The organism is Mucilaginibacter sp. (genome assembly GCF_039921305.1).
Classification (GTDB): domain Bacteria; phylum Bacteroidota; class Bacteroidia; order Sphingobacteriales; family Sphingobacteriaceae; genus Mucilaginibacter.
The window spans coordinates 57,672-115,342 of record NZ_JBDSCA010000021.1 but is presented as its reverse complement, the minus strand read 5'-3'; the positions used below and the strand labels follow the sequence as shown (position 1 = coordinate 115,342).

49 protein-coding genes, 1 other RNA gene and 1 pseudogene (2 of these 51 cut by a window edge) are annotated in these 57,671 nt (G+C 41.2%); 27 read left to right on the top strand and 24 right to left on the bottom strand.

Annotated elements, in window-relative coordinates; all coding sequences use genetic code 11:
- Both ABIN91_RS05300 and ABIN91_RS05295 read right to left on the bottom strand, forming a co-directional pair.
- Window positions 1-276, bottom strand: partial view of a DUF3857 domain-containing protein gene (locus tag ABIN91_RS05300; protein WP_348049222.1) — the 5' portion only. Its footprint begins 1,626 nt before the window's first position; only the first 276 of its 1,902 coding nucleotides appear in the window; it begins with the start codon at window positions 274-276; its stop codon lies off the left edge, out of view.
- Entirely contained in the window at window positions 273-2,243 is a 1,971-nt protein-coding gene (locus tag ABIN91_RS05295) for a DUF3857 domain-containing protein (RefSeq protein ID WP_348049220.1), read from the bottom strand. The genes ABIN91_RS05300 and ABIN91_RS05295 overlap by 4 nt, the downstream gene beginning before the upstream one ends.
- Before the next feature lie 136 nt (window positions 2,244-2,379).
- Between ABIN91_RS05295 and ABIN91_RS05290 the strand changes: the two genes are divergently transcribed.
- Window positions 2,380-3,447: an exonuclease domain-containing protein gene (locus ABIN91_RS05290; RefSeq protein ID WP_348049218.1), complete on the top strand. Its 1,068-nt coding sequence runs from the start codon at window positions 2,380-2,382 to the stop codon at window positions 3,445-3,447.
- Window positions 3,448-3,450: 3 nt separating this feature from the next.
- Here the strand turns inward: ABIN91_RS05290 and ABIN91_RS05285 are convergent, their stop codons facing one another.
- Entirely contained in the window at window positions 3,451-4,230 is a 780-nt protein-coding gene (locus ABIN91_RS05285) for a hypothetical protein (RefSeq protein WP_348049216.1), read from the bottom strand.
- Window positions 4,231-4,283: 53 nt separating this feature from the next.
- Window positions 4,284-5,213: a tRNA epoxyqueuosine(34) reductase QueG gene (gene queG / locus ABIN91_RS05280; protein WP_348049214.1), complete on the bottom strand. Its 930-nt coding sequence runs from the start codon at window positions 5,211-5,213 to the stop codon at window positions 4,284-4,286.
- Window positions 5,214-5,289: 76 nt separating this feature from the next.
- On the opposite strand from queG, the gene ABIN91_RS05275 reads away from it, so the two are divergent.
- The gene (locus ABIN91_RS05275) at window positions 5,290-5,472 is read left to right on the top strand and encodes a hypothetical protein (RefSeq protein ID WP_348049212.1); all 183 of its coding nucleotides are present in this window, start codon (window positions 5,290-5,292) and stop codon (window positions 5,470-5,472) included.
- Window positions 5,473-5,503: 31 nt separating this feature from the next.
- Here the strand turns inward: ABIN91_RS05275 and ABIN91_RS05270 are convergent, their stop codons facing one another.
- Genes ABIN91_RS05270 through ABIN91_RS05260 form a run of 3 tightly spaced genes read right to left on the bottom strand, consistent with a single transcriptional unit; the run spans window position 5,504 to window position 6,840 of the window.
- Window positions 5,504-5,962, bottom strand: a complete 459-nt coding sequence (locus ABIN91_RS05270; protein ID WP_348049210.1) for a nuclear transport factor 2 family protein — start codon at window positions 5,960-5,962, stop codon at window positions 5,504-5,506.
- A gap of 8 nt (window positions 5,963-5,970) precedes the next feature.
- A complete protein-coding gene (locus ABIN91_RS05265; protein WP_348049208.1) occupies window positions 5,971-6,663 on the bottom strand; it encodes a hypothetical protein in 693 nt (230 codons plus the stop codon).
- Window positions 6,664-6,681: 18 nt separating this feature from the next.
- Entirely contained in the window at window positions 6,682-6,840 is a 159-nt protein-coding gene (locus ABIN91_RS05260) for a hypothetical protein (RefSeq protein WP_348049206.1), read from the bottom strand.
- A 102-nt stretch (window positions 6,841-6,942) separates the two neighbouring features.
- On the opposite strand from ABIN91_RS05260, the gene ABIN91_RS05255 reads away from it, so the two are divergent.
- Both ABIN91_RS05255 and ABIN91_RS05250 read left to right on the top strand, forming a co-directional pair.
- On the top strand, window positions 6,943-7,953 hold the full coding sequence (locus ABIN91_RS05255) for a GntG family PLP-dependent aldolase (protein ID WP_348049204.1): 1,011 nt from the start codon (window positions 6,943-6,945) through the stop codon (window positions 7,951-7,953).
- A gap of 438 nt (window positions 7,954-8,391) precedes the next feature.
- On the top strand, window positions 8,392-9,477 hold the full coding sequence (locus tag ABIN91_RS05250) for a DNA topoisomerase IB (protein ID WP_348049202.1): 1,086 nt from the start codon (window positions 8,392-8,394) through the stop codon (window positions 9,475-9,477).
- On the opposite strand, the gene ABIN91_RS05245 is transcribed toward ABIN91_RS05250, so the two are convergent.
- The gene (locus tag ABIN91_RS05245; protein ID WP_348049200.1) at window positions 9,478-10,470 is read right to left on the bottom strand and encodes a Gfo/Idh/MocA family oxidoreductase; all 993 of its coding nucleotides are present in this window, start codon (window positions 10,468-10,470) and stop codon (window positions 9,478-9,480) included. It abuts the gene before it with no gap.
- Window positions 10,471-10,621: 151 nt separating this feature from the next.
- Here ABIN91_RS05245 and ABIN91_RS05240 point away from each other — a divergent pair, with 151 nt between their 5' ends.
- The 11 genes from ABIN91_RS05240 to ABIN91_RS05190 all read left to right on the top strand — a co-directional run bounded on the left by ABIN91_RS05240 (window position 10,622) and on the right by ABIN91_RS05190 (window position 26,736).
- On the top strand, window positions 10,622-11,173 hold the full coding sequence (locus ABIN91_RS05240) for a pyridoxamine 5'-phosphate oxidase family protein (RefSeq protein WP_348049198.1): 552 nt from the start codon (window positions 10,622-10,624) through the stop codon (window positions 11,171-11,173).
- A gap of 49 nt (window positions 11,174-11,222) precedes the next feature.
- Window positions 11,223-12,323 (top strand): DUF3810 domain-containing protein, encoded by a 1,101-nt coding sequence (locus ABIN91_RS05235; RefSeq protein ID WP_348049196.1) that lies wholly within the window; start codon window positions 11,223-11,225, stop codon window positions 12,321-12,323.
- A gap of 117 nt (window positions 12,324-12,440) precedes the next feature.
- Window positions 12,441-15,518, top strand: a complete 3,078-nt coding sequence (locus ABIN91_RS05230) for a PAS domain S-box protein (protein ID WP_348049194.1) — start codon at window positions 12,441-12,443, stop codon at window positions 15,516-15,518.
- Between the two features lie 177 nt (window positions 15,519-15,695).
- Window positions 15,696-17,708, top strand: coding sequence for a thioredoxin domain-containing protein (locus ABIN91_RS05225; RefSeq protein ID WP_348049192.1), 2,013 nt, complete (start codon window positions 15,696-15,698; stop codon window positions 17,706-17,708).
- Between the two features lie 66 nt (window positions 17,709-17,774).
- Window positions 17,775-18,272 carry a peptidylprolyl isomerase gene (locus ABIN91_RS05220; protein ID WP_348049190.1) on the top strand — a complete coding sequence of 166 codons (498 nt, stop codon included), beginning with the start codon at window positions 17,775-17,777 and terminating at the stop codon, window positions 18,270-18,272.
- A gap of 177 nt (window positions 18,273-18,449) precedes the next feature.
- Window positions 18,450-20,894 (top strand): hypothetical protein, encoded by a 2,445-nt coding sequence (locus tag ABIN91_RS05215; RefSeq protein ID WP_348049188.1) that lies wholly within the window; start codon window positions 18,450-18,452, stop codon window positions 20,892-20,894.
- Window positions 20,895-21,004: 110 nt separating this feature from the next.
- Window positions 21,005-23,512: a hypothetical protein gene (locus ABIN91_RS05210; RefSeq protein ID WP_348049186.1), complete on the top strand. Its 2,508-nt coding sequence runs from the start codon at window positions 21,005-21,007 to the stop codon at window positions 23,510-23,512.
- 67 nt (window positions 23,513-23,579) lie between these two features.
- Window positions 23,580-24,884 (top strand): MFS transporter, encoded by a 1,305-nt coding sequence (locus ABIN91_RS05205; protein ID WP_348049184.1) that lies wholly within the window; start codon window positions 23,580-23,582, stop codon window positions 24,882-24,884.
- Window positions 24,885-24,951: 67 nt separating this feature from the next.
- Window positions 24,952-25,869, top strand: a complete 918-nt coding sequence (locus ABIN91_RS05200) for a DUF72 domain-containing protein (protein WP_348049182.1) — start codon at window positions 24,952-24,954, stop codon at window positions 25,867-25,869.
- A gap of 1 nt (window position 25,870) precedes the next feature.
- Entirely contained in the window at window positions 25,871-26,269 is a 399-nt protein-coding gene (locus ABIN91_RS05195; RefSeq protein WP_348049180.1) for a group III truncated hemoglobin, read from the top strand.
- An 11-nt stretch (window positions 26,270-26,280) separates the two neighbouring features.
- Window positions 26,281-26,736, top strand: a complete 456-nt coding sequence (locus ABIN91_RS05190) for a nuclear transport factor 2 family protein (protein WP_348049178.1) — start codon at window positions 26,281-26,283, stop codon at window positions 26,734-26,736.
- A 3-nt stretch (window positions 26,737-26,739) separates the two neighbouring features.
- On the opposite strand, the gene ABIN91_RS05185 is transcribed toward ABIN91_RS05190, so the two are convergent.
- The 5 genes from ABIN91_RS05185 to ABIN91_RS05165 form a co-directional block, all read right to left on the bottom strand.
- A complete protein-coding gene (locus ABIN91_RS05185; protein WP_348049177.1) occupies window positions 26,740-27,432 on the bottom strand; it encodes a DUF1345 domain-containing protein in 693 nt (230 codons plus the stop codon).
- A 1-nt stretch (window position 27,433) separates the two neighbouring features.
- Window positions 27,434-27,634, bottom strand: a complete 201-nt coding sequence (locus ABIN91_RS05180; RefSeq protein WP_348049175.1) for a YwbE family protein — start codon at window positions 27,632-27,634, stop codon at window positions 27,434-27,436.
- 106 nt (window positions 27,635-27,740) lie between these two features.
- Window positions 27,741-29,072 carry an argininosuccinate lyase gene (argH, locus tag ABIN91_RS05175; protein ID WP_348049173.1) on the bottom strand — a complete coding sequence of 444 codons (1,332 nt, stop codon included), beginning with the start codon at window positions 29,070-29,072 and terminating at the stop codon, window positions 27,741-27,743.
- A gap of 65 nt (window positions 29,073-29,137) precedes the next feature.
- Window positions 29,138-29,488, bottom strand: coding sequence for a four helix bundle protein (locus ABIN91_RS05170; protein WP_348049171.1), 351 nt, complete (start codon window positions 29,486-29,488; stop codon window positions 29,138-29,140).
- Between the two features lie 36 nt (window positions 29,489-29,524).
- A complete protein-coding gene (locus ABIN91_RS05165) occupies window positions 29,525-30,589 on the bottom strand; it encodes a M20 family metallo-hydrolase (RefSeq protein ID WP_348049169.1) in 1,065 nt (354 codons plus the stop codon).
- Window positions 30,590-30,792: 203 nt separating this feature from the next.
- Here ABIN91_RS05165 and ABIN91_RS05160 point away from each other — a divergent pair, with 203 nt between their 5' ends.
- The 3 genes from ABIN91_RS05160 to ABIN91_RS05150 all read left to right on the top strand — a co-directional run bounded on the left by ABIN91_RS05160 (window position 30,793) and on the right by ABIN91_RS05150 (window position 36,110).
- Entirely contained in the window at window positions 30,793-32,079 is a 1,287-nt protein-coding gene (locus tag ABIN91_RS05160; RefSeq protein WP_348049167.1) for a TolC family protein, read from the top strand.
- Window position 32,080: 1 nt separating this feature from the next.
- Window positions 32,081-33,004 (top strand): efflux RND transporter periplasmic adaptor subunit, encoded by a 924-nt coding sequence (locus tag ABIN91_RS05155; protein WP_348049165.1) that lies wholly within the window; start codon window positions 32,081-32,083, stop codon window positions 33,002-33,004.
- A 136-nt stretch (window positions 33,005-33,140) separates the two neighbouring features.
- The gene (locus tag ABIN91_RS05150; protein ID WP_348049163.1) at window positions 33,141-36,110 is read left to right on the top strand and encodes an efflux RND transporter permease subunit; all 2,970 of its coding nucleotides are present in this window, start codon (window positions 33,141-33,143) and stop codon (window positions 36,108-36,110) included.
- Between the two features lie 481 nt (window positions 36,111-36,591).
- Here ABIN91_RS05150 and ABIN91_RS05145 read toward each other — a convergent pair whose 3' ends face one another.
- On the bottom strand, window positions 36,592-37,458 hold the full coding sequence (locus ABIN91_RS05145; protein ID WP_348049161.1) for a polysaccharide deacetylase family protein: 867 nt from the start codon (window positions 37,456-37,458) through the stop codon (window positions 36,592-36,594).
- Window positions 37,459-37,591: 133 nt separating this feature from the next.
- Window positions 37,592-38,392 carry a S1/P1 nuclease gene (locus tag ABIN91_RS05140; protein WP_348049159.1) on the bottom strand — a complete coding sequence of 267 codons (801 nt, stop codon included), beginning with the start codon at window positions 38,390-38,392 and terminating at the stop codon, window positions 37,592-37,594.
- Between the two features lie 168 nt (window positions 38,393-38,560).
- Here ABIN91_RS05140 and ABIN91_RS05135 point away from each other — a divergent pair, with 168 nt between their 5' ends.
- Both ABIN91_RS05135 and ABIN91_RS05130 read left to right on the top strand, forming a co-directional pair.
- Window positions 38,561-40,537, top strand: coding sequence for a DUF1800 domain-containing protein (locus ABIN91_RS05135; RefSeq protein WP_348049157.1), 1,977 nt, complete (start codon window positions 38,561-38,563; stop codon window positions 40,535-40,537).
- A gap of 37 nt (window positions 40,538-40,574) precedes the next feature.
- Window positions 40,575-41,849 carry a DUF1501 domain-containing protein gene (locus ABIN91_RS05130; protein WP_348049155.1) on the top strand — a complete coding sequence of 425 codons (1,275 nt, stop codon included), beginning with the start codon at window positions 40,575-40,577 and terminating at the stop codon, window positions 41,847-41,849.
- Window positions 41,850-41,982: 133 nt separating this feature from the next.
- Here ABIN91_RS05130 and ABIN91_RS05125 read toward each other — a convergent pair whose 3' ends face one another.
- Window positions 41,983-42,990, bottom strand: a complete 1,008-nt coding sequence (locus tag ABIN91_RS05125; protein WP_348049153.1) for a glycoside hydrolase family 43 protein — start codon at window positions 42,988-42,990, stop codon at window positions 41,983-41,985.
- 82 nt (window positions 42,991-43,072) lie between these two features.
- Here ABIN91_RS05125 and ABIN91_RS05120 point away from each other — a divergent pair, with 82 nt between their 5' ends.
- Window positions 43,073-43,540, top strand: coding sequence for a hypothetical protein (locus ABIN91_RS05120; protein ID WP_348049151.1), 468 nt, complete (start codon window positions 43,073-43,075; stop codon window positions 43,538-43,540).
- A 39-nt stretch (window positions 43,541-43,579) separates the two neighbouring features.
- Here ABIN91_RS05120 and ABIN91_RS05115 read toward each other — a convergent pair whose 3' ends face one another.
- Window positions 43,580-44,281 (bottom strand): HAD family hydrolase, encoded by a 702-nt coding sequence (locus ABIN91_RS05115; RefSeq protein ID WP_348049149.1) that lies wholly within the window; start codon window positions 44,279-44,281, stop codon window positions 43,580-43,582.
- A 175-nt stretch (window positions 44,282-44,456) separates the two neighbouring features.
- Here ABIN91_RS05115 and guaB point away from each other — a divergent pair, with 175 nt between their 5' ends.
- Both guaB and ABIN91_RS05105 read left to right on the top strand, forming a co-directional pair.
- Window positions 44,457-45,926, top strand: coding sequence for an IMP dehydrogenase (guaB, locus tag ABIN91_RS05110; RefSeq protein WP_348049147.1), 1,470 nt, complete (start codon window positions 44,457-44,459; stop codon window positions 45,924-45,926).
- 67 nt (window positions 45,927-45,993) lie between these two features.
- Window positions 45,994-46,746 (top strand): hypothetical protein, encoded by a 753-nt coding sequence (locus ABIN91_RS05105; RefSeq protein WP_348049145.1) that lies wholly within the window; start codon window positions 45,994-45,996, stop codon window positions 46,744-46,746.
- 48 nt (window positions 46,747-46,794) lie between these two features.
- Here the strand turns inward: ABIN91_RS05105 and ABIN91_RS05100 are convergent, their stop codons facing one another.
- From ABIN91_RS05100 to ABIN91_RS05090, 3 genes are read right to left on the bottom strand one after another with little or no spacing between them, the layout of a single operon-like run.
- Window positions 46,795-47,388: a hypothetical protein gene (locus tag ABIN91_RS05100; RefSeq protein WP_348049143.1), complete on the bottom strand. Its 594-nt coding sequence runs from the start codon at window positions 47,386-47,388 to the stop codon at window positions 46,795-46,797.
- On the bottom strand, window positions 47,375-47,872 hold the full coding sequence (locus ABIN91_RS05095) for an RNA polymerase sigma factor (protein WP_348049141.1): 498 nt from the start codon (window positions 47,870-47,872) through the stop codon (window positions 47,375-47,377). Before ABIN91_RS05095 ends, ABIN91_RS05100 begins: the two co-directional genes overlap by 14 nt.
- A gap of 43 nt (window positions 47,873-47,915) precedes the next feature.
- Window positions 47,916-48,443 (bottom strand): hypothetical protein, encoded by a 528-nt coding sequence (locus tag ABIN91_RS05090; protein ID WP_348049139.1) that lies wholly within the window; start codon window positions 48,441-48,443, stop codon window positions 47,916-47,918.
- Window positions 48,444-48,509: 66 nt separating this feature from the next.
- Here ABIN91_RS05090 and ABIN91_RS05085 point away from each other — a divergent pair, with 66 nt between their 5' ends.
- Window positions 48,510-49,898, top strand: a complete 1,389-nt coding sequence (locus ABIN91_RS05085) for a dicarboxylate/amino acid:cation symporter (RefSeq protein WP_348049137.1) — start codon at window positions 48,510-48,512, stop codon at window positions 49,896-49,898.
- On the opposite strand, the gene ABIN91_RS05080 is transcribed toward ABIN91_RS05085, so the two are convergent.
- Entirely contained in the window at window positions 49,895-50,392 is a 498-nt protein-coding gene (locus ABIN91_RS05080) for a hypothetical protein (RefSeq protein ID WP_348049135.1), read from the bottom strand. The two genes, ABIN91_RS05085 and ABIN91_RS05080, sit on opposite strands and share 4 nt — an antisense overlap.
- A 2-nt stretch (window positions 50,393-50,394) precedes the next feature.
- Complete coding sequence (locus ABIN91_RS05075; protein ID WP_348049133.1) at window positions 50,395-52,821, bottom strand: thiamine pyrophosphate-dependent enzyme; 2,427 nt, start codon at window positions 52,819-52,821, stop codon at window positions 50,395-50,397.
- A gap of 350 nt (window positions 52,822-53,171) precedes the next feature.
- Between ABIN91_RS05075 and ABIN91_RS05070 the strand changes: the two genes are divergently transcribed.
- From ABIN91_RS05070 to ssrA, 3 genes are all read left to right on the top strand, one after another.
- Window positions 53,172-53,570 (top strand): DUF1573 domain-containing protein, encoded by a 399-nt coding sequence (locus ABIN91_RS05070; RefSeq protein ID WP_348049131.1) that lies wholly within the window; start codon window positions 53,172-53,174, stop codon window positions 53,568-53,570.
- 97 nt (window positions 53,571-53,667) lie between these two features.
- Window positions 53,668-54,867, top strand: coding sequence for a pyridoxal phosphate-dependent aminotransferase (locus ABIN91_RS05065; protein ID WP_348049129.1), 1,200 nt, complete (start codon window positions 53,668-53,670; stop codon window positions 54,865-54,867).
- A gap of 111 nt (window positions 54,868-54,978) precedes the next feature.
- Window positions 54,979-55,346: a transfer-messenger RNA gene (gene ssrA, locus ABIN91_RS05060) on the top strand.
- Window positions 55,347-56,130: 784 nt separating this feature from the next.
- On the opposite strand, the pseudogene ABIN91_RS05055 reads toward ssrA, so the two are convergent.
- Together ABIN91_RS05055 and ABIN91_RS05050 are read right to left on the bottom strand one after the other, a co-directional pair.
- Window positions 56,131-56,859 (bottom strand): annotated as a pseudogene (locus ABIN91_RS05055) (recombinase family protein); the annotation flags it as partial.
- 437 nt (window positions 56,860-57,296) lie between these two features.
- Window positions 57,297-57,671, bottom strand: partial view of a hypothetical protein gene (locus tag ABIN91_RS05050; RefSeq protein ID WP_348049127.1) — the end only. The gene runs 525 nt beyond the window's last position; only the last 375 of its 900 coding nucleotides appear in the window; its start codon lies beyond the right edge, outside the window; its stop codon occupies window positions 57,297-57,299.

The window sequence follows — 57,671 nt, the reverse complement described above, 5'->3', positions numbered from 1 at the left end:
AAATCCTTTAACGTTTTTGATTTGTCGGCTTTTATCATGCCAAATTGATAACGAAGCTACATTGTCTCCGTTTTTGTTTAATACAGTTACAGCTTGCTTATAATGGCCATTAACTGAGTTTAGATCTTTTACCTCGATGGTGGTTTCATCATTTCTGATTACTGCACTGGCGTGCGCAAGTAAATCTTTGGGTATCTGGCTAACATCGTATTTTTGTTGCGCGCTTGCTGTAAATGCCAATATAGCTATCAATAGTATTAAAAACGTATATCTCATGGCTTTTTGGTAAATACGATAGTAGCTTTCTGGTTTTGTATGATTTTGTTATAAAGCTCTTTCAAATACGGGTATTCCTCGGGCTGATATATCGACTTGGTAAATTGTTCAATTTGTGAGTAGCTTATTGTATTCTCGCCCAATTCAATATTGGTAATAAAGCGCCCTCCTTTATTAGGCAACCCAATAGCCACCGCATCCGGCAGTTTACCGGCAACAAAACCTTCAGGAAAATGAAGCGTTAATATAAGCCGGTGGTCTGTCGTAGAACCCATATCAACCGGATAACTGCGTTCAGCAAGTTTGAATGGGTTTTCTGTTTCCTTATCCCAAAAAGCGGGATTGAAATCTATGCTTTCGTGATTCAAGCTTGTATAACCATCTATGATTACATCGTACTTTTCTACCACTGGCATATTCAGGCTATCAAGATTACTCAAATCTGATTTTGTTATTTTGATCTTAGGCAAACGCTCGTCCAGATTCTCAACGTATTCATCGGTAGAGTTGAATTTTTTAATGGCATGCCGCTTTTCGTAAGCCGAATAACCGGTATAAAATGTAGTAATGGTCCCTTTTATTTTGCCATCATTTTGCAAGGTAAGGTCGAGCGTTGATGTAGTTGCCGACTTTTGAGTTTCAAACATATCAATCCAGTACGATGGTTTGTTTAAACTCATCACCCTTCCCTGGTCGTTAATACATCGTAAAGGTAGCATCCCAAAAGCAAGTAATGGGTCGGTAGCATCAAGCATGTATATCTTGTTACCTATATTCACCCTGGCCACTACATAGTCAAATTCGCTTGTTTGCGGAAATAATTTATTGGCTATCCCATTTTCTCTGGTTGATAGAATAACCGCGTCGGCTATAATCCCCGCTGTGTTTAGTGCCGATATCAAAGAGAGATTAACGTCGCCCACGTTCCCGCTGTGGCTATCTAAAGCTTTTTTTATACCATCGTCGCTGTAAATGTGGTTATACTTACCATCCCACTTAAACCACTTTTGCATAAAGGTGTAAATAGCCTGAGCCTTGGTTAGGGTATCTGGTTCGGCCAGAATCTTAGCCGGTATACGATCTTTCATCAGTCCGGTGCGTTTCATCTGCCCGCCAAACATATCTGTAGATTTTAAATCCCGGTCAACGTCGGCCCACTCTTGTGTTAGTTTCTTTTTTATACCATTTTGGTTAGTATATGCCGACATTTCGAAATACAGAGCCGATATATAATTAACAGGCGCTGTCATGTACTTTTCGCCTACAAAGGCAGGTATGTCACGCATGGCGTAAGTTATTTTTGAGCAGTCGGCCTTGGTGCCATAATAACTAAAGCATTCGCGTTCAAGCTCGGCGGTATTCTTTGCGAGTTTAAGTCCGCCTCTAAGTAATATGTTATATTCGTAAATGGCGGGTATATGCGCCTCATATTCTGAGTAAACTTTAGGGATATCTGTTTGGAAATCCCAGGGAAAAAAATTATCCGGATAGGGAGATTCCAACACATATGAGTACTCAATAATGCAGCCCGGAGTTAAATTTGGCAGAGTGAATTTTATCCTGTCATGCCGGTTATCCCTTTTTTCTGTAAATATCTTTTTAGGATCAAGTTCTGCTTTCCTGATAAGACCATTCTCATCTTTGTAAAAAGTAATGCCTTTAATATCCCTAATTGATTGACTGTTCTCATCCCTGTGATATAATCCAACAGAAACGTTTGCTTCGTCGAAACCTTTGGTATCGAATATTTTGATCTTAACGTGGTATTCATGTATCAACGGAACGTGATCTGCACTGCTTATCCACGTTTTGCCAAATTCCTGCAACACAACGGCATGTGCTGTTGTATCTTTATTATACTTAGTCATTTGTATTTCTTCATTTACAAATCTCCCGGCCTGGAAATCCTGTGCATAAGCCGAAACAGATAATACAATTGCAAATACAATGAGTAGAAGTTTTTTCATTTAATGTGATATATAGGTTCCGGAAAAATAGCACTCTTTTATTATATTCCATATTATTAATGTAAACATTTTTTAACCTGCATTTAACTGTAAATAGTTTACATATTTTAGCACCTTTGTGCCATAACACTTACAAATGAAATTGAACTTAAAACGCCCGCTTGCTTTTTTTGATCTGGAAACCACCGGCACAAATATTGGCGTTGACCGTATAGTAGAAATATCGGTGATCAAACTGATGCCGGATGGTACAGAAGAGGTTAAAACATGGAAAATTAACCCCGAAATTCCGATCTCGATAGAGTCATCATTGATACACGGTATTTACGAAGAACACTTGATAGATGCCCCTGTATTTAAAAATGCCGCTGCCGAAATAGCTGATTTTATTGCAGATAGCGACCTTGCGGGATATAACTCCAACCGCTTTGATATACCGATGTTGATGGAAGAGTTTTTACGTGTAGGCCATCCCTTTGATATTGATGAGCGTCATTTTGTTGATGTGCAGAATATATTTCACCAAATGGAGCAACGTACCTTGCGTGCGGCATACCAGTTTTATTGCGGTAAAGATATCATCAACGCACACTCTGCCGAAGCTGATACCCGCGCTACCATGGAGGTTTTGTTGGCGCAGATAGAAAAATATGCCGATACCGAGTTTGAAGATAAAAAAGGTATTAAAAGCAAACCCGTTGTAAATGATGTTGAGGCCTTGCACAAGTTTACCAATCTGAATAAACCGGTTGATTTTGCAGGTAGAATGGTTTATAATGATAACAACGAAGAGTTATTCAACTTTGGTAAGCATAAAGGCAAAAAGGTAGAAGACGTATTTAAAGCCGAGCCAAGCTATTTTTCATGGATGATGCAGGGCGATTTTCCATTGTTTACCAAACGTAAGTTGGAGCAGATACACAAACGTTTTATGGCTAAACGTGAACCGGTAAAATCAGAACCTAAGCCTGCTGCTCCGCAAACCGAAACTCAAGCACCTGCTGCAAATTCAGGTCAGCTTCCGGTTGATAAAAAACCATTTGTAAACAATAATCCGCAATACAAAAAGCCATATACACCTAAGCCTGATCAGGGCGACAGGAAACCGTTTATCCCCCGGCAAGAGCAAAAGCCAAAAGAAGAAGCCAAACCTATTGACGACGATATGTTGAAATTATTGGCCAGCAAATTTAAAAAGGGCTAAATCTTAATCAGTAGGATAAAAAGGCTTTTTTATAACGCCTTCATCGCTTAATAAAACATTAAAGTACTCTGACCGGAGTACTTTTTTTATGCTCGTTTTTTTGCCATTTACGCAGATTTTACGTTGTGACAGGCGGATGCCATGGCTATAATCGGCCCAGCTACCAATGTGCCTGGCATATAAAGGTTGTATAGCTTTGCCATTCTTTTTATGCCAGCCATATATCACAATATGGTATGCTGAGGTATCGTTGTATATCCTGTTCGATATGATCACGTCCTTTTTGTTACCGGCTGTAAGCATGCCCGGAATATAATTTGTCCCCAGGCTATCTTTTTGGTGTATTAGCATTTGATTATGCTTTTCAAATACGGCAACGGTTGTCATGGCCGATGTTGGCGGTATTGGCAATGGCGATAATTTTATAGCAGCGTCACGATAAACATCGTTAACCATTTTACGGGTAAGTAGGCTGCATTTGAGTTTATTGGCTACACGCTGCGCCAAAGCAGGCGTCATGGGGCAATAAAAATAATTTGAATCGGTACCAACGGCTAAATAATCAGGCAGTACATAGTAATTGATCGTGTTGGTAACTCCTGTAATTTTGAGCGTATCCTTTATCAGGACTAATTGTCTGTAAAAGGCCGGTACATTTCCTTTCCTGATGGCTTTGTAAATTATGTTTTCACGATGTTTCAGGTTGATAGAGGTGTCACTTATCGAGGCGGAAAACTGTGTGCCATTCAGGGCATTGGCTTTCCTATCTCTTATTTTCAGCATTTGCGCATTAATAGCCAAACAACTTAATAACAAAGTTATCAGCAATAAATACCTCATTTCACAAAATCTATATTGCGTTTTAAGCCTGCAAACTTTGTTCGCTTTACAGCTGATCCTTTAAATACCTTTTTAAAAACATCTTCGGTTATCTCATTCCAGTCTTGTTTGGTCATATCCAGCAGATCCGGGTGGGGTTGAAACGCCGGCTCATTGTGGATGATAGAAAAACGATTCCACGGACAAACATCCTGACAAATATCACAGCCGAACATCCAACTATCCATTTTACTTTTAAAGGCAACCGGAATCTCGTTTTTAAGCTCAATGGTTAAATAAGAGATACACTTGCTGCCATCAACTATAGCAGGGCCAACAATGGCCTCAGTAGGGCAGGCATCAATACATTTGGTACAGGTTCCGCAATGGTCGGCGGTAGGTTCAACATCATATTCCAGGTCAAGATCAACAATCAGCTCCGCTAAAAAAAAGAACGAGCCTGTTTTTTTACTGATCAGGTTAGCGTTTTTACCTATCCAGCCCAAACCCGCTTTTTTTGCCCAGGCCCGGTCTAACACCGGTGCCGAATCAACAAATCCACGGCCATGCACTTCGCCAATATGCTCGTTTATCAGTTGAAGTAATTGCTTTAGTTTGCCCTTAATTACATCATGATAATCAGCCCCGTACGCATATTTTGAAATAATGGGCGCGTTAGAATCACTCTGGTGAGCATCCGTATAATAATTAAGCCCTAAACTGATAACCGATTTTGCATCATCAACCAGTAAACGCGGGTCAAGGCGCTTATCAAAATGATTTTCCATGTATTGCATTTCGCCATGAAAACCCTTGTTTAACCAAGCCTCAAGCCGGGGAGCCTCATCTTCCAAAAACTCAGCTTTCGCTATACCGCAAAATATAAAACCGAGCTCATTAGCCCAGGCTTTAATTTGTTTGGTGTATGTAGCTGCATTGTTTAACATTGATACAAAGATAATTATATGGATCAAAACCCTCGCTGTGTTTTTATGTTGTATATCATACCATAAATTAAACGATATGATAGCTAACAGCAATAAACCAGGAGGTAAAGAAGGAGCGAACAATACTTCAGGTGAAAACTCAAGTGATTCGGCTTTGGATAAGGACGTTCAAAAGAACGATACAACCAAACTACAAAAAGATAAAACCGATGATAGCGATCCAAGGATTGAAACCGTTGTACCCGATAACGACAACTAATTGCGCTTATCCACAGGCTGATCAAAATAGCCTATTTGGTGCAAAAACGTGTTCTGATCAAAATAGCTTGATTCGGATGTGATCTATCGTCTTTGATGTGATACACTGTGCAATTGCGCAGCGTATACTTTTTGCCCCGCATATAAACCGGCGATGTAAAATCATCTGCTGGGATTGACCCGGCTGATTCATATTCTACAGTTGCCGTGGTATCGGTATAAATGATATTTTTAATTGTGTAATGTAAATCAGGAGATGAGCTAAAGTAACGATTGAAAATGATCTTAACCTGTGCGGGTCCCGTTCTCACATCATCAAAACCCGTAGAGTTTATTTTGGTATCGGCCGAATAATCTGTGGCTATCTTTTCAATATCATGCCTGTTCAGCTTCTCAAAATGAACTTCTATCAATTTTTTGATATTGCCTTGATTACTGCATCCCGATAGTATTAAAACTGCACAAATAGCTAATAAATACGTGTTTCTCATTATCCGGTTTATTGCTTTTTGTGCGAAGCTACTACTATTTTATAATATTTAACCAAGCCATCAATGTTGTTGATATTAAAAGTACCGTCCCTTATTTTCTCCACAACTTCGGGTTCATCACCCATTACATCGCTCATATATTCAATAAAGGTTTCTGCCTTAAATGCCATCATAGTTCCGGTTGTTTCGCCGTAATAATAAGCGTTATGCGCAGGCCCGCCACCTGAACCACCACCGCCAAGGTTTATACCAATACCACCTCCCATTCCTACACCACCGGTACCTATCCCGGTTGATATCATTGGTCTGATCCGACTGCCGCCACCTCCTCCGCCATTACCTCCAGAGCCATTAGCTATCATATATAAGTTAGTTGGCCCCGCTACAACCACCTGTATAAAATCAAGCTCGTTTTTGCCCCAGGCTCCTCCGTAACGTGGCGGGTGCGATATGGTAAAACTATCAACTCCAATTACAAAGCCATGTATCATACTGGCGCTTAAACGCTGCGGCTTGTCTTTTTCGGTTTCTTTAAACTCTATAAAACCTTCATTTTTCATAATACCCTGACCAGATGGATACCTGTTGATCAGTCCCGGTACTTTTTCACCATTAATATCGTAATAATGCCCCGGCACAAATTGGGCATGCGCGGTAATTGAAATTATGGAAATAAGCAGGAGCAGGATAAAAGCTTTCATTACAGTTTAACGGACAAATTATAATTTATTGTTTAGCAATACCAAACCATGCTTCAACATAGCACCTGCCGGGATAATAAATTCAAACATGGTCATTTGGCCATTGGCATCATCGCCATCCAGAAAAAAGCGTAGTTCGAGCTGACCGATCTTTATAATTTCTTTGGGAGTTCTCATTTATAAATTGATTGTTACAAGGTTAGGTTCTGCTCGATAAAGCTAATAATTTTGCTAAATTAACCGCTTAATTGAAATCTTAAAATTTGTTAAATAGATTATATGATTGTTGATTTACGAAGCGATACCATAACCAAACCCACACCAGGCATGCTTGATGCCATGATGAGCGCCAAAGTAGGCGACGATGTTTTTGGAGAAGACGAAACCGTTAACGCCCTCGAAGAAAAGCTTGCCAACATATTTGGCATGGAAGCCGGTATGTTCTGCCCATCGGGCACCATGACTAATCAGATAGCCATTAAATGCTTTACCCATCCTTTAGATGAGCTGATTGCCGATCAAACCGCGCACGTTTATCGCTACGAGGGTGGTGGTATAGCCTTCAACTCTGCCGTATCAACACGTTTACTAAATGGCCCACGCGGTATATTAACCGCCGAAATGATCGAGCCGGAAATTAACCCCGAGAATATCCATTTCCCGGATACCAGTTTGGTTGTGTTGGAGAACACGGTAAATAAGGGAGGCGGCAGCTGCTACACATTGAATAATATCGCACCTATAGCTTCCTTATGTAAAAAGAACGATCTGAAACTCCATCTGGATGGTGCCCGTATTTTCAATGCCTTAGCCCATACCGGCGATAGTGCCAAAAGTTATGGCCAATACTTTGATGGCATATCGGTTTGCCTGTCTAAAGGTTTAGGCGCGCCTGTGGGTTCTGTTTTATTAGCGGATAAAGCAACCCTTAAATACGCACGCCGCATTCGTAAAGTATTAGGCGGCGGTATGCGCCAGGCTGGTTTTTTGGCTGCTGCCGGAATTTATGCCTTAGACCACCATGTGGAACGTTTAAAGATAGACCACGCTCACACTCAAATATTAGCTACCGAACTTGCGGCATTACCATGGGTAAGCAATGTATTGCCTGCCGAAACCAACATCGTATTATTTGATACAATTGAACCTGCTGATACGGTTACTGCGAAACTCGCTGCCAAAGGCATTAAAGCAAATAGCACCGATAAACACCGCATCCGCTTTGTGTTGCATTTGGATATTCATGCCGATCAGGTAGAGTATTTAGTGAGCGTTTTAAAGAGCTTATAAAATAATCAGAATAACAATTTTGTCGGTATTTATCGGTGTTATCGCTAGCGCGAGCGTCTCGCTCGTGACTACTATTTTCCGGCCTCCGGCCTTCTGCATATTGCCATTTTCGCAACGATAAATAACCAGAATAATTTAAAATATAAGTATTTGTCGGTATTTTTCAATCATTATTTGAAAGTGAATTATCAATTTCGCAATTTAGGCAGGTGGTTATAACTGTTTTTTCGCCTTTGTTGATGTCGTCATCAACAACTAATTCATACCTGGATAATTGGGTATTTTATGTCTTGATCGTTGCATCTTGACTCCTGATCCTTCCTCCATACAATATCGCAATTTTCAGCCGCATTTGCAAATGTTCTTCTTAGGTACGATAGTTTCATCAATTAATAAATTATCATAAAACTTAAATCTCAAACTCTTGTTATTATTCCCATGAATCGTCTGCAAAAAAAGTTAGAGAAAATTGGTCGCGACCCTAAGATAACCGCAAAAGCTGTAGGATTACGCTATGTAAGCGATTCATCTCCGGGCTATACCCGCAAAGCTACCAAAACAGGTTTCTCTTTTTATGATGCAGATGGCAAACCTGTTAAGGATAAAGAATTGCAGCAGCGTTTTAAAAGCCTGGTGATACCACCGGCCTACACCAATGTATGGATCTCACCTCACGAAAACGGGCATCTCCAGTTTACGGGCGTTGATGCGGCCGGCAGAAAGCAATACCGCTACCATGCCGAATGGAACAAAATACGCAACCATTCCAAGTTTCACCGTATGCAATTGTTTGCCAGCTTTTTACCCAGCATCCGCAAGCAGGTAGCTAAAGATCTGGCCCGTACAGAGTTGGGTTACGAAAAAGTATTGGCACTGGTAGTTAAGCTAATGGAACTAACCAGCATTCGTGTGGGTAACGATGCTTATAAAAAACTCTACGGCTCATTCGGCTTAACCACTTTGCAGGATAGGCACGTCAAGATCAATGGCTCTGATATGAGCTTTGAGTTTCGGGGCAAAAAAGGAGTTTATCAAAAAATAGCGTTGCATAGTAAAAAACTGGCCCGCCTGGTTAAACAATGCCGTGATATCCCCGGTAAGGAGCTGTTTCAATATTACGATGATGAGCATAAACGCTGTACTATAGGCTCTGGCGATGTAAATAACTATCTTAAGCAGGCTACCGGAGAAGATTTTACCGCTAAAGATTTCCGTACCTGGGCGGGCAGTGTAAGCGCCTTATACGCCTTTAAAATAGCCGGAGGTTTTGAAACAGTAAGCGAATGTAAAAAGAAGATAGTGGGTGTATTAGACGAAGTAGCAGGTAACCTGGGCAACACCCGTACGGTTTGCAAAAAATACTATGTGCACCCCGCGGTGATTAAAAGCTATGAAGAGGGCACCATCAATAAATACATTGACCAACTTGATGAAAAAGAAAGCGTAAACGTTATAGAACTTAATGCCGCCGAAAAAATATTGCTCCAACTTTTAGATGGCGAAAAAATGGCAATAGCCGGCTAACTATAAGCTTATCCAGCTTTTATCTTTAGCGCTCTTAAACAAGGCATCAATAACATTCATATTGCTTACCGCGTCGGTTAATGGGGTGGGTACGTTAGTATTGTTCAATATCGCCTTGCTAAATTCATCGGCTTGTAAAGTATATTGATTAACCGCGCCGGTGCTTAGCTCTTTAATTACTTTATTATTTTGCAGCCATAACTTTGCCGGTTCATCTGCAACGGCGTTAACGGGTATCTCAATTTCTAAGCGGCCCTTGGTGCCAAAAATGTTTACACGCTGGTAAGGTTCCAATTGTGTTGAGCAGGTGAATGTAGCTTGTACACCACCACCAAAATCTAACATGCCCGATGTTAAACGGTCAGTTTTCATTTGTGGGTCAAAGTCTATCAAACTCACAACACGTTGCGGTTCTTTCCCGGTAAGGTATCTTGGGAACGAAACACAATAACATCCGATATCCATCAAAGCCCCGCCACCGGTTTCGGGTTGATTACGAATGTTGGCGGCATCATCATTATAATAAGAAAAGTGGGCCTGTATGCTTTTTACTTCGCCTAATAAACCATCATCTATAATTTGTTTCGCCTTTATCCATTGGGGGTGAAAGCGGTACATAAAGGCTTCCATTACTTTTAAATGCGAGTATTGTTGAGTAGCGTCTAAAAGCTGCTGCGCCTCACCGGCACTCAAACCAATGGGTTTTTCGCACAGTACATGCTTGCCCGCCTGTAAAGCTTTAATGGTGTAAGGCACATGTAAGTGATTGGGGAGGGGATTATAAATGGCATCAATATCTTGATCAGCCAACAGCGATTCATAATCAGCATATACTTTACTTATACCTAATTCATCGGCTGTGCTATGAGCTTTTTCGGCATTGCGCGACGCTATGGCTGCAACCTCAACATACTTGCCTTTTTGCATAGCTGGTATAACCTGTATACGGCCAATTTTAGCGGTGCTTAATATTCCCCAGCGTACTTTACTCATGTGCTTTGTTTATTTTGATAATCAAAGGTATAAACTTAATACTTAGCCATCAATTTCATATTATTGTTATTTATTTCTTATAAATTAAAATAAACAACACAAAGTGTAAGTGCGATGGTTATTCTAATATATCTAAATTAAAAAGAACATTATGGATACCGTAAACGCTACACAGCAAGAAGAGCACATCAAGCCTTTAGAAGGACCGGAAGCTATCGGCAAGATAAAAGAGCTAACTAAAAAGGCAGATACCGGTTTTTTAGTAACCAACATTAAAACTGGTTTGCCCGTATCGGCAAGGCCAATGTCAACCCAACTGGTTGATGACGAAGGGAATATTTGGTTTTTAAGTGTTCGGGATAGCGAGCATAATAAAGAAATAGCTGCCGATCCGTTTGTGCACCTGTTTTACCAGGCATCGGCACACGCGGGCTTTTTAAACATATACGGAATGGCCGAAATTGGCGATGATAAAGCAAAAATTGACCAACTGTGGGATCCAATTGCCAAAGTATGGTTCCAGGGAGGTAAGGATGATCCTTTGGTTACCTATATTAAGGTTAGTCCGTTAACCGGATATTATTGGGATAATAAGCACGGCGCGATGATCGCTTTCGCCAAAATGGCGGCATCCCTGGTAACAGACAAAACCATGGACGACTCAATTGAAGGAACACTTGACGTAGGCGAATACCTAACATAATACGCTGTAAATTGCCCGGGGATTTTTTATATCCACTATATTTGGCAATATGCATTACAAATACAGCAAAGGGCCTATTGAATCCAAAGTAGTAATAATAGCTGCTTTGGCTTTAATATGGTTGCTAATGTTGCTGTTTATGCATTACCCTGATGCTATAGAGCGTTTCTATTCAGGAGGCTTATATATCGGTATCTGTTGGGTATTACACCCCGCATTAAACATGATCCCCTTTAGCGTTGGCGATGTGCTTTATATCGTTTTGATAATCTATTGTTTATACGCGTTAATTAAAATTATCAGGTGGCTGCTTTTAAAACGATTTAAGGCTGTATTGATCTACCTGCTCAAATTAATTATTGGCCTCCAAACGCTCATATTGGCCTTTTATTTATTGTGGGGCCTAAATTATTTCCGCCCGTCGGCAGCAAAACGGCTTAACTTGCAGGATACCAGCTATACTTACGAGGATATCAAATCGGTAACGCTTATGCTGATTGATAGTGCTAACGCAACCCGGGCCAGGTTAACCGCTACAGATCTGCTTCAGGATAATCCCGCTATCTATCAAATCGCTGTTAAAGCTATCGATACCCTGTCAAAAACCACAAAAGGGTTTTCCGCTATTCAGCCTCATATTAAACCATCGCTGTTAACCTGGTTTATGAATTATTTGGGTACCGCGGGCTATTATGATCCTTTCACATCCGAAGCGCAACTAAACTACCAGATGCCTGTGTTTTTAAGGCCATTTACCGCCTGCCACGAAATGACACATCAAATGGGTTTCGGCGCCGAAGACGAAGCTAATTTTGGAGGTTTTATAGCAGGAGTAGGCTCGCATAACAGGCTTTTACGATATTCAGCATACTACAGCAGTATGCAAGAGTTTATGTTCGCCGTTTACCGGAAAGATAGTTTAGATTATAAACAACTACGAACAAAACTATCGCCCCTGGTACTTCGCGATCGTAAAACCGACCGGCTCTATTGGAAAAACTTTGAAAGCAAAGCAGGCATATTCAGCAGTGTTTTGTACGATAATTATCTCAAAACAAACAATCAGCCGCAAGGTTTAAAAACCTATAACCGCATGGTTAGGTTAGTTATGGCATGGTACAGGAAAGTCCCAATTAATAAAATCCCATAACGGTAACCTTATAAATTTTTTTTCGTTTAAGTCAATATCTTCTATACCTATATCAAAAAACATTCTTCTTGTTTTACGTTTCATTGTGGCTACATTAGGGCCACCTAATTATTTAAAATGAATTTTGATATTCCTATCCCCCTGGGTAATACCACAATAACCGAAAATGTTACTTTTACGGTTTTTCAATGCCGTATTACACCCAATGCAACTACACAATTTGTTAGCATAGATAAAAATATTACTGATTTAGCCGGACTATCTGCCGATGAAGTAAAAACTGATGCCCAAATATTGTTCAATCTCATTCATCAGGATGACAGGCATCAATTTATTTCGGCACTTGCAAAATCTTTTAAAACGCAAAAAAGCCTTCAATGGCAAGGCCATATAATACTTCCTTCCGGCCAAGAAAAACTGATTAAAGCACAAGGAAATGTTGAGAATGGAATTTTAATTGGTGCCTTTATCGATATCACATCAGTTGAGCAACTTGAAATATCACTCAGTAAAACCAAACAGCTTTTAAGCGAAACAGGTAAACTGGCTAAAATAGGTACCTGGGAAATTGATCTGGATACGATGGATCTGAAATGGTCTGACGAGGTTTATCACATGCACGAGATGGAGGTTAGCGATAAAATAACCATACAAACCGCCATTAATTTCTACACGCCCGCATCCCGGCCGGTAATACAAGCCGCTGTTGATAAAGCCCTTAAAACAGGAGAGGCTTATCATGTTGAATTACCTATGTTAACCGCAAAAGGTAATTTGGTATGGGGGCGCTCAAGCGGTAACGTGATTTTTGCGGATGGCAAAGCTATCCGCATGTACGGTATTTTTCAGGACATAACCGAACAAAAACATATTGAGGAGCGCCACCGCGTAATATTTGAAGCATCAACCGATGCGCATTTGCTGTTTGATGAAAACGGTATCATTGATTGTAATAATGCCGCCGTACAAATGTTGAAATTTGCAAGCAAGGATGAGCTAATGAAACATCATCCGGCCGAATTTTCGCCCGAGTATCAGCCAGATGGCAGAAGATCTAAAGATAAAGCTAAAGAAAATGACGCACTTGCCCGCCAAAAAGGTAATTATCGTTTTGAATGGGTGCATCTGCAAACAGATGGTAAAGAAATATTGGTTGAGGTAACGCTAAATCCGGTTATCGTAAATCAAAAGGCTGCATTGTTAGTTGTTTGGCACGATATAACGCTTCGCAAACAAGCCGAAGAGAAAATGCGCCGTAACGATTTATTACTTTCAGAAACGCAGGAACTTACGCACAGTGGCAGTTGGGAAATTGACCTGCAAACCGGTAAAAACTATTGGTCAAAAGAAACCTTCAGGATCTTCGGTTTAGAACCAATAGGACATGGCCCAACTACCGAAGAATTTGATAAACTCATCCATCCGGACGACCGCGAAAAATATATCGATGCCATAAAAAAGGCGATGAAAGGTGGCTCGGAATCAGATTTTGACCTGCGTATTTTGCCTAAAAATGGCGGTTTAAAGTACATACAAGCTATTGGTAAACCTCAACACAACGAGCAGGGCATAGCCACCAAACTATATGGGGCCATTATTGATATCACAGCTTACAAAAAAGCCGAAGAAGCCATCAGAATTAAACAGGAGCAACTGAATACTTTTATCGAAGTTTCGCCGGCGGCGATCGCGGTATTTGATAAAGACATGCGCTATATAGCGGCAAGTAACATCTGGAAAAAAGACTATAAGCTTGAGCGGAGAAACATCATCGGCGTTAAGCACTATGATCTGTTCCCCGAATCAACTTTACGCTGGAAAGAATTTCACGACCGGGGCCTTCACGGCGAAGTTTTGGGTAGTTCCGAAGATAGCTACACACGCAAAAATGGCCGTATCCAATGGTTTAGATGGGAGATAAGGCCATGGTTTGAAAAAGACGACGAAATAGGCGGCATCATCATGTTCACCGAGATCATCACCGATAGGAAAGAAGCCGAACAAGCTCTAATTAAAGCTAAAGAACAGGCAGAGAACGCGGCTAAAGCTAAAACACAGTTCCTGTCAACCATGAGTCACGAGATCCGCACTCCCATGAACGCTGTAATTGGCTTTACACATTTATTGCTGCAAAATCCGCGTGAAGACCAGGTTGAATATCTTAACATACTTAAATTCTCGGGCGAAAACCTGCTGGTACTCATTAATGATATTTTAGATTTTAGTAAGATAGAAGCCGGTAAACTGGAGTTTGAAAATGTTGATTTCAGTATAAAAGACCTTATCCGTAATATTCGCGCTGCTATGATTCAGCGTGCTAACGAAAAGAATGTCCAGCTTAAACTGATGATAGACGAAGATCTGCCGGATGCTATTATTGGCGATCCTGTTCGTTTGGGCCAGATATTAACCAACCTGATAAGCAACGCCATTAAATTTACCGGCGAAGGGAAAGTTATAGTAGCAGCTTCGTTAGTTAAGCGCGATGAAAATACTACAACTATTGGTTTTGAAGTTAAAGATACCGGAATAGGTATCCCGAAAGATAAACAGGAATCCATATTCGAAAGTTTTACCCAGGCAAGCTCAGATACTACCCGTAAATATGGCGGCACAGGTTTAGGGCTAACCATCACCAAACGGTTACTCGAAATGCAGGGTAGCAGAATTAAGTTAGATAGCGAGATAGGGGTGGGTTCAACATTCTCGTTCGATCTGACTTTCCAGAATAGCGACTTAAAAATTGAGATCATCACAGCCCGCCAGTCGCCGGTAATACCTGGCAGTTTAAAAGGTACGCGGGTTTTAATGGCTGAGGATAACCAGATCAACGTTTTACTGGCCAAACAATTTTTAAAGCAATGGGATGTAGAATGCGATGTTGCCGAAAATGGTGTATTGGCAGTTCAGTTAGCTCGAACCAACGATTATGATGTGGTATTAATGGACCTGCAAATGCCCGATATGGATGGCTACACAGCCACCGAAGAGATCAGAAAGCTTGAACCCGCATCCAGATACAAAAAACTGCCTATTATAGCCTTAACCGCTTCGGCCATGCTCGATAATAAAGATAGGGCATTTATTGTAGGGATGGATGATTATGTGAGCAAGCCCTTTAGCCCCGATGAATTGTATCGTAAAATTGCGCATTACAGTAAATTATCAAAGGCTAACAGATTAGTACATAGCTAACAACTTCCGATATAAAATGCATTGGGGTATTAACCCAATGCATTTTTCGAAAAGGCTCATCCTCATGGGGCTTCGAATGGTCCAGTACAGGTCATTAATTCAATAATATTATTGTCTGTCGCAATCAAATCAGCATCTTTGCTTTCTAATACTACGTACTAATTATTTTGTACTACCATGAATAAGCTATCTAATTCGTCTTCTCCATATCTGTTACAACACGCTAACAACCCTGTCAATTGGTTTCCCTGGGGGGCAGAGGCATTGCAAAAAGCTAAGGATGAGAATAAATTGATACTGGTTAGTATTGGCTACTCAGCCTGCCATTGGTGCCACGTAATGGAGCACGAAAGCTTTGAAGATGAGCAGGTAGCCGAAATAATGAACGAGCATTTTGTTTGCATCAAAGTAGATAGGGAAGAGCGCCCGGATATTGATCAGATCTACATGAGCGCCGTACAGTTAATGACGGGCCGCGGCGGCTGGCCATTGAATGCCGTATGCTTACCCGATCAGCGACCAATTTATGGGGGCACCTATTTCCAGAAAAAGGATTGGATGGGGCTGCTCTTTAATCTCGCCAACTTTTGGCAGCAAAAACCCGATGAAGCTAATGAATATGCCGAAAAGCTAACCGAAGGTATCCATCAGTACGAGAACATTGCTTTTGTGAACGAGCACATGGAAAACTCCAAAGCTGATCTGGAAGCTATTGTAAGGCCCTGGAAACCCAACTGGGATTTTAAAGAAGGCGGAGCAAACCGCGCGCCCAAATTCCCGATGCCAAATAACTGGCAGTTTTTAATGCGGTACGCGCATTTGATGAAAGATGAAGAAAGCAATGTTATTGTAAGGCTCACATTAGAAAAACTGGCCAAAGGCGGCATTTACGACCATATAGGTGGTGGCTTTGCGCGATACTCGGTTGATGATTATTGGCATGTGCCTCACTTTGAAAAAATGCTATATGATAACGCGCAGCTCATTAGTTTGTATTCCGAAGGGTATACCTGGTGCGGCGATCCGCTTTACAAAAAGATAGTTAACGAAACCATTACCTTCATAGAGCGTGAACTCACATCGCCGGAAGGTGGTTTTTATTCGGCGCTTGATGCGGATAGCGAAGGGGTAGAGGGCAAGTTTTACACTTTCACTTTAACGCAGATTGAAGAGATATTGGGTGATGATGCCGGATTGTTTGCCATCTATTATAACCTTACGCCAGATGGTAATTGGGAAGAGGAACAAACCAACATATTTTTCCGTAATGATGATGATAAAGTGCTTGCCGAAAAGCTGGGCATCCCTGTTGAGGCGCTGTTAGAAAAGATAGCTATTTCGAAATTAAAAGTATTGAATGCTCGCTCTTCCCGGGTACGTCCGGGTTTAGATTACAAGATACTAACATCATGGAATGGATTAATGCTAAAATGTTTATGCGATTCATATAAAGCTTTTGATGAACCACTATATTTGGACTTAGCTTTAAAGAACGCCAATTTTATTAAAGCGAATTTGATTGATGATAACAATCAGATCAGCCGGGTTTATCAAAAGGATAACGCCACCGCGGGCGTAGCTTTTTTGGATGATTATGCTTTGATAATTGATGCTTTTATAGCCGTTTACGAAGTTACTTTTGACGAAGACTGGCTATTTTTAGCCAGGGCATTAACCGAGTATACGCTCGATTATTTTTACGATAATACCACCGGCATGTTATTTTACACGCCCGATAATGGCGAGCAGCTAATAGCCCGCAAATTTGAGGTGATGGATAACGTGATACCGGCATCAAACTCGGTAATGGCGCGGAATCTTAAAAAATTAAGTCTGCTGTTTTATAATACTGAATATGAAGCCCTGGCTGCCCAACTGCTGCGTAATATCAAAAAACTGATGGCTAAGTATGGTTCGGCGTACTCAAACTGGGCTATGTTGCTGCTTGATGATGTGATGGGTACCTACGAAATTGCCATTACAGGTAACGGTGCCGAAACAAAGCGTAAAGAGATCGAGAAAAAGTATATTCCTAATAAAATTATCTTGGGAGGTACAAAAGGAAGTTTACCTTTGCTGCGCGATAAATTTGGAGCCGAAACGCGCATATTTGTTTGTGTGGATAAAACGTGCCAACTGCCCGTAACACAAACCAGCGACGTTTTTGCACAGATAAGCGAATTGAATTAAAAACCTTTTCGCCGCTTATCCGTATTATATTATTCAATAATTTGCAACAAAATAGAAATCACAATAATGAAGATTGAACCACAACACGTAGTATCACTTACTTACGACCTGTATGTTGACCAAAATGGAACAGAAGGTTTGGTAGAAAGCGCTACACAAGAGCAGCCATTAACTTTTTTATATGGCGCAGGCCAAATGCTGCCTAAATTCGAAGAGCATTTAAGCACCCTTTCAACAGGTGATAATTACGAGTTTCGCTTGACGGCAGCAGACGCTTATGGCGAGTACGATGAAGAAGCGGTAGCTAATTTACCTAAAGAAATGTTTGCCGGAACTGATTTGCCAGAGATTGGCAGCACATTGCCTTTACAGGATCAGGAAGGTCACCACTTTCAGGGTCAGGTAGTATCAGTTGCCGAAGATTCGGTAATTGTTGATCTGAACCATCCAATGGCAGGCCAGGCTTTGCACTTTAAAGGCACCATTTTAAATGTACGCCCTGCAAACCCCGAAGAACTGTCGCACGGCCATGCACATGGCGCGGATGGTCATCACGCCCATTAAAAGCGGATTAAAATTAACAAATAGAAAAGCGTCATTGCAAAGCGAAAGCCGGGCAATGGCGCTTTTTATTTTTGCAGGCTTTTTTAAGCAGGATGGTTCAGGATGGTTTGCTTTAAACCTTTTACCATTTTTATGTCCAACTACCAATTGTAAACAACCGCATCCTACCTATCCTACATGAAAAGATATCTACCTGTCATCTATTCTGCAATCTTATTTTTAAGCATCGGCCAGTATGCATCCGCACAAAAAAAGTCGATAAAGACTACACCACCGCCCGATCCTAAAGCCTATAAATTGTTTTTTGAGAAGGTTTACGTCCATACCGATCGTGAGTATTACGCATCTGGCGATGATCTGTGGTTTAAGGCTTATTTGGTGAATGCCACCAGCAATCACCCAACATACACCAGTAATAACTTATACATCGACCTCATATCGCCAGACTCCAAAGTTTACGCGCGCGAGATATTAAGATTAGACAGCGGTATGGGCGTGGGCGATTTTAAACTAACCGATTCAATCCCGGGAGGTATTTACCATTTAAAGGCCTATACCAACTGGATGCGCAATTTTGGAGATAACTTTGTTTTTGATAAAAAAATAGTGATCAATAGTGTACCCGGTGTTAAAGTGGCTACCGCCGCAACTACAAAAGGCAAGCCAGGCAAAGGTAAACCGGCGCCTGCTACCGAAGTGACTAACGCTTATCATATCAACTTCTTCCCCGAAGGTGGCTCATTGGTTGATGGTGTACAGAGCATTGTAGGTTTTAAGGCCGAAGATCTGCTGGGCGCTGGTGTTAGGGTACAGGGTAATGTAGTATCATCAAAAGGTGATACGGTAGGCCATTTTGAAAGTACAGATTCGGGCGTTGGCTTGTTTGCCATGCTACCTGTTGCCGGTACTAAGTACAGTGTTGTGGGTAAATACAAAAACGGAAAGGCTTTTGTTACCGAACTTCCGGGAGTATTAGCCGAGGGTTACTGTCTGCACACCAAAAACACCGATTCGGCCAGTGTACAGGTAATTGTAAGTACAAACCAGGCTACGCTGGATAAACATAAAGGCAAGGCCTTAAGCATAGCCGCCAAACATGCCGATCATACTTACTTTTCGGGTAGCTTTAACCTTACCGATCTGCAAACGGCTATCAGCATACCCAAGGCACAAGCCCCGGCTGGCGTAAATATTATTATGCTGACGGATGAATTTGGCCGCCCTAATTGCGAGCGTTTGGTTTATGTTAACCCTAAAGATGATATCAAACTAAGTGTTGTTCCCGACAAGGCTTCTTACGCTCCAAAAGAAAAATCTACCATTACCATTAAAGTTACCGATAGCAAAAACCAACCGGTTAAAGCAAACCTATCTGTGGCCGCTGTTGATGGCAGCATAGTACCTGCTGATGAAGTTAATATCACATCGTACCTGATGCTGCAATCAGAGGTGAAAGGTAAAATTGATAATGCCGCGCAATACTTTGATCCGGCCAACGCTAACCGTTTTAAACAGCTTGATCTGTTGTTAATGACCCAGGGCTGGCGCGATTTTGTTTGGAAACGTTTAGCCGATTCGGCTTTAAAAGTTAGCTTTTTACCGGAATCTGGTTTTACAGTATCGGGTAAATTACGCTCGGTATTGATCAATAAACCTATCGCGAATGGTAATATAACCCTTTTTGCTCCCGGTGCTAAAGGCGGTAAGCTTTTTGGTACCCGAACAGATGCTAACGGCAGGTATTACCTTGATGGGATACAGCTATTTGGCAACCAAACCTTAAAACTGGCCGCTACAGATGATAAGGGTAAAAAATCGGGCTGGATATTTTTAGATACCGTGGGCAGCAACGTAATGCCTGTAACGCAAATGCCTATGGTTAAAGAAGAAGCTTCGGCACAATTAACGGCATTTAATACCGCAAGCTCTGCCCGTATGACCGAGGCCAAAAAACATAAGATTGGCGACGTGATACAGTTACAACAGGTAAACATTCGCGAGGCGCCTAAAACAATAACCCTGCGCGATCAGGTTGTGCAAAGCTTTGGTTACCCTGAATACGATTTCGATATTACCGCAAAAGATGTTTACGCAAATCTGCAAGATTTTTTGGTACATAAAGTACCCGGTGCCCAGGTAAACCCCGATACCACGAGCGGTATCCTGTTTTATTGGGGTGGTAAAAAAATATTCCCACGGTTTGTTGTTGATAAGCAGGAAGATGTATTTGAAAGGATAGACTACTATAATCTTTACATGTCGGATATTAACTCGGTACGCGTAAACCACATGGTATCAATGGGCGGGGGCGATGTAATGCTGATTTACTTATCCCTTAAACCATCGGCTTTTGAGAAAAAGGAATTCAACTTGTTAAACAACGATGTTACCGGTTATTACAATGCACGTACTTTTTATGCGCCTAACTACGAGTATCCGTCAACCAAAACAGATCAACGGATCACTTTACATTGGGAACCCATGTTAAGTACTGATGCCAATGGCGAGGCTACCATCAATTATTACAATGCCGACCCAAAATCAAAAATAAGAATTGTAGTGCAAGGCTTAACCGATAAGGGTACACCTATTGCTACAACTGCCGGATATACCATTAAATAAATAATAAATAGTATACAACAAAAAGCGCCGGTATTAGCCGGCGTTTTTTGTTGTATACCGTTTGTGTTTTTAAGTTTATATTTGATATACCGATACCTAAATCAAACCTGATGAAACATTTAACCAAAGTCTGCTTTGTTTTTACATTGCTGCTTTTATGCAGCTATAAGTTAATTGCCCAACAAAAAGCTACGGCCCCCGTTAAGCTGTTTTTTGAGAAGGTTTACGTGCATACTGATAGGGATGTGTACGCGCAGGGCGATACCATTTGGTACAAAGCTTACATGGTGAACGCGCAAAACAATACCCCCATATTCAGCAGTGGTAATTTGTATGCGGAGTTGATATCCAAAGATTCATCCAATATCATCAGTCGCCAAATTCTGCATTTAACGGGTGGTACCGCCAATGCCGAATTTGCTTTGAGCGATTCTATACCAGCCGGTAAATACCTGCTACGCGCCTATACCAACTGGATGCGCAATTTTGGCGATAACTTTGTGTTTGAAAAGGATATCACCGTACTTAATACGCTATCGGCTACCAACACTCTGGCTGATAAGAACAAACCATCAGGCAATAAGAAGATAAGTTCGGTTGCTGCTAAAAATAATACCAAGCCCAATGGCATCAGTGTTCATTTTTATCCTGAAGGCGGCTCATTGGTTGAGGGCGTAAATTCGCTCGTCGCTGTAAAGGCCGAAAATAGTTTAGGTAAAGGAATCTTCGCTAAGGGAGCGATATTAAGCTCTACCGGCGATACCGCGGCTACATTTAACTGCGATACATTAGGTATGGGCATATTTTTGCTGATGCCAGCCAAAGGGCAGGTTTATCACGCCACTGTTAACAAACAATCATTCAATATCAAGCAAGCATTAGTTAAAGGTTTTTCAATACGTGTAACTCATCGCGATACACTCATCAACGTTATTGTAAGCTGTAACGATGCCGCATTGGCCGAAAGTACTGGTAAAAGTTTTACGTTAAGTGGCAAACATGGCGGTAAAACTTATTTCAGGCAACAGCTTACCATTACCGGTAATCAAAGCTTGGTTAACATCTCCGATGCCGTTTTCCCGGATGGTATTGTGGCTTTAACCTTGCTGGAAGACGGTAAAGATCAAAGCAAACCACATAGCGAAAGGTTGATCTATATTCACCATGCGGTGGATACTACGTTGTTAAGTGTTAAAACAGATAAAACGGTATATCAGGCTAAAGAAAAAGTAACAGCTTATATTAAAACCAATGGGGGCAAGGCAAGTTTATCATTCGCTTCGGTAGATGCAAGTGTAGTTCCGGTACAGGCGGGCAATATTGTAACCTATCTCGAGTTGCAATCAGAACTTAAAGGTATGGTTGAAAAGCCAGCCCGTTACTTTGATCCGGCTAACGTTAACCGCTTTAAACAACTTGATCTATTATTAATGACCCAGGGCTGGCGAGATTTTGTATGGCGCAGGATGCAGGATACTGCTATCCGCCTAAGTTATAATTTAGAAAATGGCCTTGCTGTATCTGGCAAGGTTTTAAGTGGTAATTCGGGCAAACCGTTAAACCACCTTAATATTACCATGTTTGCCAATAGCAATAAGGGTACAAGGCTGTTTTCAAGCTCGTCTGATTCGTTAGGGCGTTTTCTATTTACCGGGTTGGAGCAATATGGCGATCATAATGTAAAACTTTCTGCAGCAGATAACAAAGGCGAAAAGAAAGGAGCCTTTGATGTAGATACCCTGTCGATACTTCCTGTAAAAACCTATGCCCAGGCTAATGTGCCGGATACAGCCAACACGGTTTTAAATGCCGCGGCTGTTAAAAGGCGCACAGAAGTTTTAAGTGAAAAGATGAGAGGCCGGGGCAATTTAAAAGAGGTAAATATTAAAGCCAAAAGAGTTGTAATTAATTTGATGAACGGGCTTTCGCTAATGTCGTTCGGGCCGGAACAGAGTTTTGATATTACGCCTAAAGATTATGAGTTTAAAACTTTGGAATGGTGGGCATTGCATAACATAAAAGGAGCCACAGCAAGTAATGAGTTGGATAACGAGGGTAATCCTATTACGGGCATTGTTATACCTTGTGTAGATACGGTACGTATAGCAGCTAATAACGAGGGCTATGGTTCGAGGACAGTTTCGTTAGCGCCTCAATTCTTTATCAATGGCAGAGATTATAGTACTGATAATAATATTGAAGCTGAGGCCTACCGGAATACTTATTATAAACTGCCGATAAATGTGTTTAAAAAGGTAGTAGTTAAACATTTTGTTGCTCTTCTTAAAGGGCAATCAGTAGATCGTTATTTTCTTTTTTTAACATTAAAGGACGATGCTATGATTGGTTATAATCCCGGCGTATTAAACCCAGAACTTAAAGGCTACTACCAGGCCAAAACCTTTTATAAGCCTTTATATGATAGCCCGGCCTTACAAACCAAAACCGATTTACGGGCAACCCTGCATTGGGAACCCAACATAACTACCGATGCCAATGGCGAAGCAACTGTAACCTTTTACAATGCCGACCCAAAAGGTAAGATCAGAATAGTGGCCGAAGGCGTAACGGATAAAGGCGTACCTGTAAGTACAACGGCTACCTATATTGTGAAATAAGGATAAGCTGGTTTGCTTTATTTAAAATCCTGCTGAATATTCCGGCTTATTTTCTGATATTCATACCATGCATAATCAAGTTGGTACAGAACAACCCGAGGCTATAGGTCATCGTTTAAAATCCATTTTTGGCGGCTCTATAGGTAATTTGGTGGAATGGTACGATTGGTATGTTTACTCGGCATTCTCACTATATTTTGCAGGGGCGTTCTTCCCTAAAAGCAGCGAGATAGCGCAGTTACTAAACACATCGGGAATATTTGCGCTTGGTTTTTTAATGCGCCCGATTGGCGGCTGGATAATGGGCATGTATGCTGATAGAAAAGGACGTAAAAACGCTTTAACGTTATCAGTTTTACTGATGAGTGCCGGTTCGTTAATGATAGCTATTGCGCCGGGGTATGCACAAATAGGTGTAGCCGCACCCATTATACTGGTACTGGCCCGGCTTTTACAGGGCTTGAGTGTTGGTGGCGAGTACGGTACAAGCGCTACCTACCTCAGCGAAATGTCGACCAAAAAACATCGTGGTTTTTATTCAAGTTTTCAATATGTAACTTTAATAATGGGGCAGCTATTAGCCCTTGGCGTTTTGGTATTGCTTCAACGATACTTTTTATCGCAAGATCAGCTCCATAGCTGGGGCTGGCGCATTCCTTTCGGGATAGGGGCCGTGCTGGCTGTATCGGCCATGTATTTGCGCCGTAGTTTAATGGAAACGGAATCGTTCAGCAAAGAAACCGGCACTAAACAAAACCGCGGAACAATGAAGGCTCTGTTTGAGCATCCCAAAGCCGTATTCATCGTAATCGGTTTAACTATGGGTGGTACGGTAGCGTTTTATACCTTCAGTACTTATATGCAGAAGTTTCTGGTGAATACTTCGGGTTTTAGTAAGAATGATGCGACGCTGATCTCAACATTAACCTTATTCGCATTTATGCTGATACAACCGCTGTTTGGATTATTGTCTGACAAGGTCGGTCGCAAACCATTGCTCATTGCCTTTGGAATATTAGGTGCATTAACTACGGTTCCTATTATGACAACATTGGGTGCGACACATGATCTATGGACTGCCATTGGTTTAATTATGGCGGCATTGATTATAACGAGTTTATATACATCTATCAACGCGGTTGTTAAAGCCGAATTGTTTCCGGTAAATGTGCGGGCTTTAGGTGTGGGTTTTCCGTATGCTATAGCAGTATCGGTATTTGGCGGCAGCGCTGAGTGGGTTGGTTTAAAGTTTAAAGAATTGGGCCACGCCAATTGGTTTTACTGGTATGTTACTTGCTGTATATTGATATCGCTCATTGTTTACGCAAGTATGAACGATACCAAAAAGTACAGCAAAATGGAAGAAGATTAAGGAATTAGACTAAAGAATCAAGAGGCAGGAATCAAGACTGCTTTTATTTATTTGAATAATAAAGATTATGGAATTTGGAAGGGTTACAACGCCGGAACTGGCATTTATAGATTTTAGCTTGCCAGCTGATCCGCAATTGACGGTTGATACACTGAAAGCGGCATCGCCTAAAAAGCAGTTGGAAGTGCATGTGGGCTGTGCCAAATGGGGGCGTAAAGAATGGGTTGGCAAGATATATCCCGACAAAACCAAAGAGGCTAACTTTTTGGATGAGTATGTAAAGCATTTTGATTGTATTGAGCTTAACGCTACGTTCTATAATGTTTATCCGTCAGCGATGATCGAAAAGTGGAAGGAAAAGGCAATTCTGAATCCCCATTTTAAATTTTGCCCTAAGTTTTCGCAAAGCATCAGTCATATTAAGCGGTTAAAGAACGCCGAAGAGGTTACTACTTCATTTTATGAAGGCATTATGGCTTTCGGTGATCTGCTTGGTCCGCTGTTTTTGCAATTGGGGGATAATTATACGCCTAAGAGCCTGCCCGAACTGAAAGCATATCTGCAACATTTACCTAAGGACGTACCCGTGTTTGTAGAAGTAAGGCATAAAGATTGGTACGCTGTTCCGGCTATCCGTGATGAATTTTTTGGGATGCTGAAAGAGGTGAATGTGGGCGCTGTGATAACCGATGCATCCGGAAGGCGCGACTGTGTACATATGGAACTACCTACACCACACGCTTTTATCCGTTTTGTGGGTAATAGTTTAGATCCTACAGATTATACCCGCATTGATGAATGGGTACAGCGCATTAAACAATGGCATCAGGATGGTTTGCAATCTGTATGGTTTTTTATGCACCAGCATGATGAGCGGTATTCGCCGGAGCTATGCGATTATGTTACCGAACAGCTAAACAAAGAACTTGGCTTGAATTTAATGCGGCCAAATTTTATTAGTAAGGATGAGGGATTATTTGATTAAGATGGAGAAAAGGGAGATCGGTAACAGGGACGATATCGCGTTTTTAGTAGATGCTTTTTACATTAAAGTAAAAGCCGATGCTTTGATAGGCCCGATTTTTAATGATGAACTTAATTTTAAGTGGGAAACACATATCCCAATAATGGTTAGCTTTTGGGAAACTATGTTGCTGGATGAAGTGACTTATAAGGGCAACCCCATGCTCACCCATATTGAACTGAATAAAAGAGTACCTTTAAAAGCAGAGCATTTTGACCAATGGAAGAAATTATTTTTTGAAACGCTGGAAGAAAATTTTGAAGGCGAAAGGGTAGAGGAAGCAAAACGAAGGGTATTGGCCATGGAAGGCTTAATGCAAATTAAGATAGCGCAAAGCGTAAATAAGGGTTTTATACAATAACTGATAATATTATGGATAACAAACAGTTGATAGAAAAATTTTACCAAAGCTTTGCCGCTCGCGATGCTGACGGTATGGTAGCTTGTTATGCCGATGATATCCGCTTTGAAGACCCCGCCTTTGGGCCATTAAAGGGTAATGACGCTAAAAATATGTGGCGGATGTTACTTAAGAACCCGGATATCCAAATTACGTTTAACAATGTTAAAGCTGATGATAATACCGGCAGTGCCGACTGGGTTGCAGTTTATACTTTTAGCCGTACAGGCCGGAAGGTTACTAACCGGGTTTCGGCTACGTTTGAGTTTAAGGATGGTAAGATAAGTAAGCATACCGACCGCTTTAATATTTGGAAGTGGGCAGGGCAGGCCATGGGGCTCAAAGGTTATTTACTAGGTTGGACACCGCTAATGCGAAACGGAATTCAGAAACAAGCAGTTGGGCTGCTAACCAAGTATAACGCTTAAGTGTTACACCAGACTTGATATCACGTTAATACTCAACGCTACGATAGCCGTATTGAAGGCGAATGAGATAAGGCCGTGCAGAAGCACTAAGCGGCGTATGGGCCGTGATGAGATCTCCACATCGGATACCTGAAACGTCATCCCTACGACGAAGGAGAAGTACACAAAATCGAGATAATCGGGGTTCTTTTCATCAGGGAATTGGAGGCCCGCTACTACTTCGTCTGTCTTATCGTCAGGGTCGGGAGTGGCGGTGTAGTATAGATGGGCATAGCTCATGGTGAAAACGGTATGCAGCATCCACCAGGATATCATTACTGAACCCATTACCAGGCAAGCGAGCTGTGACACCCCGGCATGGTGATCGGCTTTCCCGGCCTTCAGTAAAAAAATAATAGAAAATAAGCTTACGCATGAACCTGTGATGATGAATAGCAGGATCATAAACCGGCTTGAATCTTTCAGGCGAGCTATTTTGCGCATCTCGCGCGGGTGAGAGGATAGGATAATGAGCCAATCGGTAATGATGATAACCGATGCGCAGCTTAACCAGGATATGATAATTAAAGCGGGTATAGAAACATGACCCCAGATAATACAGAATACCACCGCTGTTACGGCTAATGCCATTACCAGCCGATGTTGCACATCGAAACGGATGAGTGAATCTACTTTGTCTTCTTTCGCTTTTGCCATTTTAATCTTCTTCAACAATTTCGGCAACACGGCCTACTTGTCCGTCTTCCAACCTTACTTTAATGCCGCGCGAATGGTGGGCAGCACTGGTTAACAGGTTGGCTACTATGCCGCGGGTTAGCTTGCCGCTACGCTGATCTTTTTTCAGGATGATATCAACCAATAGGCCGGGGTATATGTATGCTCTGTTTTGACCGTTCATTTTGTGTATTTTCAATTTGTCATTGCGAGGAACGAAGCAATCGCGAACAATGCAAGTCCATTTTGCCTCCGTGCGATTGCTTCGTTCCTCGCAATGACAAGCTTTTTTATTTCACTAAGTCTTTTACCGCGTTATCCACTTTATCAAATGGAAACTGAGCGATCATCTTAACCATATTGTTAGTTATCTGGCCGTTACATAGATTACCTATGCTGCCTTCGTGGGTGTGATTAACGGTTTTATCGGGGTTGAATTCTCCTTTTTCGATAGCTAAACCAACGTGTTTATAGGCATCGCGGAAAGGCATGCCATCCAATACCATCTGATTCACAACTTCGACACTGAAAAGGTAGGCGTATTTGGGATCGTCGAGGATGTTGTTTTTTACTTCGATGTGCTCCAGCATAAAGGTTGCCATATGCAGGCAGTTCTTAATATCCGCGAAAGCGGGAAAAAGAAGCTCTTTAAGCAATTGCAGTTCGCGGTGATAGCCAGATGGCAGGTTGGTGGTCATCATGGCTACATCAGTGGGTAACGCCTGCAGGCGGTTGCAACGGCCACGCATAATTTCCCAAACATCGGGGTTTTTTTTGTGCGGCATAATGCTTGAGCCTGTGGTTAAGTTTTCAGGATAACTTACAAAGGCGAAGTTTTGGCTCAGGTACATACATTGATCCATAGCCATTTTAGCCAGCGTTGCCGCTATAGATGATAAGGCCTGGGCAATAACACGCTCAGTTTTACCCCGGCCCATTTGGGCGTAAACTACATTATAGTTCAAATCTTCAAAACCTAACAGCTTGGTGGTTAAAGTACGGTTAAGCGGAAATGATGAGCCATAACCAGCTGCGGAGCCTAAAGGGTTTTTGTTGGTGATATGGTAGGCTGCTAAAACCAGTTCCAGATCATCTATCAAACTCTCGGCGTAAGCGCCAAACCATAAGCCGAATGATGATGGCATGGCTATTTGCAAATGTGTGTATCCAGGTAGTAAAACGGCTTTATGCTTTTCGCTGAGGCTGATGAGCAGGTTAAAAAGGGTTTGAACGGATTCTACAACTTCCTGCAATTCGTGGCGGAAGTAGAGTTTCAAATCAACCAGAACCTGATCGTTACGTGAACGGCCTGAATGGATCTTTTTGCCTGCTTCGCCAATACGACGAGTAAGTAAAAGTTCAACCTGGGAGTGGATATCTTCAACCTCGGCTTCTATTTTGAAGTTGCCGGATTGGATATCGGCGTATATTTTTTTGAGTTCTTGTTGGATAACGCTTAGATCTTCTTTTGGGAGCAGACCAACGCTCTCCAGCATTTGGGTATGGGCCAGTGAACCTAATACATCAAAAGCGGCCATTTGCTCGTCAAATTCGCGGTCGCGGCCAACGGTGAAGTTTTCTACAAGTTGATCTACATTCGTAGTTTTTTGCCAAAGTTTCATTATTTACGATTTACAATTTACGATTTACGATTGATGGAATTTCAATGGTGAATCGTAAATAATTATTAATTAATGCGCAAAGTGCGCAATGCCGCTACAATAATAGACAGTAGTTCATTGCCTTCAGCATAAATTGGTTTAATTTTTTCCTTTAATTCGGGATTTATCTCTTCAAGCAGTTCCATAAAGAATAGTGTTTCGTCTAATTCTTCCTCAACTATCTTTAACTTGTTAATAAAATCAGCTTTTGATTTGGCACGGCATGCAGCACGATAATTGGCACCAACAGAGCTCGAACTCCTATTAAGTTGATCGGCATAATTACGGTTTACAATATTTATCGGAATACTTAAAACAAGCTTTGCGTTTACTATAGCATAATTTTTAGTGCGACTAAGTAATTCTTCTTTTTGCATTATTAAAATCGTAATTCGTAAATCTGAAATCGTAAATTAAACAATCTCTTCCAACAGCTTAATATACAATTCTATCCCTTCTCTAATTTCATCTACATAAATAAACTCATCAGATGAATGGGATCGTGCGGAATCACCAGGGCCAATTTTTAATGATGGAATATCCAGCAGGGATTGATCGGAGGTAGTGGGTGAGCCGTAGGTTGTTCTACCCAATTTGAGCCCGGATTGAACTATGGGATGATTTTTATCTATAGATGAAGGTTTTAAACGAATGGAGCGTGCTTTTACCTCGCAGCTTACATGTTGTTTGATCAGCTCTAATACTTCTTCGTTGCGATAGGCATCGGTTACGCGCACATCTACGGTAAAGGTGCAGGTGGCGGGTACTACGTTATGTTGCGAACCCGCGTTGATAATAGTTACAGACATTTTGATGGGACCGAAGATCTCCGATTCTTTAGGAAACTTGTAGGTACGGAACCACTCAATATCAGACATGGCTTTGTAGATGGCATTGTCGCCTTCTTCGCGGGCGGCGTGGCCAGATTTTCCGTAGGTGGTGCAGTCTAAAACCATCAGGCCTTTTTCGGCTATGGCGAGTTGCATCAGGGTTGGTTCGCCTACGATGCCGAAGTCTAATTTACCCAGTTCGGGGATGATGGATTCAAGACCGTTGATGCCGGATATCTCTTCCTCGGCGGTGGTGGCCAGGCACAGGTTGTATTTTAAATTAGGTTTATTGTAAAAGTATAAGAATGTAGATATCAGTGAAATAAGGCTACCACCTGCATCGTTACTTCCTAAGCCGTATAGCTTGCCGTCTTCTACGGTTGGTTCAAAAGGATTACGGGTATAGCCTGTATTTGGCTTTACTGTATCGTGGTGCGAGTTGAGCAGGATGGTGGGTTTAGCCGCATCAAAATGCTGGTTGTATGCCCAGATATTATTCATTTTACGGTTGGTAGGGATACCACGGGCTTTTAAAAAAGCATCAATAATATCAGCAGTTTGAACTTCTTCCCTGCTAAAAGATTGCGTAGTGATGAGTTGCTTTAATAATTCAACTGCATCCTGAAATAAGGTTTCTGTGTTGGCCATAGTGTAATACAAAATTAGGTATTTGATGGAGATTATTCAGCGCAGTTTAGTTACCTAAATTAATTAATGTGGTTTTAATAGGCGGACTTGGTTTAGTTACAATTTTTCTACAGATTTATAGGGTAGTATTGCTATTGGGAAGAACCAGGAATTAAAGATGCAAGATAACGGGATACCTGGTGCGGATACACTAAATCATAATAATGAGGTTAGTTTTTAAATTTATATTCTTTTTTGCTTTAGTATATAGCTGTCAAACAGTTTGTGCGCAGCAACTTGATCTGGATTATTTTATCAATAACGCGATACAGAATGACCCGGGAATTAAACAGAATGTGAACCAGCAACAGATATACGGTTTACAATCGCAACTGATCAATGCGCAGAATAAAGCCCCACAGGTAAATTTTACCTCTGATTATACTTTCGCACCATTCTTTGCGGATAATGGGAGAGCCATTAGCATTACACCTAACCCTGCACCGGATGCGTTTGGATATGATGCCGCTTTAACTAATGGCGGTTTATATGCTACACAATTAAATGTAGCTATGCCCTTGTTAAATAAAAAAACGGTTAGCGTTTTACAAGCGCAAAACAGCAACCTTGCCGCTGTAAATGCAAGCACAAGGAAGCAGTTAGAGCATGATCTTAGAAAGAACATTACCGACCAATACATTCAGGTTTACCAAACACAACAACAGGAAGAGTATTTGGAACTGGTTATTAAACAAATAAAAGAACGTAAAACTACCGTTGAGGCTTTGGTTAAGCGTGGCTTATTACAGCAAAGCGATTACCTGCTTTTAGAGATCGAGCAAAATGGAAGGGAAACAGATTTAAGCGCCGCCCGTATTGCCGAAGTTATAGCTTATGGTACTTTGAAAAACTCGGCAGTGATAAGTGATACGGGGTTGGTAAGGTTGAAGGAACCTGTTATTGCTTTGCAGGCTAACCCTAATACTTTTTATTTTAAAGATAAATTTAAGCTGGATAGTTTGACGCTATCTATACAGCAAAACGTGTTTAATACCAAGTATTTGCCAGCGCTTACCTTTAGTGGGAGCGGCGGTATGATGGCTTCGGATTTTACTAATATTCCGCATAATGTGGGCTTGGAGGCATCGCTGCATTTGAGTATACCGATATATGATGGCAGGCAGCGTAAGATCAATGATAGTCAGGCTAAGATAAACCAGCAGGGCATTACTTATGCGCGGGATAACTTTACCATTCAGCAGAAAAATTATTTGCAGAATATCCGGAAGCAGATCGGGCTGTTTAATCAGAATATGGAACTGATCAAAAAACTGATAGAGAAACAAGACCTGTTATTGCAACTGGACAAGGAAAAACTACAGAGCGGGCAACTATCCATCATCGAATACATTAAATCGATATCCGATTATGTGGCGGCTAAACAAAGTTTAACGGTGGCTAAAGTACAGGTGCTTTCGTTAGCTAATCAATACAATTATTACAACTGGTAACATGTATAAAAAATTACAGATAAGTGTTTTAAGTGTGCTGGTATTAAGTGCATGCTCTGGCCCTGCAAAAGATGCCGGCGAAACGGAGGTAAAGACTACACCGTTGGTTACCGTAGCCAGTCCGGTTAACCACACCTTTAGCAACAGTATTGTTTTTAACGCGGTTACACAGTATCAGCAAAAATCGGTGATCAGGGCCGGGATAACAGGTTATATTAAACACCGTGGCTGGAAAATAGGCGACCATGTGGGCAAGGGCGAAGTGTTTTGCACCATAACAAGCAAGGAGCAACAGGCGCTCAAAAACATTGATAAAGGCGGCATACTGGAGAAATTTAGAGATCCTATTAAAGTTACATCAGGTACGGCGGGTATAATTACGGCGGTTAACTTTCAGAATGGCGATTATGTTGCAGAGGGCGATGTGCTGGCTAATCTGGTGCAAACCTCGTCGTTAGTGTTGTTGGTGAATGTGCCGGTTGAGTATTTGAGCAAAGTAAGATCAGGAACGGCCTGTACGGTTATTATGCCAGATGGTAAACAGGTAAATTCACACTTACAGGCTGGTTTGCCAACGGCTGATCCGGCTGTGCAAACGCAATCTTTCATTGTGAGTTTGGGTTCAAGTAATTTGCCGGAAGGCGCTAATTTAAAGGTTAATATACCTTTATCCAATTCGCAATCGGGATTAGCCGTGCCAGTTAGCGCGGTGCAAACCGATGAAACGCAGCAGAACTTTTGGGTGTTTAAATTAGGGAAGGATGGCGTGGCTTATAAGGTTGATGTGAAGGCGGGTAAGATATCGGCAGATTCGTTACAAGAGGTGACGAGTGATAGATTGAGCGTAAGTGATCAGGTTATTGTTAGCGGCGCTTATGGGTTAGCGGATTCGAGTAAAGTAAAAGTGAGCCTTTCAACCCCCTGAAGGGGGAGCTTTTGAGAATCAAGAACCAAGAATCAAGATGCAAGACAAAAATCAACCTCAGTATACAAGTAGCTCCCCCTTTAGGGGGCGGGGGGGGCTTCACCACCATTACCAAAAACCTCTGTTGGGTTTACTGGTGCTCATTATTATGGGTGGGGTTTACAGTTACAATCAGTTGAAGACAGGGTTGTTTCCGGATATTACTTTCCCGAAGATCAAAATTATTGCCGAAGCCGGGCAGCAGCCGGTGGATAAAATGATGACCACGGTTACCATCCCGATAGAAAACACCATCAAACGTACTGAGGGGCTGGATTATGTACGCAGTACAACATCACGCGGGAGTACAGAGTTTAATGTTTTTTTGAGATGGGATGCTGATATTGATAAGGCCATGGCCCAGATACAGGGTTTGACCGATCAGGTTAAGGGCGACTTGCTCCCGAATACACAAATTACTGTTCAAAAAATGAACCCATCGATATTGCCTGTGATGGGCTTTTCATTGGAAGGTAACCGTTCGGGAATGGAGTTGCGCAAAATAGCTCAATTCCAGGTGAGGCCGTTGCTGGCTTCGGTATCCGGCGTGGCAGATATCGCGGTTATCGGTGGTAAAACAAAAGAATACGAAGTGATATTGCAGCCTGCAAAGCTATCCACGTTAAGTATAACACCTTCGCAAATATCTGCTGCTATTACCCAGGCCAACATACTGGCGTCAAATGGTTATATCAGCGATCATGGCCGCATGTATTTGAGCCTGACCAATAACGCGCTGGATAATTTAGACAAACTGCAAAATTTGGTGGTATTGAATAATCCACATCGAACAGTTTTGCTTAAAGATGTTGCCGATATTAAGATAAATGCCCAAAAAGAATACATCCGTATTAACGCTAACGGGAAGGATGTGCCATTGATAGCGGTGATCAAACAACCGGATGCCAACCTGATAGATATTGATAATGATGTAATGGCGAAAGTTGCCGAGTTAAGCAAGATTTTGCCGTCTGATGTGCATTTGAAACCTTATTACAGGCAGGCCGATTTTGTTAACGATAGTATTAAAAGCATCCGCGATGTGTTGTGGATTGGTTTGATACTGGCTATTTTGGTAGTAATTGTGTTTTTGAAATCGTGGCGGGCAAGTTTGATTATCCTTATCACCATCCCAACCACATTGGCATTATCTATTACCGGGATACTTTTAGCGGGTTATACTTTCAATATTATGACGCTGGGCGCTATTGCGGCTGCTGTTGGTTTGATGATAGATGACGCGGTTATTGTGGTTGAGCAGATTTATCGCAGCCATGAAGAAAACCCTGCCGAAGGCATGCACCATACAGTTAGGAAGGCTATCGCTTGTCTGTTTCCATCCATGTTGGGTTCATCGCTCAGTACTATTGTGATATTTATTCCATTTGTGCTAATGAGCGGTGTTGCCGGGGCTTATTTTAAGGTGCTGGCATTCAGTATGATATTGACATTAACGGTTTCGTTTTTTGTGACCTGGTTGCTGTTGCCCATGTTGTTTTTGCTGATACCGCTCAGTAAAAAGATTAAACCTGTAAAACCGGTTAACGAGGGATGGATCAAGTTTTTTTTACGTTTCCCGGTTATTAGCATTGGTTTTATTGTAGGCTGTATTGCTTTGATAGTTGTGTTGCCACGAACTTTGCCATCGGGGTTTTTACCGGAGATGGATGAGGGTGGGATAGTGCTGGATTTTAACAGTCCGCCGGGAACTACTTTAGAGGAGACCGACCGGATGCTGAAGCAAGTAGATGATATTGTGCAGCACCAGCCCGAGGTAGCCAGTTTTTCGCGAAGATTAGGTACGCAAATGGGTTTTTTTATTACCGAGCCTAACCGGGGCGATTATTTGATTACACTTAAAAAACAACGTGATAAAACTACAGACGCGGTATCTGACGAGATACGTGCTAAAGTTGAAGGGATATTACCGCAGTTAAAAGTTGATTTTGGACAGGTAATAGGCGACATGCTGGGCGATTTAACCACATCGGCGCAGCCCATTGAAATTAAGGTTTTTGGTGATGACAGGAGGACGCTTGAGGAACTATCGCGCAAAGCAGCCGACATAGTAAAAGATGTTAAGGGCACAGCAGATGTATTTGATGGGATAACGATTGCGGGGCCACAAATTAATGTGGTACCTAATGTGACCAAGCTGGCGCAATTAGGGATGAATCCAACGGATTTTCAGTTTCAATTGCAAACTCAACTGGATGGTAATGTAGTGAGTACGATGGTGGAGAAAGAGCAGTCGGTTAATATCCGGATGTTGTATCCGAATTCGGCGCAAACATCAATACAGCAGTTTGGGGCTACCAATGTATTTTTGCCTACGGGGCAATTGAAGCCGCTATCATCGGTAGCAGATGTAAAGATAGAATCGGGCGTGGCCGAGATAGAGCGAGAAAACCAGAAGATGATGGGGGTAATTACCGCCCGCCTGGATAACCGCGACCTGGGCAGTACATTGAAAGAGATACAAAGCAAATTAGATAAGCTGGATAAGCCATCGGGCTATCACATTGAATATGGTGGCGATTATGCGCAACAACAAAAGGCTTTTAGCGAGTTACTTACTATTTTAATAACATCGAGCATATTGGTGTTTATTGTGCTGTTGGTGCTGTTTCGCAATTTTTCGGCGGCTGCAATTATTATATTTTTAGCGGTGCTGGGTGCGGCGGGATGTTTTTTCGCGCTGTTTATTACGCATACGCCTTTGAATGTGGGCAGCTATACGGGTATCATCATGATCATCGGTATTATTGCCGAGAATGCCATATTTACTTATCACCAATACGAAACCGGCTTACTGGAATGGACGGCAGAGCAAAGTATTGTACATGCTATTGCCGCGCGTTTAAGGCCTAAATTGATGACGGCTACGGGTGCTATTATCGCCTTGCTTCCGCTGGCTTTGGGATTGGGTACGGGAGCGCAATTGCATCAACCTTTGGCTATAGCGGTGATTGGTGGGTTGCTGTTTGCTTTGCCTTTGTTGCTAATTGTTTTGCCTACTTTGTTGAAGTTGGTGCACCGGGATAAGGTGGTGATTGACGAGCAATAAGAGTAGCTTATTTGATAAAGCAAGATTTTTTCACGATATTGTGGGTAGGGAAACCAGATGTGAAAATTGGAAACCAAGATTTGAATCCACACTTTACCCATGAGTGAAATTAAAATCAAGAGGCAAGAATCAAGACTCTAGAACACTCACTTTTACCCATGGGGCACTTACCCATATTTGTTATTTGAGTTAGCGAAATTATTAAGGTTGTTATATACATAAGATTGCGATTTTAGTAATTGACAACTCAAAAACAATCGAAAAACACCCATATTTACCCATGTTTCAGATTATTCTGGTTATTATGTGTTGCGAAAATGGCAAAGCAGATTTAAGAACAAGGAATAAAGATCAAGGATTTGCTAATTTTAAAAACACCCATATATACCCATAATTTGTTATTGCGGTTATTTTTAAATCCAACAAAAAAAGCGATGGCTTTTGAAAGCATCGCTTAAATATTTTGGTTTATAATTGGTGCTTATTTGAAGCTTCCGCGGATACTGTTGCTTAGGGTATGAGCGTTCCAATAACCACTTGCTATAATGCGGCGGATGGTCATTAACGGATCAACAGGGTCGCGTTTATCGGCTAATTGGAAGGCTGCTTTAAAGCCGCGTTTTTTCAACTCTGGCAAGGCGGCTTTGTTCCATATCCCGAAAGGGTAGGCAAAGTAATCGAGCTTTTTGCCAGTTATTTCTTCGAGCTTTTTGGTTGGCTTGTCTATTTGGGTAACCCAATCGTCAACCGGGCGGGTTGTTATCTTGCCGTTTTTGCCAATGATTTTGAATACGCCGTTATGGGTGTACTTTGATACCATATGATGATCCCAGGTATGGCTACCGATGATGTTGCCTTCGTCGGATAGTTTCTTTACCATGGCCGATGTCATGTAATGCGGCGGGCGATCTAAGGATACAGTCATCACAAAATAAACGGCTTTGTAATGATATTTCTTTAGCTCCGGGTTTGCGATGGTGAATTGATCTACGTCGGTATCGTCAAAGGTTAGCATGATGGGTTTGCTCGGTAATGTTCCACCGGCAGTTAAGTAGGCGTAAAGCTGATCGGGCAGGATGGTATGATAACCGCTATCGGCCAGCATTTTCATGTGGGCCTTGAATGTCGCTATTGGGCAGATGTAGTCTTTGCCGTTCTTTGAATCTTTAGCCGTCCAGTCACGAATTTGATGATAGCATAGGATAGGTACCTGTTTTTTGGCGATAATAGCCGCAGGGTCAGTTCCGGGGCTGATAACGGCAACCTTGTTAGTTGGTACCGAATAGCAGGTTGTAGCAGCCGCAAATATGGCAGATAGTGTTAATGGTAGTAATTTAGCGATGTTCACGATGGATAGTTTATGAGTGAATTTGTACGGCTAAATTAAATTAACATTTAATTAAATAAGGGTTAAATTATCAACATTTAAACATGTATCAAATTTACCCCTTTAAGGCATTTTTAAATAGGTTGCGTAGCGTTTATGCTCCAAATATGTTGTTCAATATGCCGGCTAATCTTACACCGCCTTTAAGCATTTGTTCTTCGGCAGTATGAATGTGATCGAAGATATATTTATAGGTGTTAAGTTTTTGATTTGGTTCTTTGATCTCGTTATATACGGATTCTGCAATTTGGTTTGATTCATAGATCACATGTAGCAGATCGGTTTTTTGCCATTCGGCACGTTGCGTGGCTGTGGTATGGTTTAAATTATGCGCATACTCGGTATAGCTGTATTGCTGGGTTTCTATCAGTTTGGAATCCCAAATGCTGTGCAGGTTGGTTTGCTCGTTACCCCACATTAACTGGATCTTGTTGCCACCCTGATCATCAGCACGGCCAGCGTGAAATGGTTGGTGAAGATCGCCAACGATGTGGATGATCAAGCGTACATACATCAGCTTTTTATCTTTAGCTAATGCCTTGTTAGTTTTAAGCTCCTTAATCATAAAGTTAAGCTTATTGTAAGCATTAGGAATAGTATCTTCTTTTAGATATAAGCTCGATTCGGCAAAGGTTGCGCCTTGTTTCAAATCGACATAGTGCCATTGCGATAGATATTTATACGATGGATCGGATTTGATAAAATCGGCCCAATTGGCGGCCATGGCAAGGGATTCGTTCCCTAAAATTTTTCCGAGCTCGAGGCGTGCCTTTGGCGTTAAATAAGAATCGGCAATTTGTGCCACCACACGGTGCCCTAACTGCCCCCAGGCCATAACCTGTGTTGGAAGATAAAAGAATAAGGCCGCTAAAATGAGTTTTTTGATACTATTCATAGGTGGTAAAAATATGTAATTTACAGCAATTAACAATTATGCTAAGGTTAACAAACCAAACTATATATGCGTTGTGTAACATTATTTTTATAAATTTATTGTTAGCGATTAAACTTCAGCCAATTTTATTTGTCTGACAGGTAAATTGACACCTAATCATTTCTTATTATGAAGGCTCTTAAACTCACTGGTATTGCCGCTGTAGTTATCGTTAGCGGTTTTATGCTATCATCATTTTTTAGCGGCCCTAAGCTTGCTGTTAAAAATTTTAGTTTTCCTTATAAACAAGCGGGTTTAACCGAGCGCCAGGCAGCTGCACACTTGTTAAACAGGTTTACTTATGGCGCTACACCGGGCCAGATTGATGCTGTAGTTAAAATAGGGCTTGAAAAATGGTTCACCCAACAATTGGAAGCCAAAATGAATGATGATTCGCTGAATAAGGTTTTAGATCAATATCCGGATCTGAAATTAAGCAATACTCAAATTGCTGAAATTTTTCCGCGTGGTGGCGCTGTCGCGCGAATGGCGATCAAAGATGGCGTAATTAATAAAGACTCGATTGGAAACGCCGTAAATAAAAAAGAATACCGCACCCAGCTTGCCGATTACATGATGAAAAAGGGATATAAGCCCGAGCAGGAACTAATGCGCCAGTTCATTAATCAAAAAATACTAAGAGCTGCTTATACCAATAATCAATTGCAGGAGGTGTTGACAGATTTTTGGTTCAATCACTTTAATGTATCTATCACCAAAAATCAATGTGCCGAGTTTATTCCTAATTATGAACGCGATGTAATACGCCCTAATGTTTTGGGTAAGTTTGATAAGCTATTGCTGGCCACTGCTAAATCGCCGGCTATGCTGTATTATCTTGATCTGGTAAGCAGTGTAGGTACTAATGCAAATGCCAAGCAGCCTAAAAGAGCTCAATATATCCAACAACAAATGATGGCCGACTCTATGTCGCCACAAGGCAAATTTTTAAAACAAGCGCAAAAAGCTAAAAAGTCGCAGGGATTGAATGAGAACTATGCCCGCGAAGTAATGGAACTGCATACTTTAGGTGTTGACGGTGGCTATACCCAGAATGATGTAACACAGGCGGCCCGCGTATTAACCGGCTGGACTGTTTACCCCATGAATAACGGCTACGCTAATCCTTTGAAAAAAGCGCTTGATAACGGGCGTGTCCAACCCGGCATGGTTCATGATGGAGATTTCTTATTTACTCCAAATCGCCATGATAGCGGTGAGAAGGTAGTGTTAGGTAAATATTTTGGACCTAATGATGGCTATAAGGAAGGGGAGGCTTTGTTAGAAATGCTGGCCCACAACCCATCTACAGCTAAATTTATCACTAAGAAACTGGCAGTGCGTTTTGTAAGCGATGCACCTCAACAATCTCTGTTAGATAAAATGTCGGCATCGTTCACCGCGCATGATGGCGATATCAGAGACGTGTTGATCACGATGGCATCATCTCCCGAGTTTTGGAGCACACAATCGCTACGCGAAAAAACAAAGTCACCTTTTGAATTGGCAATCAGCTCGGTGCGGGGTTTAAATGCAACTATAAAACAACCCTATGCCTTGTATGCATGGATAGCCAAAATGGGGCAGAAAATGTATTTCTACCAGGCGCCAACCGGTTTCCCGGATAAGGGACAATACTGGATCAATACAGGAGCCTTGTTAAACCGTATGAACTTTGGTTTGGCTTTGGCTACACAACGTATACCGGGTATCACTTTTGATCTGGCAGCGTTAAATAATCATCACGAGCCTGAAAGTAAACAAGCGGCATTATCTACTTATGGTAAGTTGATTATCCCCGAAAGGAATTTAGATCAAACCATTAAGTTTTTGACCCCGATGTTGGATGACCCGAACCTGATAAGCAAAGTTGATAACGCGGCAGCTAAAACAGCCCCTGCGGTAACTGATATGAATACAACCATGCAAACCGGTGACGACCAGATGATGAATACCGAAAAGAACCTTAAACCCAAGATTAAAGGTAAAGGCCAAAAGGCGCAAGATAGAATAGATTATGCCATGCAAAGTATGCCGGGTAATAATACTATGCTGGCCCAGGTTGTGGGTGTTATTATTGGTTCGCCGGAGTATCAAAGAAGATAAATAAACTGACACACTATCATATTAAAACGATATAATCATGACATCGAGAAGAGGATTTTTAAAAGCAGGCGGACTGGCACTATTTGGTGTTAGTTTAGTAGGAGGTATCCCCGGTTTTATAGCCGAAGCTGCCGCCAGTGATAAAATTATTGCTCCATACAAAAAGAAGAAAACGATGGTTTGCATCTTTCAGCGTGGTGCTATGGATGGTTTGATGGCTGTAACGCCGTTTACCGATGATTACCTGAAAGCTGCAAGGCCAACTTTGTTTATGAGCGCAGCTAAAGGCGGTACAGCTAAACCGTTGATCGATCTGGATGGCCGCTTTGGTTTACATCCTTCAATGGCCGCTTTTGAGCCGCTATTTCGCGATGGCCGTTTAGGCATTGTACATGGTATAGGTTCGCCAAATAATACCCGTTCACACTTTGATGCGCAGGATTATATGGAATCGGGTACGCCGTTTAATAAGGGTACTGCAAGCGGCTGGTTAAACCGCGCTGTTGGCTTATTGGGCCATGATGCTACTACAACACCTTTCCAGGCGGTGAGTTTAACATCGGCTTTGCCACGTTCTTTTTATGGTGATAACCAATCCGTAGCGATCAATAACTTACAGGATTTTGGTATCCAGATGCGTGGTAATGCAGCCGGAGCCAATATGGCCGCTAAAAGCTTTGAAGATTTGTACGGACAGGCATCAAGCGGTTTGCTCAAATCAACCGGTAAAGAAAGCTTTGACGCGGTTAAAATGCTGCAAAAAAATGATACCAAGAACTACAAACCAGCCAATGGCGCTGTATATCCAAATACAGCTGTAGGTAACTCATTAAAGCAAATTGCCCAGTTAATTAAAATGAATGTTGGTTTAGAAGTTGCCTTTACCGAATCTGGCGGTTGGGATACTCACTTTAACCAGGGAACAGAGAACGGCATATTTGCCCGTAATGTAAACGATTTGAGTAACTGTATAGTTGCTTTCTGGACAGACCTTGGCCAATACCAGGATGATGTTACTTTAATGACCATGACTGAGTTTGGCCGCACAGTACACCAAAACGGAACCGGCGGTACCGATCACGGACGCGCATCATGTAACTTTATTTTAGGTAACGATGTTGCCGGTGGTAAAGTATATGGTGATATTAAACCACTATCAGTTGATAATTTAGAAGATGGCCGCGATTTGGCTGTGACTACAGATTTCCGTTCTGTGTTTAGCTCTGTTGCTGATAGTCACCTCGGTATTAAGAATGATAGGGTATTGTTCCCTGACTGGAACGGTACTAAATTGAATGTGATGAAAGGCTAAATCTTTAACAATAATCAATAATATTGAATACTGAATATCCAATATCGAACACCGAAGTAAACTTCAAAATTCATCATCCGATATTCGGTGTTCGATATTGATTAACCACTCACTACTCTCCATTTACTACTCATTACTTAACAGGCTTCACACCCTCCGATGTCATTACAACACGTTTCATTGTTCCATCGGGATTGTAATAAAGATAATCAATACATACCGATCTGTGGAAACTTCCAAAATCTGGAGTTAAAGCTCCGTTATGGTAAATGAAATAGGTTTTGCCTTTAAAATCAATAATAGCCTGGTGGTTGGTATTTGAGTTTCCGGCAATTTCGTTTAAGATGCCTTTATATTCCCAGGGTCCGTTAATGCTACGGCTCATGGCATAAGCTATCTTCTCGGGAAACTCATAAGCGTATGATAGGTAATACCAACCATTACGCTTGTGTAACCACGGTGCTTCGGTATAGTGGGGGAGCTTTATGGTTTTGATTGGGCCATCCAATTCAGTCATATTGGCCTTTAGTTTGGCGTAGTAACAAATGGTATTTCCCCAGCAAAGATATGCTTGCCCGTCATCGTCGATAAAAACTGTTGGGTCAATATCATCCCAGCTTATTTTGGTATCGGTTGTCATATCATTGGTGATGATAGCCGAGCCACGGGCATCTTTAAAAGGCCCTGTCGGACTATCAGCTACAGCAACACCAATTGCCTTACCGTGAATTGTTCCGTGTGATATAGCCACGTACCAATAAAATTTATGGTTACGCTCAATAACCTGCCCGGCCCAGGCATCATCTTTAGCCCATGCAAAATCCTTCACATTTAATGGGCTTGGGTGCTCTGTCCAGGTCACCATATCAGTTGATGAAAAGCAAAGCCAATTGTGCATTTCGTAACCATTGCGCTTTACCGGGGCCTGATCATGGCCTGTGTATAGATAGACCGTTCCGTTTGAAACCAGCGCTGCCGGGTCGGCCGTATATTCGTGAGTGATGATGGGGTTTCCTGTAGCGTGTATAATGGTATCTTTTAACTGCTTAGTTACATTTGTGGTGCGATAATTGGTGAAACCAGTAGTAAGCGCTAATCCCGCTATAGCGGATAAAGATACGGCGATGGTATTAATTTTCATTTTGACATTTATTTCAGTTGATAAATATAGCATGTTTGCTGCAAATAAATTTCTAATTTTATACTTCAATTGAACCAGAAATATGTCTAAGTTATTTATCGCTATGGGGGGGCTGTCATTATTATTACTCATTGGGTTGAGTATTGATGTGGGAAGACACTATTACAGTGATGAAAATGATCATCTGCTGGTTAGTATTGACCAGATGCAGCGGTTACAACTATTTGGAAGAACAGCCGTTGGTATTTACGACGAAGATAAAAAAGCCTATAAAACGGGTGATAAATACAGTTACTACGTGAGTGGAAAAACTTATAATTATATTGTAGAACTTGAAGATGCGCCACAATATTCAAAATTTGATGTTGAGTATTTACCTGATAATCCCGAAGTACATTCAATAAACCCCGCAATTCAATTGGCAATGAGCAGGGGGCGTTTAATGCAGAACGAAAAGGTTCCGGCCTTATCATGGATATTGTTGCTTTTAAGTTTCGGAGGATTGATCTATTCCATAATCAGATTGAAAATACGTCCTGCAAAGGTTTAATCTAGGATAGCTCGGGGTTATTCAAAGGTTACCTTGCTTTTAACCAATCCACTCTAATACATCCGTAATTTTCTCAGCTATTCTAAAGTTCTCGTGTTCAAAATTAGTATCAATAACCTCGTGCGCCCAGGTAGTATGGAAAGGGATATGGATACCATGACCACCTATTTGTATTACCGGTAAAACATCAGATTTTAGCGAATTACCGATCATCAAAAACTCTTCGGGTTGAATATCCAGCCTGTCTATCAGCTTCAGGTAATCTTCTTCCCCTTTTTCTGACATCACCTCAATATGGTGAAAATAATGCCCTAAGCCCGATTTATGTAATTTACGTTGCTGATCAAGCAGATCGCCTTTGGTTGCAACCACCAGTTTAAACTTATTTTCAAGAGCCGATAATACCTGCTCAACATCGTCAAGTAGTTCGATAGGTTCTTCAAGCAGATTTTTACCTAACTGAATTATTTTTTCAACAATATCAACATTGATCTTTTTATCAGATACGTTTAAAGCCGTTTCTATCATTGATAAAGTAAAGCCTTTAACACCATATCCGTAAAGCCCTAAATTGCCTATTTCAGTTTTAAGTAATTCGCGTTCAATATTGTGCCCGGTTAAAAAGTTTTCGAGCAGGGTATAAAACTGTTCTTCTGTTTTGCGGAAATAAGGTTCGTTAACCCAAAGTGTATCATCGGCATCAAAGGCAATAACTTTGATATTTGTGTTAGTGTAAATCATCAGTGATTCAAATTTATAAATAATTTAATTAAGAGGGATCATTAATGTAAACGTAGCAGGTTATCATAAAGTTGTAAAAACATTAAATCTGTCATTAAATCCGCATCACATGGTTTAAATGCAAAATATTTTGATACCTTTGCCCGGCAAATAATAACCCCATAAATTGTTTGCCATGCAATTAGATCCCTCCAAATTTGTTGCCGAAGGTTTAACGTACGACGATGTTTTACTGTTACCGGCGTACTCAGAAGTTTTACCACGCGAAGTTGACACCCGTTCATTTTTAACCCGTACAATCAGGCTAAACGTTCCTATCGTATCTGCCGCAATGGATACCGTTACCGAAGCCGCTTTGGCCATTGCTATTGCCCAGGCTGGTGGTATTGGCATGTTACATAAGAACATGACCATAGCTCAACAAGCTGACGAAGTACGTAAAGTAAAACGCTCAGAAAGCGGGATGATACAAGATCCGGTAACGTTACTGGAAACCGCTATTTTGGCCGATGCCTTTAAGATAATGAAAGAGCACAAAATAGGAGGTATCCCAATTATTGATGCGGATAGAAAACTGAAAGGAATTATCACCAACCGGGATCTGCGCTTTCAAAAGGAAATGGACAAGCCGGTAACTGATGTAATGACCAAAGAAAATCTGGTTATTGCACCCGAAGGAACTACACTATTACAAGCCGAAGAAATACTGCAAAATTATAAGATAGAGAAATTACCGGTAGTTAGTAAAGATGGCCATTTAAGCGGATTGATCACTTTTAAGGATATCCAGAAATTTAAGAATTACCCCGAAGCGTGTAAGGATGAACACGGTCGTTTACGTGTAGGTGCAGCAGTTGGCGTTACTGCCGATACTTTAGATAGGGTAGATGCTTTGGTAAAAGCAGGAGTTGATGTAATTACGATTGATACGGCACACGGACATTCAAAGGGGGTTATTGATAAATTGAAAGAAGTTAAAGCCAAGTATCCTGCATTACAGGTTATGGTTGGTAACGTTGCTACAGGTGATGGAGCCAAAGCGTTAGCAGATGCTGGGGCTGATGCTGTAAAGGTTGGTATTGGTCCGGGTTCTATTTGTACTACCCGTATTATTGCCGGGGTTGGGGTTCCGCAATTGTATGCTGTATATGAGTGTGCTAAGGCTTTACGGGGCACAGGCGTACCTGTAATTGCTGATGGGGGTATTAAACACACAGGTGATATTGCAAAGGCTATTGCAGCTGGTGCAAGTTCTATTATGGCAGGCTCGTTATTCGCAGGTGTTGAAGAATCACCAGGCGAAACTATCATTTACGAAGGCCGTAAGTTTAAATCGTACCGTGGAATGGGTTCGATTGAAGCTATGGAACAGGGATCAAAAGATCGTTACTTTCAGGATGTTGAAGATGATATCAAGAAGTTGGTTCCAGAAGGTATTGTTGGCCGTGTAAACTTTAAGGGTACTTTAGCCGAAGTAATGTATCAGTACGTTGGTGGTTTACGAGCGAGTATGGGCTATTGCGGTGCTGCAAACATTGAAGCTTTACAACAAGCTAAATTTGTACGCATTACAGCATCCGGTATTCGCGAATCGCACCCGCATGATATTACTATTACTAAAGAAGCACCCAATTATACCAGATAACTTATTGATGATGCTTTGTAGTTAAATATTAAATATAGTTTTTTATGTTTACATAAATTTTAATTATATGAGGATAAAATTACTTTGCACATTGGTATTAGTTACGTTTTTCTTTACAGCGTGTCGCAAAACTGACGATACAGCAGGGCTGTTTTTATTAAGCAATGTTGCCGTTTCGGGTGCTGTAACACAAAATATTTCCTTGAAATATGACAGCCAAAATCGTTTGATAGAAGAAAATGATGGTGGAGGAACAGGTTATTATTACACCTACGATATTCTGGGGCGCGTAACTGAAGAAGACGACAGAAGTGGTAATTCTGTATCACAATACTTTTATAAATACGATGGTAATCACATTTATATAACGGTTATAACTAAAAATAACGGTACTGTAGTCGGTACAGAAAACAGGGATATCATTCTTAATGGCCAACAAGCGATAAGTCAGGATTATGATGATGGCCAATATTCATTGTATACTTACGATAGTAATGGTGATTTACTTACCCAGTCTGATTATTTAAAGTCTTCACCAGATGTTGTGTTCCGTATCGGATATGCTTATGAAAGCAACAAAAGTTATTTCTATAATGTAGAAGGGAATCTATTCAGTATACATCCGTCAGGACATATTCATAATGCAAAAGCTACAACCTTTACAACCTATTTTGATCCTGCAAAGCCAGTTGTTTTAAGTTCAAACAGCACTTTTGAGTATAACGCTGATCTGTTTCCAATAAAAGAAACAAGGGTAGAAACTCAACCCAACGGAACAACAAGTACTTCCGTTTATGTCTACACGTACATCCAGTTTTAGGTATTGAACATCATTATAGTAAATCGAATACTATTTGCTATAATGATGTTATCCTTCGAACTGATCTTTCAATCGTTCTAATTTTTCGATGATCAATTTTACCTTTTCTTTTTCGCTGATGATAATACGATCTTTTAAAAATAGTGAGCAAAAGATAATAAAGGCCGCTGTAAGTGAATAGTATATTACTTTAACCATCATCGGTTTATCTTCTAAAACCTCTACAGCATAAAGTCCTATCCCAATAGTAATGATGACGGCATATATATAGTAGAACCTATCGTAAAGATATGCCCTGCGTTTTTGATATATTTTAAGGGTTTCTAAATATTTAGCCGGATCAATTGTCGGATCGTGGCTTGAAATGGTGCGGTAATCGCCTATCTGTAACGAAAGGTAAATACTCATCCCAATAATAAGGGTTAAAAGGCCGATGTAGCTTGCCCACGATGTAAATACCGAGAATAACAACGAAATTGCTGTTACCGCTAATGCAATAGAGATACCGATTATGCCCTGTAAGGTTTTACTCCTCAATCCCCCCATTCCTTTCTTCACCTGCCTGAGCGCCTCATCCACCGAAAGCTGCTCTTTAACGGGCTGGCCTTGCCAAACCGTCATTAAATGCTCAAAGTCTTTCATAGTGGTTATATAAATCTGTCAACTTTTGTTTGATACGATAAATTTTCACCCTTAAATTTCCTTCAGATATACCGGATATATCAGCAATTTCAGGATATGGTAACTCATCTAACACCATGGTAATAATAATTCTTTCTGATTCTTCCAGTTTGGATATGCACTTGTATAATAAGGCAACCTGTTCGTTCTTCTCACTAAATTTTTCTTCCTGCGTTTCCGCGATGAGGGGCGTTAGCTCCTCCTTACCCTGTCGCTTTTCCGATCGGAGGTAGGTTAAACAGGTATTAACGGCAATGCGATAGATCCAGGTTGATATCATGGCCTGGTTCCTGAATTTATCCATGTTTTGCCAAACCTTTAAAAAAGTTTCCTGCAACAGGTCATTAGCGGCATCATCGTCGCCGGCATACCCGTAGCATAAGCGGAATATCTTTTTTGAATTAGCTTCAAATATTTGCTTGAAAACTGCTTCCTTGTTTGACACTGTTTAGTTGATTTATTCTTAAGACTGCAAGATAAAACAAATGTTACAACACCAGATCATGTTTATTTAACCAGGGTAAACGTTTAACCGCATCCTCAAGCAATTCATCAAATTCCTGGTTATAATCAAACTGCAGGTCCTCGTGAAGTTTTACTATCGCTTTCTTCATCTTTTCCAATTGCTTAGTTAAAATCAAGCGTAGTGGTTTGTATGATGTTCGGCGGTCAACATACTCTAAATAGTTGCGGCAAAAATTCATGATCAGTTCAACCTCAACCTGTTTTGATCCGGTAAATTTAATGTTCTTGTTAATGTGCTTCAGTATTTTGCGCAAAACTTTAGCCGCCTGGTAACTTAACGATGGTACCTGGCTCATCATTAAACCAATATCTTGTTTTAAGTTTTCGGCGAAAGCCAACTCATCATCAGCATCAAAAAGTAAATAGGCGAGTAGCTCCTTGTTTTCTTTTTTATATCGGGCCATACGCAGGCACAATGCGGCGGCTTGCTTATCATCAAGCTGTTGAAGCTCTTTCTTTATTTCTTGTAAGCCGTATTGTTTAATACTCATTATACCTCTTTAAAATTTCAACAAAATAGTAATTAGTTGTAGTTTTAGACCTTATTAAAAACCTAAATGGCCAAAAACAAACTTACGCTTTACATTTTTATAGCCCTAATAGCTGGTGTAATTGTGGGATATACTTACAATGTGACGTTAATTAAACCTATAAACGATAAGCTTGGCACCGCCGAAACAACTATTAAAGCTTTGGATAATGCTATTGTTTTAATAAAAGACACAACGCTCGCCAATTATAAAGACCTTAAAATTCAACGTGCCGCGCAAGTAAAAATACGTAAGGAAAATGATACCATACGCGAAGATAAATTAGAAGGTTTTACCATATTGAGTGATATATTTCTTCGCCTCATAAAAATGATCGTTGCGCCACTGGTGTTTACTACATTGGTTGTAGGTGTGGCAAAGGTAGGAGATATAAACGCCGTTGGCCGGATAGGCGGAAAAACCATGTTGTGGTTTATAAGCGCTACGCTGGTATCGTTACTATTGGGTATGATATTGGTTAATTTATATCAGCCGGGAAGCCACATGCATATACCATTGCCCGATAGTCATTTAGGTACTGATATTAAAAAGTCGACACTGTCTTTAAAAGAGTTTATGAACCACGTAGTTCCTAAAAGCTTTATCGAATCAATGGCTAATAATGAGATCTTACAGATCGTTGTATTTGCTATATTCTTCGGTGTGGCAACCGCCGCCATTGGCCAGCAAGGGCAGGTTGTTATTAAAGCGATGGATGCCATTGCCCATGTAATAATGAAGATAACGGGTTATGTAATGAAACTTGCCCCATTAGCTGTATTTGGCGCCATTACAGCCATTGTAGCCAAACAAGGACTGGGCATCCTTTCTACTTATGCTATTTTCATCGGTGAGTTTTATTCTGGTTTATTACTGTTGTGGATCATCATCATTACGGCAGGTTTCTTCGTATTAAAAAGCCGGGTATTTACATTGGTGAATCGCATTAAAGACGCCATGCTGATCGCCTTTGGTACCTCAACCAGCGAAGCAGCTTATCCACGGGTATTAATTGAGTTAGAGCGTTTTGGATGTAAAGATAAGATAGTAAGTTTTGTACTGCCTTTGGGCTATTCCTTTAACCTTGATGGCTCCATGATGTATATGACATTTGCTTCCTTATTCATCGCGCAGGCTTATGGTATTCATCTCTCAACCGGGCAGCAATTTACCATGTTACTTATCTTGATGCTAACCAGTAAAGGTATTGCCGGTGTGCCGAGGGCTTCCTTAGTTGTTATTGCGGGTACTATATCAGCCTTTAATATTCCGGAAGCAGGTTTAGCCTTGCTGATAGGTATTGATCCTTTATTAGATATGGGCCGTTCTGCGACAAACGTATTGGGTAATGCCATGGCAACTGCCGTTGTGAGTAAGTGGGAAGGGGAGATGGGTGAAGAGGTTTCTGTAGATTAGATCTCTTGCGCTTCAAACATCTCATTTAAAAACCTGATAGAATCGTTGCTTTCATATTTGTAGCCACCTGTTGTTAGTACGTAGCCAAATAAGAACATAGCTATTATAAACAATGATGCTGGTTGGAACTTTTGTTCGATGATTTGAGATACCATAATGGATATTCCTCCAATAAGAAGGCCCCCCATCCACATACACATAAACACGAGCACCGCAGGGTGTAAGCTCATAACGATTTGTATTCGGCAGCCTGATTTTTCAGTGGAAATTGTGCCTTTTATTTGTGGATTAAACGAGTTTCTGTAATTAATAACTCTTTTAATATCAAATTTTTGAGATGATATTCGCCCCTCGTAAAGATAATCGTTATTACTGTCGTTTGTGAACCAGTTAACGCGTTGATCTGTATTAACGTTTAGAGCAAGTCTTTCCAGTATCTCGTCAGGTGTGAGACTGGTGAGCAAATCAAACTTATCGAAAGGTAAAAAAGCCACAACTAATAAATCGGCGGATAATTATCCGGATAAGTTTGCGCCATCATATCATATACAATTTCAATAATATCTTCGTGCGACGGTTTGGTATAATAATCACCATCTGAGCCATAAGGTGGGCGGTGTTGCTTTGCAGTTAAAGTACGTGGCTGACTATCCAGACTAAAATAACCATTCTGCTTTTCCAGGATGTGCTGTAAAATATAAGCCGATCCTCCGCCTGGCACATCTTCATCAACCACTAACAGTTTATTGGTTTTTTGTAAGGATTGCGCACAGATGTGATCCAGATCAAACGGATATAAAGTTTGTGGATCAATTATTTCAACATAAATACCAAGCACCTCCAAATCTTCGGCGGCCTCTTGCACAATACGAAGTGTTGAGCCATATGATACTATGGTGATATCATTACCTTCACGTAAAACCTCGGCCCGGCCAATTGGCACCGTAAACTCGCCAACATTGCTCGGTAATTGTTCTTTTAAACGGTAACCGTTAAGGCATTCAATAACCAATGCGGGCTCATCGCCACGTAATAAAGTATTATACATACCTGCGGCCTGTGTCATGTTACGAGGTACACAAATGTGTATGCCGCGCAATGCGTTTAATATTAAACCCAATGGTGAACCAGAGTGCCATATCCCTTCCAGCCTGTGCCCGCGTGTACGGACGATTAGGGGGGCCTTTTGCCCTGCTTTGGTACGATAGCTTAAACTTGCCAAATCATCGCTTAAAACGTTCATGGCATACATCAGGTAGTCCAGGTATTGTATTTCGGCAATTGGGCGCAGGCCACGCATGGCTAAACCCATACCCTGGCCTATAATAGTAGCTTCACGGATACCGGTATCAGCGATACGTAAATCACCAAACCTTGCTTGTAAGCCTGCAAAGCCCTGGTTAACATCGCCAATAGCGCCAACATCCTCACCAAAGGCAACAATGCTTTTATCGCGGGTAAAGTTTGCATCAAAACAGGCATTCAAAATTTCCCGCCCATCTATCAATTTCGCATCGTTATTATACTCCGCCGCAATTATTGGGACATACAGAGGTGAATATGGTGTATCTGTAAAAAGTTTAGAGTTAAAACGATCTTTGTTTTTTACATTTTCGGTGTTAAACCAATTTAAAAGTTCGTTACGGGCATCATTATGCTCGTGTGCAGTTGCCAATAAGGCCTTACGCACAGCCGCCATTACATCACGACGGGCCGGATCGATACATTCAGTCAATACTTTGTTAATATCCAATAACTGCTGGCTGTATTCTGTTGATAAAGCCAGGTTGTTTATTAATATAGTGGTTTGTGTAAGTTCAGTCTTAATTTGGCCTTCTAACTCGTTCCAGGCTTCACGCTGGCAAGTACGCACATATATTTTTGCTTCTTCTTCTAATTTGTCTAATTCTTCGTCGGTAGAAATGGCCGTTTCAATCATCCATTTACGCATTTGCAATAAACAATCGTGTTCATCTTCCCAGGCTAACCGGTCCTTTGATTTATAACGTTCATGCGATCCCGAAGTTGAGTGGCCCTGCGGCTGTGTCATTTCGGTAACATGTATCAATACCGGTACATGTTCTTCACGGCAAATTGCTATCGCTTTTTCGTAAGTTTCGCATAGGCCAACATAATCCCAGCCGCGCACCTTGAATATTTCGTAACCATTGGTGCCCTCTTCACGCTGAAAACCTTTTAATATTTCGGATATATCCTCTTTAGTGGTCTGGAATTTTGCCGGTACCGATATTCCATAAGCATCATCCCAAACAGAAATGGCCATAGGCACCTGCAACACACCGGCTGCGTTAAAGGCTTCAAAAAACAAACCTTCGGATGTGGAACCATTTCCAATTGTACCGAAAGCAACTTCGTTACCTTTTACCGAGAATTTTTTGAGGTAGGATAGTTCTTTATTTTGACGATAGAGTTTTGATGCATATGCCAAACCAAGCAAACGCGGCATATGGCCGCCTGTTGTTGAGATATCCGATGCACAGTTCATCATTTCTGTCAGATTATACCACTCACCGTTTTCATCAATGGTGCGTGTTGCAAAATGACAATTCATCTGCCTTCCGGCAGATGCGGGGTCTTTTTCAATATCCGGGTTAGCGTATAATTGGGCAAAAAACTCGGTTAAGGTAGTCATGCCGGTAGCAAACATAAATGTTTGATCGCGGTAATAGCCTGCGCGCCAGTCTCCTTTGCAAAAGGTTTTAGCCATAGCCAGTTGGGCAACCTCTTTACCATCACCAAAAATGCCAAATTTGGCTTTACCTGTAAGCACTTCGCGTCGACCGATCAAACTGGCCTGTCTGCTCTCATACCCAATACGATAGTCTTTAATAATGATCTTTTTAAAATCATCAAAACTAAGCTGTGAAGTATCAGATTGGCTGGAATTTTCGGTAACAGGCATATATAATTTGGTTGTCTAAGCAAAAGTATAAAATTCAATTTTGCTTTTATCATAAATCACTTATAAAACCGTTAGTTTTTACAATAGTTTTTTACAAGTGAATATTTACTTACATTTGTGTATAAACGCAACGCACGTAAATATGCGTGTGCTACAATATTAGCAAATATCTGTCACATGCTCTATTCAAAAAGCATTAATTTTACAGCTTTTTAAGTTAGATATTGACAAACAAATGATTAATAAAACGTTGTTGAATATAAACTATAGTTAATAACATTAGTCAAATAGTTTATATATTGGTTCAACACTAATAAAAACATATAACACAAATACAACATACCACAACAATGAAAAAATTAATAATGATTTGCGCTGTAATTATAGGTTTTACAGTTACAGTTTCGGCACAAACAGATAATAAGGCTGAGTTTAAGTTTGCCGAAGAGAAACATGATTTTGGTAAAGTGCCTCAAGGAAAGCCAGTTACCGTAAAATTCGAATATACCAACATCGGCGAGGAGCCTTTAATATTAAGCAATGTTCAGCCAACCTGTGGTTGTACTATTGCCGATTTTACTAAAACTCCGGTATTAAAAGGCGCTAAAGGTATCATCACCATAACCTACAATGCCGCTGTAGTTGGTGTTTTCACCAAAACAATCGTAGTAACATCAAACGCAAAAACGCCAACTAAATATCTTAATATAGTAGGAGAGGTTGTAGCCGGTGCCAGCACAGGTAAATAATAGCATACATTAAAACAGTATAAAAATCCTTGTCTTATACCGACAGGGATTTTTTATTTTGTTTTCCCGTAAAGGGGATTTATATTAATTTTGTGCCATGCCAAAAATTTCGCACAAGGGTATAGATATGCCCGCCTCGCCAATCCGTAAACTCACACCATTTGCCGATAAAGCCAAACAACAAGGCAAAAAAGTATATCACTTAAATATCGGCCAGCCTGATATTGAAACTCCACCGGGTATGCTTAATGCCATAAAAAACATTGATTTTAAGGTTTGGGCTTATACGGCGAGTGAGGGCACATTGTCTTATCGAACCAAGTTAACAGCGTATTATAACAAATTAGGTTACAACATTACACCCAATAACATTATTGTAACCGCCGGTGGTTCAGAAGCTATTGTGATAACCCTGTTAACCTGTTTAAACCCGGGCGATGAGGTGATCATTCCGGAACCATTTTATGCTAATTATAACGGTTTTGCCTGCCAGGCGGATGTGGTGATAAAGCCTATATTATCGTACATCGAAAATGGCTTTGCCTTACCAGCGATAAGTGAATTTGAAAAGCTGATCACAGATAAAACAAAAGCTATATGTATTTGCAATCCCAATAATCCAACGGGCTATTTATACTCTCCCGAAGAATTGGATGCCTTAAAGCAATTGGCCATAAAGTATGATCTATATATATTTAGCGATGAAGCTTACCGCGAATTTTGCTACGATGGCCGCACATTTAAATCGCCAATGCATTTAGATGGCCTGGATGAAAACGTTGTAGTATTAGATACAGTGAGCAAGCGTTATAGCGCTTGCGGTGCACGTTTAGGCTGTATCATCACTAAAAACAAATCCATTATTTCGGCAGCATTAAAGTTTGCACAGGCCAGGTTAAGCCCAGGCTTGGTTGAACAAATTGCGGGTGAAGCAGCTGTTGATACCCCGGATGAATATTTTGAGGCGGTAAATAAAGAATATACTCACCGCCGTGATATTCTTGTGCAATCGCTTAATAAGATGGGAGGGGTATTTTGCCCTAATCCGGGTGGCGCGTTTTATGTGGTAGCAAGCTTCCCGATAGATAATGCGGATAAGTTTTGCCAATGGATGCTTGAAGAGTTTGATTACAACAACCAAACCGTGATGATGGCACCGGCAACAGGGTTTTATAGCACGCCTGGTGCCGGAACAAATCAGGTCAGAATGGCATATGTATTAAATTCTGATGATCTGGAAAAGGCGATGGCTTGTTTGGAACAAGGTTTGTTAGCATATCCGGGAAGAAAGCTTTAAGCTAAGAGCTGAAAGTATAGGCTTTTTAATGTTTCAAAAGCTTTATGCGTTTTGCTATAAGCTTTCAGCTCAAAACAGTATCTTTGTAGTCTTGTTACATCTAACAATAATGGGGTCGACCGGAATTGACAGGATGGAGATAAGTAGGTAAGCATGCAGCGCGTTGTATGAATTAGCGCTTTAAACTGAACATTCAAACTTTCAAATGGCGAAAATCAATTTGCCTTAGCTGCTTAATTTAGAATTAACTAGCTTTTGTCCCGCCGGTGTTCTGTTTTGTTGAACCGGCAATAGGGGCACCGAAAAACGAAACTGGTTTGCGAAAGGTGCGATAAGCGAACGAGAAACAGCACATACGGAAGACGGTACAGGTGAGCAACTGACCTTCCCCTTCCCGACAACTTAACAGTAGATAAGCATGTAGAAAGCATACCTTATACCATGTTTGGACGAGGGTTCGAATCCCTCCGGCTCCACCTCACTGGACAAGTCAGATAATTCTGAACTTGTCCAGTTCTTTTTTGTGCCTAACCCATTGTTAGCCAATAGAATACAATTAACTATTTCGTTCAATCGATTAGTTCGATGTTGGAAACCATCAAACACCACATTCTGGGGGTGCATCGAACTAATAATCTTTCTTTTAACGGCAATATTATTACCTTTATAGCTGTAATTCAATTTTTTAAGGTTGAATAATGCGCCTGTAAGCAACTGGCCGACGATCCTGGCTGATTGGATCACGTCAGGCAATCTCTTTTCAAGTGAAGTGATCTCTTTTTCACACTTGCTTTTTACCGTTTGAAAATCCACATGTGTAAAATCACCCGCCATAAATAAATCCCTGGCCTGATCTGTTTTATTACTTAGTACCTTGATCTGGTCGCTAATCTGTCGTTGACTGTATTCCCCGTTGTTAGATTGTTGCCGGAACACCTTGCTAATGACATCCTGATAAAATGGCTCATAGCCATCCCTTAGATATATTTTTTCAATATCCTGATCAAACAATTGGTTCACTTCAGCAGCTTTAAACCGGCATCTGCACGAGGCGGAACAATGATAATAATAGTAATAACCACCGGCGTGCCCCTTGGATGCACTGCCTGTCAATTTACGGGTACATTTAGGACAATCTAAAAAGCCCCTTAATGGGAGCATATCCATCGAAACGATCTTTATTCCCTTTCTTTTCTTTTTACCATCCAGGAAATCCTGCACCTCGTAAAATAAAGCTTCGCTGATCAGTGGCTCATGCTGTCCGTCCGCCAGGTACTCTTCTTCATCTTTATATTTTGGTATCACGATCTTGCCGCAGTAAACCGGGTTGCGGATGATGTTAAAGAAGTTTTTGTAACCGCAGGAAACACCATTTTGCTTAGCTTGTTGGTAAACTTGCATAATCGTCAACTGTCCCCGCGCAAGCTCTTTAAATGCTTGCCGCATGGTGGTCGCATAGGGTTCACGGGGGGCGATATACTTTTTACCGTTTTCATGGGATCTATTGGCATAGCCCATTGGTGCCGTGGCGACCCACCGGCCTTCTTTTTTTGCCCTGCGCTGCCCGTGGAAAATATTTAAAGAACGCCTGTCATTTTCAACTTCGGGAGCTGCCAGGTAAAAAGCCAGCATCATCTTATTTTCGGGGATGGAAAGATCAAGCGGCTGTTCGATGGCCTGCGGTTCGGCACCAAAACGGTTAAGCAGGTTGATCATATAATAGGCATCGCCCGTATTCCGGCTGAATCTGTCCCACTTGGTAAATAAGATCAGATTGGTCTGACCACGGTCTTTCCGCAGGTCGACCAACAACTTGGACCATACCGGGCGGTTAAATGTCTTGGCGGAATGATCTTCGTAATAAACCTTGCCTACCTGTATAGACTTTATTTCACAATACCGGCGTAATACTTCCTCCTGGTTGCGTTGGGAGTAACCCTTTTCGGCCTGTTCATCGGTGCTTACCCGCACATATAAATTGGCGATCTTCATAAGTAATAAACGATTGATTTATACCAAAATACGGATATTTTTTAATAAAGAGAAAGAGTTATTACTAAATCTATCGATCGGATTTGATCAGTCATTTCATTTAGTAGCTCTTTATTTAATGGTCTATTGGTAAAAACAACCGAACTCCGAAACCCCTTGGTACTTATCCATACATCGCAAAATAAAAGAGGCAGTGAAGCATTTTAATTTATATCCTATTGCTTTGTTAGAGTGTCCAATTTGGGTGTATAATAAATCCCAGCATGTCCGATTGAAGTCTTTCATTCAATTGAATCGGGTTCATCTCTGATTAGGGGCCATGAGTAGACATTTACGCTGCAAGGCATTTACATCATTAGCCGAATATTAAAAACGCAGGGAGCCCCTGCTTTCTTAAAAGCCGTTAATACTTCCGCATATCCTCCTTCAAATCGCATTTAATGAAATTTTAACAAACCTGTATCCGTTTTAAGAAAAAGTCCCCGGTTGTTGTAAATCCAAACTCTGCCATCTGTGCCTTTGGAAACTTGTGGCAAGCCCCCATACAATTTATATCTCAAAAGTTTCCTTTCGTTGCTAACGCTGGCAAAATATGGTTCTGATTTGGTTTTATCAGAATGTACAAATCCTGCAATGTATAACGTGTCTTTGATAACCATCATAGAACTTATACTTGTTACGTCACTAAGATGAAGTAAGGTATCCACCCGGCCTTTTGATACTTTCAGGAGCTTTAAACCCGGAACGCGGCTATCATCTATTCGGTACTCCCCCGCATACTTGTGATAAATATTTTCCTGAATAAAATCTTC

Coding starts and splice junctions, on each gene's coding strand:
- ABIN91_RS05190 (WP_348049178.1), top strand. CDS start 26,281: ATGGATAACAAACAGTTGATAGAAAAATTTTACCAAAGCTTTGCCGCT.
- ABIN91_RS05225 (WP_348049192.1), top strand. CDS start 15,696: ATGAATAAGCTATCTAATTCGTCTTCTCCATATCTGTTACAACACGCT.
- ABIN91_RS05255 (WP_348049204.1), top strand. CDS start 6,943: ATGATTGTTGATTTACGAAGCGATACCATAACCAAACCCACACCAGGC.
- queG (WP_348049214.1), bottom strand. CDS start 5,213: ATGTTAAACAATGCAGCTACATACACCAAACAAATTAAAGCCTGGGCT.
- ABIN91_RS05065 (WP_348049129.1), top strand. CDS start 53,668: ATGCCAAAAATTTCGCACAAGGGTATAGATATGCCCGCCTCGCCAATC.
- ABIN91_RS05250 (WP_348049202.1), top strand. CDS start 8,392: ATGAATCGTCTGCAAAAAAAGTTAGAGAAAATTGGTCGCGACCCTAAG.
- ABIN91_RS05165 (WP_348049169.1), bottom strand. CDS start 30,589: ATGGCCAACACAGAAACCTTATTTCAGGATGCAGTTGAATTATTAAAG.
- ABIN91_RS05265 (WP_348049208.1), bottom strand. CDS start 6,663: ATGAAAGCTTTTATCCTGCTCCTGCTTATTTCCATAATTTCAATTACC.
- ABIN91_RS05185 (WP_348049177.1), bottom strand. CDS start 27,432: ATGGCAAAAGCGAAAGAAGACAAAGTAGATTCACTCATCCGTTTCGAT.
- ABIN91_RS05180 (WP_348049175.1), bottom strand. CDS start 27,634: ATGAACGGTCAAAACAGAGCATACATATACCCCGGCCTATTGGTTGAT.
- ABIN91_RS05200 (WP_348049182.1), top strand. CDS start 24,952: ATGGAATTTGGAAGGGTTACAACGCCGGAACTGGCATTTATAGATTTT.
- ABIN91_RS05245 (WP_348049200.1), bottom strand. CDS start 10,470: ATGAGTAAAGTACGCTGGGGAATATTAAGCACCGCTAAAATTGGCCGT.
- ABIN91_RS05155 (WP_348049165.1), top strand. CDS start 32,081: ATGTATAAAAAATTACAGATAAGTGTTTTAAGTGTGCTGGTATTAAGT.
- ABIN91_RS05075 (WP_348049133.1), bottom strand. CDS start 52,821: ATGCCTGTTACCGAAAATTCCAGCCAATCTGATACTTCACAGCTTAGT.
- ABIN91_RS05130 (WP_348049155.1), top strand. CDS start 40,575: ATGACATCGAGAAGAGGATTTTTAAAAGCAGGCGGACTGGCACTATTT.
- ABIN91_RS05195 (WP_348049180.1), top strand. CDS start 25,871: ATGGAGAAAAGGGAGATCGGTAACAGGGACGATATCGCGTTTTTAGTA.
- guaB (WP_348049147.1), top strand. CDS start 44,457: ATGCAATTAGATCCCTCCAAATTTGTTGCCGAAGGTTTAACGTACGAC.
- ABIN91_RS05230 (WP_348049194.1), top strand. CDS start 12,441: ATGAATTTTGATATTCCTATCCCCCTGGGTAATACCACAATAACCGAA.
- ABIN91_RS05210 (WP_348049186.1), top strand. CDS start 21,005: ATGAAACATTTAACCAAAGTCTGCTTTGTTTTTACATTGCTGCTTTTA.
- ABIN91_RS05120 (WP_348049151.1), top strand. CDS start 43,073: ATGTCTAAGTTATTTATCGCTATGGGGGGGCTGTCATTATTATTACTC.
- ABIN91_RS05285 (WP_348049216.1), bottom strand. CDS start 4,230: ATGCTGAAAATAAGAGATAGGAAAGCCAATGCCCTGAATGGCACACAG.
- ABIN91_RS05140 (WP_348049159.1), bottom strand. CDS start 38,392: ATGAATAGTATCAAAAAACTCATTTTAGCGGCCTTATTCTTTTATCTT.
- ABIN91_RS05090 (WP_348049139.1), bottom strand. CDS start 48,443: ATGAGTATTAAACAATACGGCTTACAAGAAATAAAGAAAGAGCTTCAA.
- ABIN91_RS05170 (WP_348049171.1), bottom strand. CDS start 29,488: ATGCAAAAAGAAGAATTACTTAGTCGCACTAAAAATTATGCTATAGTA.
- ABIN91_RS05105 (WP_348049145.1), top strand. CDS start 45,994: ATGAGGATAAAATTACTTTGCACATTGGTATTAGTTACGTTTTTCTTT.
- ABIN91_RS05270 (WP_348049210.1), bottom strand. CDS start 5,962: ATGAGAAACACGTATTTATTAGCTATTTGTGCAGTTTTAATACTATCG.
- ABIN91_RS05220 (WP_348049190.1), top strand. CDS start 17,775: ATGAAGATTGAACCACAACACGTAGTATCACTTACTTACGACCTGTAT.
- ABIN91_RS05240 (WP_348049198.1), top strand. CDS start 10,622: ATGGATACCGTAAACGCTACACAGCAAGAAGAGCACATCAAGCCTTTA.
- ABIN91_RS05070 (WP_348049131.1), top strand. CDS start 53,172: ATGAAAAAATTAATAATGATTTGCGCTGTAATTATAGGTTTTACAGTT.
- ABIN91_RS05135 (WP_348049157.1), top strand. CDS start 38,561: ATGAAGGCTCTTAAACTCACTGGTATTGCCGCTGTAGTTATCGTTAGC.
- argH (WP_348049173.1), bottom strand. CDS start 29,072: ATGAAACTTTGGCAAAAAACTACGAATGTAGATCAACTTGTAGAAAAC.
- ABIN91_RS05125 (WP_348049153.1), bottom strand. CDS start 42,990: ATGAAAATTAATACCATCGCCGTATCTTTATCCGCTATAGCGGGATTA.
- ABIN91_RS05295 (WP_348049220.1), bottom strand. CDS start 2,243: ATGAAAAAACTTCTACTCATTGTATTTGCAATTGTATTATCTGTTTCG.
- ABIN91_RS05160 (WP_348049167.1), top strand. CDS start 30,793: ATGAGGTTAGTTTTTAAATTTATATTCTTTTTTGCTTTAGTATATAGC.
- ABIN91_RS05205 (WP_348049184.1), top strand. CDS start 23,580: ATGCATAATCAAGTTGGTACAGAACAACCCGAGGCTATAGGTCATCGT.
- ABIN91_RS05115 (WP_348049149.1), bottom strand. CDS start 44,281: ATGATTTACACTAACACAAATATCAAAGTTATTGCCTTTGATGCCGAT.
- ABIN91_RS05215 (WP_348049188.1), top strand. CDS start 18,450: ATGAAAAGATATCTACCTGTCATCTATTCTGCAATCTTATTTTTAAGC.
- ABIN91_RS05290 (WP_348049218.1), top strand. CDS start 2,380: ATGAAATTGAACTTAAAACGCCCGCTTGCTTTTTTTGATCTGGAAACC.
- ABIN91_RS05260 (WP_348049206.1), bottom strand. CDS start 6,840: ATGAGAACTCCCAAAGAAATTATAAAGATCGGTCAGCTCGAACTACGC.
- ABIN91_RS05235 (WP_348049196.1), top strand. CDS start 11,223: ATGCATTACAAATACAGCAAAGGGCCTATTGAATCCAAAGTAGTAATA.
- ABIN91_RS05275 (WP_348049212.1), top strand. CDS start 5,290: ATGATAGCTAACAGCAATAAACCAGGAGGTAAAGAAGGAGCGAACAAT.
- ABIN91_RS05085 (WP_348049137.1), top strand. CDS start 48,510: ATGGCCAAAAACAAACTTACGCTTTACATTTTTATAGCCCTAATAGCT.
- ABIN91_RS05100 (WP_348049143.1), bottom strand. CDS start 47,388: ATGAAAGACTTTGAGCATTTAATGACGGTTTGGCAAGGCCAGCCCGTT.